At 37.2% G+C, this 57,671-nt stretch carries 56 protein-coding genes and 1 other annotated feature (1 of these 57 running past the window's edge); of the genes, 51 read left to right on the top strand and 5 right to left on the bottom strand.

All coding sequences use genetic code 11. The annotated features are described in order from the left end of the window. Nucleotides 1–46, bottom strand: the start of a protein-coding gene (locus tag AC6UD8_RS05995) for a YueI family protein (RefSeq protein WP_500699814.1). Its footprint begins 413 nt before the window's first position; the window shows 46 of its 459 coding nt (coding positions 1–46); its start codon is at nt 44–46; the stop codon falls past the left edge of the window. 108 nt (nt 47–154) lie between these two features. After that, on the bottom strand, nt 155–760 hold the full coding sequence (gene rpsD / locus AC6UD8_RS05990; RefSeq protein ID WP_039144319.1) for a 30S ribosomal protein S4: 606 nt from the start codon (nt 758–760) through the stop codon (nt 155–157). A gap of 330 nt (nt 761–1,090) precedes the next feature. Here rpsD and ezrA point away from each other — a divergent pair, with 330 nt between their 5' ends. The 33 genes from ezrA (at nt 1,091) to trxA (ending at nt 39,737) form a co-directional block, all read left to right on the top strand. Next, nucleotides 1,091–2,809, top strand: a complete 1,719-nt coding sequence (gene ezrA, locus AC6UD8_RS05985; RefSeq protein WP_500699815.1) for a septation ring formation regulator EzrA — start codon at nt 1,091–1,093, stop codon at nt 2,807–2,809. Between the two features lie 113 nt (nt 2,810–2,922). Beyond that, complete coding sequence (locus AC6UD8_RS05980; protein WP_500694370.1) at nt 2,923–4,068, top strand: cysteine desulfurase family protein; 1,146 nt, start codon at nt 2,923–2,925, stop codon at nt 4,066–4,068. 33 nt (nt 4,069–4,101) lie between these two features. Next, nucleotides 4,102–5,325, top strand: a complete 1,224-nt coding sequence (thiI, locus tag AC6UD8_RS05975) for a tRNA uracil 4-sulfurtransferase ThiI (RefSeq protein WP_500699816.1) — start codon at nt 4,102–4,104, stop codon at nt 5,323–5,325. Nucleotides 5,326–5,367: 42 nt separating this feature from the next. Further along, nucleotides 5,368–5,571: a binding site (T-box leader), on the top strand. Nucleotides 5,572–5,607: 36 nt separating this feature from the next. After that, nucleotides 5,608–8,274 (top strand): valine--tRNA ligase, encoded by a 2,667-nt coding sequence (locus tag AC6UD8_RS05970; protein ID WP_500699817.1) that lies wholly within the window; start codon nt 5,608–5,610, stop codon nt 8,272–8,274. A gap of 47 nt (nt 8,275–8,321) precedes the next feature. Then, nucleotides 8,322–9,665 carry a bifunctional folylpolyglutamate synthase/dihydrofolate synthase gene (locus AC6UD8_RS05965; RefSeq protein ID WP_500699818.1) on the top strand — a complete coding sequence of 448 codons (1,344 nt, stop codon included), beginning with the start codon at nt 8,322–8,324 and terminating at the stop codon, nt 9,663–9,665. A gap of 107 nt (nt 9,666–9,772) precedes the next feature. After that, nucleotides 9,773–10,777 (top strand): rod shape-determining protein, encoded by a 1,005-nt coding sequence (locus tag AC6UD8_RS05960; RefSeq protein WP_500694426.1) that lies wholly within the window; start codon nt 9,773–9,775, stop codon nt 10,775–10,777. 59 nt (nt 10,778–10,836) lie between these two features. Continuing rightward, nucleotides 10,837–11,685, top strand: a complete 849-nt coding sequence (mreC, locus tag AC6UD8_RS05955; protein ID WP_500694374.1) for a rod shape-determining protein MreC — start codon at nt 10,837–10,839, stop codon at nt 11,683–11,685. Beyond that, on the top strand, nt 11,669–12,217 hold the full coding sequence (gene mreD / locus AC6UD8_RS05950) for a rod shape-determining protein MreD (RefSeq protein WP_500694375.1): 549 nt from the start codon (nt 11,669–11,671) through the stop codon (nt 12,215–12,217). The genes mreC and mreD overlap by 17 nt, the downstream gene beginning before the upstream one ends. 18 nt (nt 12,218–12,235) lie before the next feature. After that, entirely contained in the window at nt 12,236–12,916 is a 681-nt protein-coding gene (locus AC6UD8_RS05945) for a septum site-determining protein MinC (RefSeq protein ID WP_500694376.1), read from the top strand. Next, the gene (gene minD, locus AC6UD8_RS05940; protein WP_500694377.1) at nt 12,916–13,719 is read left to right on the top strand and encodes a septum site-determining protein MinD; all 804 of its coding nucleotides are present in this window, start codon (nt 12,916–12,918) and stop codon (nt 13,717–13,719) included. The genes AC6UD8_RS05945 and minD overlap by 1 nt, the downstream gene beginning before the upstream one ends. A gap of 67 nt (nt 13,720–13,786) precedes the next feature. Continuing rightward, complete coding sequence (yfmF, locus tag AC6UD8_RS05935; RefSeq protein WP_500699819.1) at nt 13,787–15,049, top strand: EF-P 5-aminopentanol modification-associated protein YfmF; 1,263 nt, start codon at nt 13,787–13,789, stop codon at nt 15,047–15,049. Beyond that, a complete protein-coding gene (gene yfmH, locus AC6UD8_RS05930; RefSeq protein ID WP_500699820.1) occupies nt 15,042–16,328 on the top strand; it encodes an EF-P 5-aminopentanol modification-associated protein YfmH in 1,287 nt (428 codons plus the stop codon). Before yfmF ends, yfmH begins: the two co-directional genes overlap by 8 nt. Before the next feature lie 71 nt (nt 16,329–16,399). Further along, the gene (locus AC6UD8_RS05925) at nt 16,400–17,350 is read left to right on the top strand and encodes a helix-turn-helix domain-containing protein (protein ID WP_500699821.1); all 951 of its coding nucleotides are present in this window, start codon (nt 16,400–16,402) and stop codon (nt 17,348–17,350) included. Nucleotides 17,351–17,423: 73 nt separating this feature from the next. Beyond that, nucleotides 17,424–18,005 carry a CDP-diacylglycerol--glycerol-3-phosphate 3-phosphatidyltransferase gene (pgsA, locus tag AC6UD8_RS05920; protein ID WP_500699822.1) on the top strand — a complete coding sequence of 194 codons (582 nt, stop codon included), beginning with the start codon at nt 17,424–17,426 and terminating at the stop codon, nt 18,003–18,005. A 23-nt stretch (nt 18,006–18,028) separates the two neighbouring features. Beyond that, nucleotides 18,029–19,267, top strand: coding sequence for a competence/damage-inducible protein A (locus tag AC6UD8_RS05915; protein WP_500699823.1), 1,239 nt, complete (start codon nt 18,029–18,031; stop codon nt 19,265–19,267). A 139-nt stretch (nt 19,268–19,406) separates the two neighbouring features. Then, nucleotides 19,407–20,963 (top strand): ribonuclease Y, encoded by a 1,557-nt coding sequence (gene rny, locus AC6UD8_RS05910; RefSeq protein ID WP_500696083.1) that lies wholly within the window; start codon nt 19,407–19,409, stop codon nt 20,961–20,963. An 83-nt stretch (nt 20,964–21,046) separates the two neighbouring features. Then, nucleotides 21,047–21,856 (top strand): TIGR00282 family metallophosphoesterase, encoded by an 810-nt coding sequence (locus AC6UD8_RS05905; protein ID WP_500699824.1) that lies wholly within the window; start codon nt 21,047–21,049, stop codon nt 21,854–21,856. A gap of 15 nt (nt 21,857–21,871) precedes the next feature. Beyond that, nucleotides 21,872–24,520, top strand: coding sequence for a DNA mismatch repair protein MutS (mutS, locus tag AC6UD8_RS05900; protein WP_500699825.1), 2,649 nt, complete (start codon nt 21,872–21,874; stop codon nt 24,518–24,520). Nucleotides 24,521–24,532: 12 nt separating this feature from the next. Further along, on the top strand, nt 24,533–26,449 hold the full coding sequence (gene mutL / locus AC6UD8_RS05895) for a DNA mismatch repair endonuclease MutL (protein WP_500699826.1): 1,917 nt from the start codon (nt 24,533–24,535) through the stop codon (nt 26,447–26,449). Nucleotides 26,450–26,473: 24 nt separating this feature from the next. Beyond that, nucleotides 26,474–27,070 carry a Holliday junction branch migration protein RuvA gene (ruvA, locus tag AC6UD8_RS05890; protein ID WP_500699827.1) on the top strand — a complete coding sequence of 199 codons (597 nt, stop codon included), beginning with the start codon at nt 26,474–26,476 and terminating at the stop codon, nt 27,068–27,070. Nucleotides 27,071–27,085: 15 nt separating this feature from the next. Then, nucleotides 27,086–28,099, top strand: a complete 1,014-nt coding sequence (ruvB, locus tag AC6UD8_RS05885; RefSeq protein ID WP_500699828.1) for a Holliday junction branch migration DNA helicase RuvB — start codon at nt 27,086–27,088, stop codon at nt 28,097–28,099. A gap of 63 nt (nt 28,100–28,162) precedes the next feature. Then, on the top strand, nt 28,163–28,540 hold the full coding sequence (gene yajC, locus AC6UD8_RS05880; RefSeq protein ID WP_500696884.1) for a preprotein translocase subunit YajC: 378 nt from the start codon (nt 28,163–28,165) through the stop codon (nt 28,538–28,540). A 73-nt stretch (nt 28,541–28,613) separates the two neighbouring features. Continuing rightward, complete coding sequence (gene dinB, locus AC6UD8_RS05875; RefSeq protein WP_500699829.1) at nt 28,614–29,735, top strand: DNA polymerase IV; 1,122 nt, start codon at nt 28,614–28,616, stop codon at nt 29,733–29,735. Between the two features lie 55 nt (nt 29,736–29,790). Beyond that, the gene (locus tag AC6UD8_RS05870) at nt 29,791–30,747 is read left to right on the top strand and encodes a DHH family phosphoesterase (RefSeq protein ID WP_500699830.1); all 957 of its coding nucleotides are present in this window, start codon (nt 29,791–29,793) and stop codon (nt 30,745–30,747) included. Continuing rightward, the gene (locus AC6UD8_RS05865) at nt 30,747–32,108 is read left to right on the top strand and encodes a DEAD/DEAH box helicase (RefSeq protein ID WP_500694392.1); all 1,362 of its coding nucleotides are present in this window, start codon (nt 30,747–30,749) and stop codon (nt 32,106–32,108) included. Before AC6UD8_RS05870 ends, AC6UD8_RS05865 begins: the two co-directional genes overlap by 1 nt. Before the next feature lie 260 nt (nt 32,109–32,368). Then, nucleotides 32,369–35,020 carry an alanine--tRNA ligase gene (gene alaS / locus AC6UD8_RS05860; RefSeq protein ID WP_500699831.1) on the top strand — a complete coding sequence of 884 codons (2,652 nt, stop codon included), beginning with the start codon at nt 32,369–32,371 and terminating at the stop codon, nt 35,018–35,020. A gap of 57 nt (nt 35,021–35,077) precedes the next feature. Continuing rightward, nucleotides 35,078–35,356, top strand: a complete 279-nt coding sequence (locus AC6UD8_RS05855; RefSeq protein ID WP_500694394.1) for an IreB family regulatory phosphoprotein — start codon at nt 35,078–35,080, stop codon at nt 35,354–35,356. Between the two features lie 8 nt (nt 35,357–35,364). Beyond that, nucleotides 35,365–35,790, top strand: coding sequence for a Holliday junction resolvase RuvX (gene ruvX, locus AC6UD8_RS05850; protein ID WP_500694427.1), 426 nt, complete (start codon nt 35,365–35,367; stop codon nt 35,788–35,790). Nucleotides 35,791–35,809: 19 nt separating this feature from the next. Beyond that, nucleotides 35,810–36,118, top strand: a complete 309-nt coding sequence (locus AC6UD8_RS05845; protein ID WP_500694395.1) for a DUF1292 domain-containing protein — start codon at nt 35,810–35,812, stop codon at nt 36,116–36,118. Between the two features lie 96 nt (nt 36,119–36,214). After that, nucleotides 36,215–36,469, top strand: a complete 255-nt coding sequence (locus AC6UD8_RS05840) for a cell division protein ZapA (protein ID WP_500694396.1) — start codon at nt 36,215–36,217, stop codon at nt 36,467–36,469. Further along, nucleotides 36,469–36,963 carry a CvpA family protein gene (locus AC6UD8_RS05835; RefSeq protein ID WP_500696092.1) on the top strand — a complete coding sequence of 165 codons (495 nt, stop codon included), beginning with the start codon at nt 36,469–36,471 and terminating at the stop codon, nt 36,961–36,963. The genes AC6UD8_RS05840 and AC6UD8_RS05835 overlap by 1 nt, the downstream gene beginning before the upstream one ends. A 14-nt stretch (nt 36,964–36,977) precedes the next feature. Beyond that, a complete protein-coding gene (locus AC6UD8_RS05830; protein WP_500699832.1) occupies nt 36,978–39,338 on the top strand; it encodes an endonuclease MutS2 in 2,361 nt (786 codons plus the stop codon). 78 nt (nt 39,339–39,416) lie between these two features. Next, entirely contained in the window at nt 39,417–39,737 is a 321-nt protein-coding gene (trxA, locus tag AC6UD8_RS05825; protein ID WP_500694399.1) for a thioredoxin, read from the top strand. A 23-nt stretch (nt 39,738–39,760) separates the two neighbouring features. On the opposite strand, the gene AC6UD8_RS05820 is transcribed toward trxA, so the two are convergent. Then, nucleotides 39,761–40,231 carry a YslB family protein gene (locus AC6UD8_RS05820; RefSeq protein WP_500694400.1) on the bottom strand — a complete coding sequence of 157 codons (471 nt, stop codon included), beginning with the start codon at nt 40,229–40,231 and terminating at the stop codon, nt 39,761–39,763. Between the two features lie 136 nt (nt 40,232–40,367). Here AC6UD8_RS05820 and murI point away from each other — a divergent pair, with 136 nt between their 5' ends. Beyond that, nucleotides 40,368–41,177 carry a glutamate racemase gene (gene murI / locus AC6UD8_RS05815; RefSeq protein ID WP_500699833.1) on the top strand — a complete coding sequence of 270 codons (810 nt, stop codon included), beginning with the start codon at nt 40,368–40,370 and terminating at the stop codon, nt 41,175–41,177. Then, nucleotides 41,177–41,767: an XTP/dITP diphosphatase gene (locus AC6UD8_RS05810; protein WP_500699834.1), complete on the top strand. Its 591-nt coding sequence runs from the start codon at nt 41,177–41,179 to the stop codon at nt 41,765–41,767. The genes murI and AC6UD8_RS05810 overlap by 1 nt, the downstream gene beginning before the upstream one ends. 35 nt (nt 41,768–41,802) lie before the next feature. On the opposite strand, the gene AC6UD8_RS05805 is transcribed toward AC6UD8_RS05810, so the two are convergent. Then, the gene (locus AC6UD8_RS05805; protein WP_500699835.1) at nt 41,803–42,786 is read right to left on the bottom strand and encodes a mechanosensitive ion channel family protein; all 984 of its coding nucleotides are present in this window, start codon (nt 42,784–42,786) and stop codon (nt 41,803–41,805) included. A 139-nt stretch (nt 42,787–42,925) separates the two neighbouring features. On the opposite strand from AC6UD8_RS05805, the gene AC6UD8_RS05800 reads away from it, so the two are divergent. The 16 genes from AC6UD8_RS05800 (at nt 42,926) to AC6UD8_RS05725 (ending at nt 56,580) form a co-directional block, all read left to right on the top strand. Continuing rightward, nucleotides 42,926–43,342, top strand: coding sequence for a DUF948 domain-containing protein (locus AC6UD8_RS05800; RefSeq protein WP_500696098.1), 417 nt, complete (start codon nt 42,926–42,928; stop codon nt 43,340–43,342). A 14-nt stretch (nt 43,343–43,356) separates the two neighbouring features. After that, nucleotides 43,357–43,809 (top strand): YtxH domain-containing protein, encoded by a 453-nt coding sequence (locus AC6UD8_RS05795; RefSeq protein ID WP_500699836.1) that lies wholly within the window; start codon nt 43,357–43,359, stop codon nt 43,807–43,809. Between the two features lie 136 nt (nt 43,810–43,945). Beyond that, on the top strand, nt 43,946–44,947 hold the full coding sequence (gene ccpA / locus AC6UD8_RS05790; protein ID WP_500694406.1) for a catabolite control protein A: 1,002 nt from the start codon (nt 43,946–43,948) through the stop codon (nt 44,945–44,947). 76 nt (nt 44,948–45,023) lie between these two features. Further along, complete coding sequence (locus AC6UD8_RS05785; RefSeq protein WP_500694428.1) at nt 45,024–45,758, top strand: YebC/PmpR family DNA-binding transcriptional regulator; 735 nt, start codon at nt 45,024–45,026, stop codon at nt 45,756–45,758. 62 nt (nt 45,759–45,820) lie between these two features. Beyond that, on the top strand, nt 45,821–46,810 hold the full coding sequence (gene comGA / locus AC6UD8_RS05780) for a competence type IV pilus ATPase ComGA (protein ID WP_500701313.1): 990 nt from the start codon (nt 45,821–45,823) through the stop codon (nt 46,808–46,810). Next, nucleotides 46,776–47,798, top strand: coding sequence for a competence type IV pilus assembly protein ComGB (gene comGB, locus AC6UD8_RS05775; protein ID WP_500723587.1), 1,023 nt, complete (start codon nt 46,776–46,778; stop codon nt 47,796–47,798). Before comGA ends, comGB begins: the two co-directional genes overlap by 35 nt. Continuing rightward, complete coding sequence (gene comGC / locus AC6UD8_RS05770; protein ID WP_500696102.1) at nt 47,798–48,094, top strand: competence type IV pilus major pilin ComGC; 297 nt, start codon at nt 47,798–47,800, stop codon at nt 48,092–48,094. Before comGB ends, comGC begins: the two co-directional genes overlap by 1 nt. Beyond that, nucleotides 48,078–48,524 carry a hypothetical protein gene (locus tag AC6UD8_RS05765; protein ID WP_500699838.1) on the top strand — a complete coding sequence of 149 codons (447 nt, stop codon included), beginning with the start codon at nt 48,078–48,080 and terminating at the stop codon, nt 48,522–48,524. Before comGC ends, AC6UD8_RS05765 begins: the two co-directional genes overlap by 17 nt. 146 nt (nt 48,525–48,670) lie before the next feature. Beyond that, the gene (locus AC6UD8_RS05760; RefSeq protein ID WP_500696103.1) at nt 48,671–49,099 is read left to right on the top strand and encodes a competence type IV pilus minor pilin ComGF; all 429 of its coding nucleotides are present in this window, start codon (nt 48,671–48,673) and stop codon (nt 49,097–49,099) included. A 261-nt stretch (nt 49,100–49,360) separates the two neighbouring features. Next, nucleotides 49,361–50,353, top strand: coding sequence for a class I SAM-dependent methyltransferase (locus AC6UD8_RS05755; RefSeq protein ID WP_500699847.1), 993 nt, complete (start codon nt 49,361–49,363; stop codon nt 50,351–50,353). 21 nt (nt 50,354–50,374) lie between these two features. Next, entirely contained in the window at nt 50,375–51,583 is a 1,209-nt protein-coding gene (locus tag AC6UD8_RS05750; protein WP_500699839.1) for an acetate/propionate family kinase, read from the top strand. A 203-nt stretch (nt 51,584–51,786) separates the two neighbouring features. Continuing rightward, nucleotides 51,787–53,145, top strand: coding sequence for an amino acid permease (locus tag AC6UD8_RS05745; RefSeq protein ID WP_500708246.1), 1,359 nt, complete (start codon nt 51,787–51,789; stop codon nt 53,143–53,145). 88 nt (nt 53,146–53,233) lie between these two features. Continuing rightward, on the top strand, nt 53,234–54,622 hold the full coding sequence (locus tag AC6UD8_RS05740; protein ID WP_500699840.1) for a bifunctional metallophosphatase/5'-nucleotidase: 1,389 nt from the start codon (nt 53,234–53,236) through the stop codon (nt 54,620–54,622). Nucleotide 54,623: 1 nt separating this feature from the next. Continuing rightward, nucleotides 54,624–55,154, top strand: a complete 531-nt coding sequence (locus AC6UD8_RS05735) for a YutD family protein (protein WP_500699841.1) — start codon at nt 54,624–54,626, stop codon at nt 55,152–55,154. A gap of 11 nt (nt 55,155–55,165) precedes the next feature. Continuing rightward, nucleotides 55,166–55,951: a TIGR01457 family HAD-type hydrolase gene (locus tag AC6UD8_RS05730; protein ID WP_500699842.1), complete on the top strand. Its 786-nt coding sequence runs from the start codon at nt 55,166–55,168 to the stop codon at nt 55,949–55,951. A 50-nt stretch (nt 55,952–56,001) separates the two neighbouring features. Continuing rightward, nucleotides 56,002–56,580: a TIGR01906 family membrane protein gene (locus AC6UD8_RS05725; RefSeq protein ID WP_500699843.1), complete on the top strand. Its 579-nt coding sequence runs from the start codon at nt 56,002–56,004 to the stop codon at nt 56,578–56,580. Nucleotides 56,581–56,620: 40 nt separating this feature from the next. On the opposite strand, the gene AC6UD8_RS05720 is transcribed toward AC6UD8_RS05725, so the two are convergent. Beyond that, nucleotides 56,621–57,274 carry a VTT domain-containing protein gene (locus tag AC6UD8_RS05720; RefSeq protein ID WP_500699844.1) on the bottom strand — a complete coding sequence of 218 codons (654 nt, stop codon included), beginning with the start codon at nt 57,272–57,274 and terminating at the stop codon, nt 56,621–56,623. Nucleotides 57,275–57,671: the final 397 nt, after the last annotated feature.

Genomic DNA, 57,671 nt, shown 5'->3' with positions numbered 1-57,671 from the left:
TTGCTTGATCAAGTCGATTTTGAACTGATCCTTTGTCATCTGTCATAATATTTGCTCCTTATTGAGTATTTACTACATTTTAACATTAAAGAAATTGGAGATACAAAAAGGCGGTCTCAATCGAGATCGCCTTTTCTTTAACAGACACAATATTTTAACGGTTGTAGTATTCAACAACTAATGAAGTATCGATGTCTGCATTTAATTCATCTGGTTGTGGATATCTAGTCAATGAACCCTCAAGCTTATCAGCATCAAATGATACATAAGCAGGGCGGCTCACAACTGATTCGACAGCTTCTTTGATGATGCCCATGTCCTTATCCTTTTCACGAACACCGATCACTTGACCGGGCTTTACTTCGTAAGAAGGGATATCAACCCGCTTGCCATCAACGGTAATATGACCGTGGTTAACTAATTGTCTAGCTTGTCGTCTAGTGGTAGCTAAGCCTAAACGGTAAACCATATTATCTAAACGGCTTTCAAGCATAATTTCAAAGTTATCACCATGCTTACCCTCACGGATTTTACCAGAGCGGTTAAACAATGAGTAAAATTGACGTTCAGTTAAACCATACATGTAACGTAATTTTTGCTTTTCACGTAATTGAACACCATATTCTGAAAGTTTTTGACGACGACCTTGGCCGTGAACACCTGGAGCATATGGACGACGTTGTAATTCCTTACCAGTACCTGATAAAGAAACTCCAAGACGACGAGAAATTCTCCAACTTGGACCTGTATATCTTGACATAAATGAATCCTCCAATAAAATATTTGGAGTAAAATAACGATGTACGCTTAGTATTCGTGCATATCCCTCTGAACTTTCGCCTCAGCAGCCAGTGGGTTACTAATTAAACTACAAGTAGCAAGGACATGTTGACGAGCTTACCGCATACTGCTGCATTATTTTACACAAGCTCAATTATATGAAATTAGCACTTAAAAGTCAATGCAACGTTGCAGTCGATGATCTTAAAAGCTCAGAATGCTATCATAAATTTTTCTCATTTATGATATAATTACTTTAATAACGAGGAAAAGTTTATACATAATTAATTTGTTGAAGGACGGGTATTTAATGGTTAACGTCATTATTGGAATTTTAGTTGTAGTAGCTGTAATTTATTGTGCCGTGGTCATGTATCAGCACCATTTATTAAAAATTGCTGAAACAATTGAAAAACGCGTTAAGCGCCTAAATGATTTGAATCTGCAAGATGAGATTAATAAGGTGAAAGATATCGGCCTCACCGGTGATTCATTAAGTAGCGTTAATAGTGCTCAAGCTGATTTTGATAACGTTACTAATAATTTACTTCCTTCCGTCAAAAATAACGTCGAAGCGGTGAAAAGTGACGCAAAAGGAATTAACTTTGTTAAGACACGGGAAGCATGCTCAGATGCGGAACAACAAATTAAAACCTCAGAAGATGATGTAAAGGTAATTCGTCAGTTTTTAGCTAAAATGAATCAGCTGAATTCTGAACATAAGAAGGCCATTACTGATTTAGAAGGTCGTTATAAAGAACTTCGAAAAGAATTGCTTACTAAGAATGCTTCCTTTGGGCCCGCAATTGATGCGCTTGAAAATCAGTTGTCGACGATTGAAGGGACCTTTGATGATTTTTCTAATCTATCAAAAAATGGTGATCACGAAAAGGCTGATAAAATTCTTGGTGATTTAAATAAGTCAACTAATCAGTTAGAAGCTGATGTGCAACAAATTCCTCATTTATATGCTACTAATAATGTAGAATTTAAAAATCAAATTGATGAGATTAGCTCAACTCATTCTAAAATGAATGCAAGTGGGTATGAATTTGCTGATGATGAATTTGACGTCTCTTTAGAGGAATTAAGAACAGCCGTTTCCGATAACCTTGAAAATATTGCTCACCTTGATTTAAAGTTGGCCAAGGATTCTGATAGTGAGATTGAGACCAAGATTGATCGTCTTTACGATTTAATGGAAAAGCAATTAATTGCTAAGAAAAAAGTTGATAAAGGATTTAAGATCACCGGAGAATATATCCAACACGCCAAAAAACAAAATCAGGTTTTAATCGATGAATTAGATCGACTCAGTCATAATTACTCACTAGAACATGGTGAGATTGATAAGGCCAATGCTTTAGGAAAACAAATTGATGAGATTGAAGCTACCTATAAAAAAGATCGTGAGGCAATTGACAACAAGAAAGCCATTTATACTCACATCCTTGACAACGTTACTAGTAGCGATAGTCAATTAACGGAGATTGAAAAGAAACAACGGGCCATTAATGATTCGGTTGCTGACTTTAAGGATGAAGAGCAGAAGGCCCATCAGGTCTTAGATGATCTTGATTTGGAACTTCATGGGATTCAGCGTAAGATTGATGAGCTGAATTTACCGGGTATATCACAGGATTACATTGACTACTTTGGCATTGTGGCTGACGAGATTAAGGATCTTAATCGGACGATGGATAAGGTCAAGATTAGTATGGATGATGTTCAAAAACAGTTAAGCGTGATTAAATCAGATCGGGATACTCTTGAAGAGAAGACTGATGATTTGATTGATAGCTCATCGCTTGCTGAGCAAGTGATGCAATATGCCAATCGTTATCGAAATTCTGATCCAGAGATTAATAGAGCACTGGTAAAAGCTAAGCATCTGTTTGACGATGAATATAAGTATCCTGAAAGCTTAGAAACCATTGCCACTGCGATTGATAAAGCCAATCCTGGATCCTACAAGCGAATTGAAAATACTTATTACAAAAATAAGCAAGATTCACAAAATCAAAAGTAAGCACGAACAAGCTGAATTAGAGTTGGAACAATTCAGCTTGTTTTTATTATGTTTCAATGCTGGTATAATAAATCTTGTTGTAATTTGGACGAATTAGAAAGAGAGGGTACCAAATGATTTACTTTGATAATAGTGCGACGACTAAAGTAGATAGTCAGGTTTTGGATACCTATAATCAGGTAAGTGAAAAGATCTGGGGAAATCCTTCCAGTCTTCATAACTTTGGTCAACAATCGTTTAATTTATTGAATCAATCAAGAAATCAAATTGCGAGAATTTTAGGAGTAGAACCTAACGAAATCTACTTTACTAGTGGAGGAACTGAAGGTGACAATTGGGTTATAAAGGGGACCGCCAAAGAGAAACATCAATTTGGTAAGCATATCATCACTTCTTCTGTTGAACATGCAGCGGTGAAAAATTCAATGCACGCTTTAGAAGATTTGGGATTTGACGTTACTTATTTACCCGTTGATAAAGAGGGACGAGTTTCAGCAAAAGATTTAGAATCCGCTATTAGACCGGATACTATCTTGGTGTCAATCATGGCGGTTAATAATGAGATGGGCGCTATTGAACCCATCAATGAAATTAGTGATGTCTTAAAACAATATCCCAAAATTCATTTTCATGTTGACGCCGTCCAGGCTGTTGGTAAAGGTCTACACGATTTGGTTTTCAATGATCGAGTTGATTTTGTCACATTTTCTGGGCATAAATTTCATGCTCCCAGAGGAATTGGTTTGATATATGGGAAAAACGGTCGTAAGATTGCTCCATTAATGGATGGTGGTGGCCAAGAACGAGGGCAACGGAGTGGGACTGAGAATCTGCCTGCGATAGTAGGGATGGCTAAAGCACTCAGAATCATTTCGGATCATGAATCTGAAAGCATTGCACGTGAACAAAAGATCAGAGAACGAATTTATGCTCATATTACTAAGTTCAACAAGGTTCATCCTTTCTCCGGTTTATCAGACCACTTTGCTCCACACATTCTTTGCTTTGCAATTGAAGGAGTGAAAGGTGAAACGATCGTGCATGCCTTTGAAGAACATGGGATTTACATTTCTACTACGAGCGCTTGTTCATCCAAAAAAGAGGAAACGGCAGGAACTTTAGATGCTATGGGAGTAGACCCAAGCATCGCTCGCAGTGCCGTTCGAATCTCCTTAGGAGACAAAAATACTTTAGATGAAGCTGATAAGTTTAATCAAGTATTTGATGAGTTGTACGAAGAATTCAAAAAGTTAAGTTAGATAATCATTAAAGAATAGTAAAGGAGTGAGGGTGTGAAGTATAGTGAGATTATGGTTCGTTACGGCGAACTGTCCACAAAGGGAAAAAATCGCAGGGTCTTTATTGGGCAGCTGGGACATAACATTAGGCAAGTTTTAAAACAGTTTGATGGAGTCACCGTTGACGCCCAACGGGATCGGTTACATGTCAGTTTGCATGGTCAAGATGCAGCTCCAGTGATGGCAGCCTTAAAAAAAGTCTTTGGAATTGAGACTTTTTCACCAGTTGTTAAGTTGGGAAAAAATACCCCAATTGAAGACATTCAGAAAAAGGCACTTGCAATGATTTCGAATCAATTCCAGAGTGGCCAAACATTTAAGATTTCAACTAACCGCCAGAATAAAGATTATCCATTAAACACTTATCAAGTAAATGATGAGGTTGGCGGGTATGTTTTAGATCATTTAGATGGGATTAAAGCTCAAATGAAAAGACCTGACATTAACTTACAGATTGATGTCAGAATGTCTGGCATTTATTTATCAAGTGAGACGATTCAGGGAGCATTAGGACTACCAGTTGGAACTGGCGGACGTGGTACCATGATGCTTTCAGGAGGCATTGATTCACCCGTTGCGGCGTACATGGCCATGAAGCGTGGGGTAAAGTTAGATATGATTCATTTCTACAGTCCTCCATACACTAGTGAACAAGCGCTAGCAAAAGCTAAGGACCTCACGGCGAAGCTTTCGGCATTAGGTGGAACCGTTGATTTTATCCAAGTCCCATTTGCTAAGATTCAAGAAGAGATTAAAGAAAAAGTTCCAGAGGGATACTTGATGACGGTTCAGCGCCGGATGATGTTGAGAATTGCCGCAGCTATTACCATTTCACGTCATTGTGATGGAGTATTTACCGGTGAGTCGTTAGGACAAGTTGCTTCACAGACTTTAGAAAGTATGCGCGCCATTAATGATGTGACTAATTTGCCAGTTCTACGTCCGTTGCTTTCTTTGGATAAGACTGAGATTATCAAGATTGCTGAACAAATTGACACTTATGATTTATCAATTCTTCCTTATGAGGACTGCTGTACGATCTTTACTCCACCAGCACCGAAAACGAAGCCGGACGTGGAGAAAGCCAGAAAGTTTGAAAAAAACATTGACGTGGATGGTTTAATGAAAGAAGCCATTGAGGGTATTACGATCAGTAAGATTCACCCAAATGATGATTATTTGAACGCTAATGAAGATGTTTTTTCAGAATTACTTTAATGTGATTGACTAAAGATTGTAAATTGAGTAATATTTATTATGTTAAATGCTTTGATCAAGAGGTTGGTTGTTATGACGCGCAGAGAGTGGACACGTGCTGGAAAGTCCATGCGTTAAAATGATCATTGTTGCTTGTGAGCAGTTATGTTGAATGAATTAAGATGTAATCGGTACTAGCCGTTATCTAGTTAAGTTGGAATTAGCAATAATTCAATTTAGGTGGTACCGCGAGCATTCGTCCTATTATGGACGGATGCTTTTTATTTTAAATGAGGTGAAAAAATGGCAAAAGAAGTAGATATGTCAACGAAATACGATCCCAACTCAGTTGAAGCAGGGATGTATAAAAAATGGCTTGATGAGGATGTTTTCAAGCCAAATGGGGATAAAAAGGCAAAACCATATTCAATTGTTTTACCTCCGCCAAATGTGACCGGTAAACTTCACTTGGGTCACGCCTGGAATACCACTCTTCAAGACATGTTAATTAGACAGAAACGGATGCAAGGTTATGATACCGTTTGGATTCCTGGGATGGATCATGCGGGAATTGCAACTCAAGCAAAAGTTGAAGCCATGCTTAACGAGAAGGGGATATCGCGGTACGATTTAGGTCGTGAAAAATTTGTCGATAAGGTTTGGGAATGGAAAGACGACTTTGCTGATACGATCCATAAACAGTGGGCCAAACTGGGATTATCACTTGATTACAGTCGTGAACGCTTTACGTTGGATGATGGTTTGTCAAAAGCCGTCAGGAAAGTATTTGTTGACTTGTACAATCAAGGGTTAATTTACCGTGGTGAATACATTATTAATTGGGATCCAAAGGCTCGGACTGCTTTATCTGATATTGAAGTTATTCACAAAGATGATAAAGGCGCTTTCTATCACGTTAAGTATCCGTTTGCTGATGATACGAAATTTAATGGAAAGAATTACATTGAAATCGCTACAACTCGTCCTGAGACTATGATGGGTGATACTGCTGTCGCAGTGAACCCAAGTGATGATCGTTATAAAGATTTAGTAGGTAAAGAGGTCGTTGTTCCACTCGTAAATCGGACGATTCCGATTATTGCCGATCAGTACGTTGATCCTGAATTTGGGACTGGAATGGTTAAGATTACCCCAGCCCACGATCCTAATGATTTTAAAGTTGGGAACAGACATGATTTAAAACGGATTAATACCATGAACGAAGACGCTACGATGAACGAAAATGCTGGGAAGTATGAAGGCATGGATCGTTTTGATGCTCGAAAGGCAATGGTCAAGGACCTTGAAGATCAAGACTTGATGATTAAAATTGATCCCATTGTTCACTCGGTTGGTCATTCTGAAAGAACCGGGGTTCAGGTTGAAGCTCGTCTTTCGACTCAATGGTTTGTAAAAATGAAACCATTGGCCAAAAAGGCAATGGAGAATCAAAAGACCAATGATGCGGTTAGTTTCATTCCAGAACGATTTGAGCATACCTTTATGCAATGGATGGAAAACGTTCATGATTGGGTTATTTCAAGGCAACTATGGTGGGGACATCGGATTCCTGCCTGGTACAATAATGAGACTGGCAAGATTTACGTTGGCGAAAACGCTCCTAAGGATCCCGAAAACTGGACGCAAGATCCAGACGTGTTGGATACCTGGTTTTCATCAGCTTTATGGCCATTTACAACCCTTGGTTGGCCTGATACTGACTCAAAAGATTATCAACGCTATTTTCCTACCAACACGCTTGTAACTGGTTATGATCTGGTATTCTTCTGGATCTCAAGAATGATTTTTCAAAGTTTACATTTTACCGGTAAGCGTCCATTTAAAAACGTGCTGTTACATGGTTTAATCCGTGATGAACATGGGGTTAAGATGAGTAAGTCTTTAGGTAACGGGATTGATCCAATGGATGTTATTGATCAGTACGGAGCGGATGCCTTGAGATGGTGCCTTTCAACTGGAACAACGCCTGGACAGGACATGAAGTTTAGTTATAGTAAGGTTGAATCAGCCTGGAATTTTGTCAATAAGATTTGGAATGCCAGTCGTTATGTCATCATGAATTTAGGTGATATGTCTAAACCAGAGTTACCAGCTCAATCAGAATGGAACTTATCCGATCGATGGATTCTTTCGAAATTAAACTCTGTTGTTAAGCATGTTACCGAAGAATATGACAAGTTTAACTTTGGTGAAGCCAACCGTTCACTTTATGATTTTATTTGGAATGATTTTTGTGATTGGTACATTGAAATGAGTAAGGAAATTTTGACTGGCTCAGATGAAAAAGCCAAACAAAACACGCGAAATATCCTAGCGTACGTTTTGGATCAAATCTTGCGATTACTCCAACCAGTTATGCCATTTGTTACTGAAAAGATTTGGCTTTCAATGCCGCACGTTGGTGAATCATTGGTGGTAGCTGCGTATCCAGTAACTCATGATGAATTTGATGATAAAAAAGCAGAATTAAATATGAATCATCTGATTGACGTTATTAAAGCGGTCAGAAATATCCGTTCGGAGGTTAATGCACCACTATCTAGTCCAGTTGACATTCTAGTTAAAACTAAGAATTCCGATTTGAAAAGGGTACTAGAAGATAACAGTGACTACATTGAACGATTTGGTCACCCTAATAAGTTAGAGATTGGTTCTGACATTAATATTCCTAAATTGGCTATGACATCGGTAATTACTGATGCTGAGATCAGCATCCCACTGGATGAACTGGTTGACCTCAATGATGAAAAAGAACGGCTACAAAAAGAAGTCCAAAAATTTGAATCAGAAGTCAAACGAGCACAGAAGAAACTAGCTAATAAAAAGTTTTTAGACAATGCTCCAGAGACAGTTGTCAATGAGCAAAAAGAAAAGCAAACCGACAATGAGGCTAAACTTAAAGCCGTTAAAATCCGACTTAAAGATGTAATCGATGCTTTAAATAAGTAAAAGAAGGCTCAGCTAAACAGCTGAGCCTTCTTTTTAGAGGAGTGGCAATGGTAATTGATAGTTACAGTGCAGCATTAAAGTATATCCATGGTAGACCACGAATTAAAAAAGAACCACCTACAAAGCGGATGGATCACTTTATGAAGAAATTGGATTTTCCAGAAAAAACGCTAAACTGCATTCACGTAGCGGGAACTAATGGAAAGGGCTCATGTGTTGCTTATTTAAGTAACATGTTAATGGCTTCTGGACTCTCAGTTGGAACTTTTACTTCACCATTTATGATTAAGTTCAACGAGCGGATCAGTGTGAATAATCAACCAATTTCAGATGATGAAATTTTAGAGTTGGTGCGTGAAATTAAGCCGATTGTCGATGAAATTGATAAGAATGATCCTGATTTAGGTCCCTCTGAATTTGAAATCATTTGCGCTATGATGTTCATCTATTTCCGTAAGCATCCGGTTGACATTGTGATTGTGGAGGCCGGAATTGGAGGAAGGTCCGATTCCACCAACGTGGTTAATTCGAAAATGTCAATTATTACTACCATTGGGATGGATCACATGGCACTGCTTGGTGATTCGGAAGAAAAAATTGCGGATAATAAGGCTGGAATTATTCGCCAAAACCGTCCATGTGTGATTGGAGGGATCAAAGAAGGTCCGAGAAAGGTGATTGAACGAGCAGCAAATCAATTAGATAGTCCAATTTGGGAATTAAAGCGTGATTATCAATTCGTGCCGGTAAATCAAAATCGTTTTAATTTTTTAAGTGATTATTTGAACATTGATGACATTTCAATGAAACAAATTGGAAGTTTTGAAATGGAAGATGCTGCAATTGCGATTGAAGCTTTCTTGGTTTATGCGTTCAAATATTTAAACATGACAGAACCATCCATGATTTCTTCGGTCAAAGCGGGAATTAGTTCAACAAAATGGATTGGAAGGATGGAAGTAATTAATAATGATCCCACGATTATGATTGATGGGGCACATAATGTTCCAGCAATTCAGAGCCTTTTGTCGTCGCTTCGTTTTAGAAGTAGTAAGTGGAGGAATTCTCATCTTACAATTGTGATGGGGGTTTTCGCTGACAAACAGTATCCAGAAATGCTAAAAATTGTTAAGTCTTTATCTAATAGTGACGTTATTTTGACACGGTTTTCTGCGGGAGAAAAGCGAGCAAGTGCTGACTTTTCTAAACTTGATATCAATAACTTTCCCAATGTTTCATTAGTTAGCGATTGGCATAAAGCACTGAACAAATCGGTAAAAAAGGTCCGTGACAGTAAAAATGATAATCAGTTAATTTTGGTTACTGGATCGCTGTTATTTATCTCGGAAGTTAGAAAATATATTAAAGAAAATGAAGAAAAACTTAAGTAACTAATTTTGGCCTTATATTTCTGACTGATATAAATGCAGTATGATATACTAGTCTTATCAAAGTAATTACTTAAAAATTAAAACTTAAAATTGAAGGGATGAATAAATTGTTCGGATTAGGTACAAAAAACATCGGAATCGATTTAGGAACCGCTAATACCATTGTTTATGTTGATGGAAAAGGAATCGTTTTACGAGAACCCTCTGTGGTTGCTAAAAATACAAAAACTGGCGAGATTGTTGCTGTTGGTCAACAAGCCGAATCTATGATTGGTAGAACGCCTGCCAGCATTGAAGCTATTCGTCCAATGAAAGACGGTGTAATTGCTGATTATGATACTACTGTGACCATGATGAAATATTATATCGATAAAGCATTGGGAAGCCACGGTGGTAAGCCTTACGTAATGGTTTGTGTTCCAAGTGGTATCACTGCTGTGGAAAAGCGTGCCGTAATTGATGCTACTCGAGTTGCTGGAGCAAAGGATGCTTATGTAATCGAAGAACCATTTGCTGCTGCAATTGGTGCCGGTCTACCAGTTATGGATCCAACTGGAAGCATGGTTGTTGATATTGGTGGTGGAACTACCGACGTCGCTACTATTTCTCTTGGTGGGATCGTATCATCACGTTCGGTGAGAATGGCTGGTGATAAGTTGAACGAAGTGATCGTTACCTTTATCAGAAAAAATTATAATGTGCTAATTGGTGAACCAACTGCAGAACATTTGAAATGTACCATTGGTTCTGCATCAATTGGTGCCGCAAAGGACATGAATGATGAAACCGTTCGTGGAAGAGACTTACTGACCGGCCTTCCTAAGTCAGTTGAAGTAACTGCGGAGGATGTGGCTTCTGCAATGCACGAAGACATTCTTGAGATTATCACTACGATTAAAGAAACTCTAGAAGAGACATCTCCTGAAATTTCTGCTGATGTGATTGATCATGGAATTGTTCTTACCGGTGGCGGTGCTCTACTCAAAAATCTCCCAGAAGTAGTATCGGATGCCACTCAAGTTCCTGTGACAATTGCCAAAGATCCGATGGATTGTGTAGCAATTGGAACCGGTGAATCGCTTAAAAGTATTGAGGCAATGAATAGAAAATAAATTGGATAAGCGGGGATGAATTCCCGCTTATTTATTTTAAGCACGTACGGAGGATTATTATGCACAAGTTTTTTTCAAGTCGAAAGCTAGTAATCATTGTCGTTTGCTTAATTATTGGCTTAGGTTTGATTAGTGGGTCAGTGGCAGTGCGAAAAAATCGTGCTACTCCTCCATTGATTCAACAAGTTGGAAATGATGTTGTTGGATTTGGCGATCGAATTGTTAGTATTCCTGCCAATGGCGTTGGCTCATTGTTTGGTGCCACTGATAATTTGTTAAATACTTATCAGGAAAATAATCATTTAAAGGGTCAGGTTGAACAATTAGCTCAAACTCAAGTTAAAAATCAAGCACTGGAAAATGAAAATGAAAAATTAAGACAACAGTTAAATATCAAGGGGACTCCCACGGACTACAAGGCGATTAATGCTAGCGTAATTACTAGGACGCCATCCTCATGGCAAAATCAACTGATCATTAATAAGGGATCGGCTGCAGGAGTTCAAAAGAACATGTCTGTAATTGTTAATTCTGGATTAGTTGGTCGGGTTGCTGAAGTTAATAAGACCAACAGTAAAGTCGAACTAATCACCGACAAAAGTGATACTGCTAGTCGTTTTGCGGTTCAGGTTCAAGGAGAAAAGAAAGTCGTTAATGGATTAATTGACGGTTATAATCGTGATACTAATGAGTTGGTAATGGGAAGTGTTACTAATCAAGACAAGATCAAGACTGGGACGAAAGTTATGACTAATGGTCTTGGTGGCGTGACTCCTAAGGGACTTTATGTCGGAAAAGTTGCTGGAACTAAACAAAATAGTGATGGTATTTCTGAAAAAGTCAACATTAAACCAGCTGCAAACATGGATGATATTGAGGCGGTGACCGTAATTGGCAAGAAGGATTAGAAGAGGAAGTCCAATGAGACGTCCTTCCCGGTTAAAGTTCTTATATCCAATTGGGTTGGTCATTTCATTTCTACTGGAAGGAACGATTTCTAAACTTTTTTCACCAGTACTTTTTGGCAAATTTTCAATGGTACCTTACTTAACCTTATTGTGGTTGGTAATGGCCACTCTTTTTGCGCGCCATGAGAAATTACACATGGGCTGGTGGGCCTTAGGAATTGGAATCGTTTATGATATTTATTACGTTGGAATTATTGGGATCTTTACGTTTGCATTTCCGCTGGTGGTTTATATTAATCGAATGGTTTTAAAATTTGTGCGTGAAAACATGGTCACTTCATCTCTACTTTATGTTGGGGATGTTTTGGTGGTATTTATTTTGAGCTACTTAGGTGACCGAATTGCACATATTGCCTCTCTTAGTGGTGTACAGTTATTGATTTATACTTTAGGGCCAACGTTAGTGTTGAACCTGATCTTATTTGTAATTCTGTATCTCCCAATCAGGGCACTTTTCAATTATTTTAGTTAAACTAGGAGCATTGACTGTATGGAAAATGTAGTTTTAAAGGGTACTCAAAATGGTTATGAAATTAATATTTCTGATACCAGTAGTTTTGATAGTGACATTAATGAATTCAAGAACTTGATGGAACAACTTAGTAGTGGAAAAGAGTTAGGGAATGCTAAACAATTTTCTTTTGATGTTTTTACCGGGAATCGGATTCTCACTGGAGCGCAAAAGCAAACGTTAAGGGAGATTGTTTCTAAATATCCAAGGATGAGTATCAGGCGATTTATGGCTGATGTAGTTACTACATCAGAAGCATACCGAATCCGGGACTTAAATAAGGTTTCCGTCATTGGGAGAACCATCAGAAATGGTGAAGAGATTACAGCCAAGGGCGACGTCCTTTTTTTTGGTGCCATTCATGAGGGAGGTAAATTACTTGCGGGCGGTAACGTTTATAATTTAGGATATGTGAGAGGAATTGTGCACGCTGGATTTCCGAACGATGAAGAGGCCATTGTAATTGGCAACTTAAACGATGCCCAGCAGGTTCGGATCGGAGAACAGTTTGATATCGTCAGCGATAATAAGAATAGAATTTCTGAAAACAGCCGTACTGTTATTTACATTAATGACTTACATACTATCGAGTATGGCAATTTAGATCAGATTAAAGACATTAGTCCGAAGTTTTATAATCGAATAGGAGGAACCGAATAATGGGAAAAGCAATCGTTATTACCTCTGGAAAGGGTGGAGTTGGTAAAACAACTACTTCAGCTAACATCGGGACTGCTTTAGCCTTAATGGGGAAGCGCGTCTGTTTGATGGATTTGGATATCGGCCTTAGAAACCTTGACGTGGTTCTTGGACTAGATAATCGAATTATGTATGACATCGTTGACGTTGCCAATGGACGGGTTCCACTGCAAAAAGCATTGGTAAAGGATAAACGCTTTGACGATAATTTATACTTATTACCAGCCGCTCAAAATACAGATAAATCGGCCTTAAAAGAGGACCAAGTTAAAGATATTGTTGATGAATTAAAGCCACAGTTTGATTTCGTGTTGATTGATTGTCCGGCAGGAATTGAACAAGGGTTTCTCAATTCCGTTGCCGGAGCAGATAGTGCCATTGTGGTTACCACACCGGAAATTTCTGCGGTTCGAGATGCAGATCGAATTGTAGGGCTATTAGGAAAGCATCCTTTAAAAGAAGCTCCAAGGTTGGTTATTAATCGAGTTCGACCAAGTATGATGGACAATGGCGATGTAATGGATGTTGACGAAATTACTCATCACCTGGGAATTAGTTTACTTGGAGTTGTAGTTGATGATGATAAGGTGATTACTACTTCAAATCATGGCGAACCAGTAGTTTTAGACACTGATGATCCTGCATCAACGGCTTATCGTAACATCGCACGACGCTTGCTTGGAGAAACCGTTCCATTGATGAAAATTAAGCCACAGAAAAAAGGGTTTTGGTCTAAATTCAAACACGTATTTACAAAGAATTAGTTATACTAATTGATAAAGTTCTCTTAGAATTCTTTCTATGGGAACTTTTTATTTTGGAGGAATTAGTTTGAAAAAAACAATCACAAATGGGGTTCATTTAAATGTTCATGAGAGTAATAAATTCAAAACAACAGCGATCACAATTGACTTTGTTGCCCCGTTAAACTATGCAGATTATTCTGCTAGAACCATGGTTTCTGAAATGATGGAAAATTATAGTCACAAGTACGATTCAAAATTAAAGTTGGCTAGAAGACTTTCCGAACTATTTGGTGCCAGCTTTGGAACAAATGTGTTTAAAGTTGGCAATCGCAGTGTGTTGAGAGTGGTTATGAGCTTTGTTAATGATGAATTTACGTTGGATAATTCTGATGTTTTTGACGATGCGTTAACTTTTCTTTCAGAAGTTATTTTTCATCCCAACCTTGATGGTGAACATTACGTCAATGAACAATTTGAAATTCAACGAAAAAATTTAATTCAATATTTAGATTCTCTTAATGATGACCATCGTTATTATGCAGCGAAGAGAGCTCGAGAGCTTTACTTTTCCGACCAACCCAATTATGCCAATTCAATCATTGGAAATCAGGAGCAAATTAAAAACTTAGAAAATGCAGCCGTTGTGAAAGAGTGGGGGAACCTTCTTAAAAACAACGAGATTTATATTTCGATTTTAGGCGATCTTTCGGAGAAACAAACTCAGATGATTGAGACGCATCTACCGTTTTTACCCAGAAGGGAATTTAATGAGCCAATGAATCGCAATTTTAGCCCCTTACCGATCAGGACTCAGGTTGAAAAAATTAATGGAGAACAATCCAAGTTTGATTTAGCTTTTGATTTTCCCATTTTCGTAAATGATGATGACTATTACGCAGCAATTGTTTTTAATGCTTTGCTTGGGGGAGCCCAACAATCATTAATGTTTCACAATATTCGTGAAAAACATAGCTTAGCATATTACATTTCGAGTAATTATAATTCTACTTTGGGGTATGTGTTAATTGAAAGTGGCATTAACGCGGTGGACGTGGATCAAGTTAGCCAGTTAATTGGTGAGCAAGTTAGTTTAATTCAGAAACAAGAGTATTTGGATCAGCGATTTTTAGACATTAAATCAGCATTGATTGATGGATATTATTCTAAATTTGATAGCCAACGCCGAACGCTTAATGGTGATTTTATTAATGAACTATATGGGATCGATTTGAGCCCCAGTCAATGGATTAATAGAGTTAGAGGGGTTACCAGTGACGATGTAAGTCAAGTAGCTTCGAAGTTTAAATTGCGGGCTAAATTTTTATTGGAAGGAATTAATAATGGTTGAAATTAAGTATGACAAGCTAAATGAAACGGTTTACCGCTATCAATTAGATAACGGAATGAAAGTATTTATTGACTCTAAGCCAGGATTTCATTCAACCTACGGCATTTTAAACGTTCATTTTGGTGCAATTAATAATTTGATTTTGGAAAATAAACGATCCCGAAAGATGCCGCTCGGAATTGCTCATTTTTTGGAACATAAAATGTTTGATAAACAAAATTATGATTCAAGTGATCAGTTTGGAAAATTTGGATCGGATTCAAATGCGTTTACGAGTTTTGATCAAACCAGTTATCTTTTCAATACAACTAATCATGTTGGTGATAATTTAGATGTTTTAGTTGATTTGGTTCAGCATCCGTATTTTGACGAAAAAAAAGTTCAAAAAGAGCAGGGCATCATTGGACAGGAAATTATGATGTATCAAGATGATCCCGGTTCTAGAATTTATTTTGATACGATCGGAAATATGTATCATAACTCTCCACTTGATCATGATATTGCGGGCACAATTGATTCAATTGCCAAAATTACGACAGAAGACTTGTATGCAATGTATAACCAGTATTATGTTCCAAACAATATGGATTTAATGCTCGTTGGAAATGTCAACGAGAGTGATGCGATTGAAAGGATTGAAAGACTTGAAAGAACCATTCCCTCAATTAGTCAATCTGAGATTTTAACCTTGAAGCGGCAAACGAACGATGCCATTAAGAAAAGCTCGATTATATCAGATGAGCATACTACTATGAATTTGACAACAGGGAAAGTTGCGGTTGGATTTAGAGGACCTGACGAGATTAGTAGTGGGGTCCAATTCACTAAAAACGAATTATCACTGGGATTGTTTTTGTCGATGATTTTTTCTGAAGATGCTGAGCCATATCAAAAACTCTATTCCAAGGAGATCATAAATGATTCGTTTGGTTATGACTTTGATCTAGAAGATGGTTATCAATTTGTGATCTTTGTAGAGGATTCAAATCGTCCAGAAGAGTTTCGAAAAGCCGTTGAACGTGAAATTAAGAATGGATTAAATGACGACGCAAAATTGTCTAAGATTTTTAACCTAATTAAACGAGAAGAAATTGGACAGTATATTTCACTTATGAATTCCAACTCGGCTATTGCGAATCAAATGGGAGATCCACTAAATGGATATACCAATCTTTTTGATGAGGTTCAAATCTTAAACCAACTTTCCGTTCATGAGGTAATTGATTTTGCTAGTAAATTCTTTGACTTTAATAAAACAACTTTGAAGGTTATTTCCTAATGTATATCTTTTTTTAAGGTAACGCGTTGTGATATACTGACAATGAAATCTAAAACGATGGGGTTTTACATATGGATAAAGAAGAAAAAAATCAAAAAAGTGTAAACATTGGTCAATTATTGCGTAAGGCTAGAGTTGACTCAGGAATTTCAATTGATGACGTTCAAAAGAAAACTAAAATTCAAAAACGTTATTTAGAAGCAATTGAACAAGATGACTTTAAGGCACTGCCTGGTGATTTTTACGTTCGTGCTTTTGTTAAACAGTTTGCAGATGCAGTTGGTTTAAACGGAAGCGAGTTTATTCAAAAATATGACTCCGAGCTTCCTGGTGGAGAAAAGTTTGGCTCTTCTGAGGACGATAACGGTGAGGGTCAAAATAACATTAAGGAAAATCCTCAACCAGTTCAGTCTGAGATGCCCAAACAACGTTCTGTTAGACATCACTCAACGAGTTCAGGATCTGGTGTGAAGAAACTAATTCCGATTGTTGGAATTGTGGTCATTGTGATTATTATCATTGGCGTCATCTGGGTTGGAGCCGGAAAGTTAGCTCATCACAATTCAGATACTACTTCAAGTACAACGTCTGTTTCCGTATCTTCGGATAGTTCAAGTTCGATGGCCAGCTCGCGTTCGAAGAAGGCCGCTCAGGATAAGGCCAAAGAGGCCAAAACAAAGAATCAGAATAATCAAGGAACCCAGATTGCTAAGGGTGCTAATGAGAACGAGTACAATGTTAAAACCAATGAAAAAGAAACAAAGGTCACTTTAAAGGGAAATGCTAAGTCTTGGTCAGCTGTTTCGGTTAATGGATCACAGGTTTGGCAGGGAACTTTAAATCCCAACCAGACTCATGATGTCACCATTCCTGCTAACACGAAAGAATTTAACGTTAACCTCGGCAATGCCCCCGCTACTGACATCACGATTAACGGTCAAAAAGCTAATTTAGAGAAGCCCGCTAACAATGGGAATGCTCAAGTTAGAAATGTCACTTTTAAAATTACAGATAAACTTTAACCCAAACCTAAATAACGATCTGTTAAAGATAGCAGGTCGTTATTTTAGCGTTTAACCTCAGGAGGATAAACTTTTGAACTTACCAAATAAATTAACTTTATTTAGAATAATTTTAATACCAATATTTTTAATTTTACTGGTTGTGCCAATGGATCTTGGCAGCGTGATGATCGTGGGAACCATGATTCCAGTTACACAGGTTTTAGCTACCGTGGTATTCATTGTGGCAGCGTTAACGGACTTTTTGGATGGTCAAATTGCGAGAAGACGACACCTAGTGACTAATTTTGGGAAATTCGCTGACCCGTTAGCGGATAAGATGTTGGTAATGTGTGCCTTCATTGTCTTAGTTGGTCTTGGCAGTGTTGCTAGTTGGATTGCGGCTATCATTGTTTGTCGTGAATTAGCCGTGACTGGTTTACGTTTAATTGTTGTTGAAAATGATGGTGAAGTTGTTGCGGCTGCGTGGCCAGGCAAGATTAAAACCTTTTTCCAGATGATTGCGATTATTATTCTGTTATTAAATAATGCATTATTTAATAACATTAATCTTCCGATGGGCCAAATCTGTTTGTACATCTGCTTATTCTTTACCATTTACTCTGGCATTGAGTACTTTTACAAGAACCGAAAAGTTTTTTCTGATTCATTTTAATTAATACAGTTAGGAGTGGTTTGATGAATGCTGAAATAATATCAGTTGGGACGGAAATTCTCCTTGGTGAAATTACTGACACCAGTGCGCCCTTTATTGCGCGTCATCTGGCAAATTTAGGAATTGATGTTTACTTTCAAGACACCGTTGGAGATAATTACAAACGGTTAGAAGCTGTTATAAAGCTTGCTGAAAGTCGAAGCAACTTAGTGGTTTTAACAGGTGGGTTAGGTCCTACCGAAGATGACATTACTAAGATTGTGCTAGCTAAGCATTTGGGTCTTGGGTTAGATACGAATCAAAAAGCACTGGAAAAAATTAATCATTTTCATAAAAATTATCCAATGGAAAAGCCTCAAAATGCTGATATTCAAGCTGAATATATCCACGGTTCGACTGTATTACCAAATGATAATGGTTTTGCTGTTGGTATGTTTTTAAGGACTAAAAACTGTGATTACTTGGTTTTACCGGGACCACCAGTTGAGATGCAACACATGTTTACTAAATATGCACTTCCAATTTTGACTAAATTAGCTAGTGGTAATCCCGTTATTGCTTCCAAAGTAATGCGTTTCTTTGGAATTGGTGAAACAGAACTTGAGGACCAATTAAAGCCCTTGATTTCTCATCAAACGAATCCAACTTTAGCAACGTACGCTAAGCGAAATGAAGTTACCCTAAGAATTACTGCGAGTGGAAAGAAAAAATCAGATGTCGATCATTTAATTGATGAAATGATCTTTAAAGTAAACTCAATTGTAGGGAAATATTTCTATGGTTTTGGTGATGATAACTCATTGGCTAAAGTAGCTGTTAATATCCTTAAAAAGAAAGCATTGTCAATCACTGCGGCAGAATCACTTACTGCTGGGATGTTTCAGAGTCGGCTTGGTGATGTCTCAGGTGTCTCTGAGGTTTTCCCAGGCGGATTTGTGACTTATTCGGTTAAAGTGAAAGAGGGTGTCTTGCACATTCCAAGCGAAGTGATTGATAAGCATGGAGTGGTTTCATCTGAGACGGCTGTTTGGATGGCTAAAAATTCGAAAGCAATTCTCAATACTGACGTTTCGGTTTCTTTTACTGGAGTTGCTGGACCTGATGAATTGGAGGGACATCCTGCTGGGAATTTCTGGGTAGGAATTTCATTACCTGATGGTGAGGTTAAGACCCGTGAATTTAATTTTGGCAAGGATCGAAATGAAATTCGTGATTACGCTACAAAATGCGGTCTTAAAATGATTTATGATAATTTAAAGTGAAAATAGGAGGATATTGGTTCTCCTATTTTGTACATACTAGTTGACACTAATTTTTCTAAACTTTAGAATTAAGAAGTGAATAACGTTTATGCTAGTTATTTAAATAAATTTTTTATTAGTGATACGGAGGCATATGTAAATGATAGTTACAGTTGTTTCCGCTGTTATCGCTGTCGTTGTTGGTTTTTTGATTGGTCAGTTCACCTATAAGCAGGTATCTGAGAAGAAGTTAGATGCTGCTCATGAAAGCGCAAAAGATATCCTTTCTGATGCTGAAAAGCAAGCTGAGAACTCGCTTAAAGAAGCTAGTTTAGAGGCAAAAGAGAAGGGGAATGCTTATCGACTTCAAGTAGAAAAAGAGTTGAAAAAGCGTCGTCTTGAAGTTCAAAAACAAGAAGATCGTTTGTTGAAACGTGAAGAAACGCTTGATAGAAAGGATAGTGCGTTTGAGAAACGTGATAATTCTTTGGAACGGCAAGAAGAAAAACTTGAAAAAGAAAAGCAAGAACTGACAAAGAAACAACAAAAAGCAGATTCACTTATTGAAAAACGGCAACAGGAAGTTGCCAGAGTTTCTAATTTAACTAAAGAGGAAGCTCGTACGATGGTAATTGATGAGACTAAGCAAGAATTGGCTGATACCCGTGCTCAAATGATTAAAGAGAGTTACGATGCTGCTAAAGAAGCTTCTGCTAAGGATGCTAAAAACTTGATTGTTGAAGCACTTCAACAGAGTTCTGCTGATATTGTCTCAGAGACTACTGTGTCTGTAGTAACTTTACCCAATGATGATATGAAAGGTAGAATCATTGGACGTGAGGGTCGAAACATTAGAACCTTTGAATCATTGACTGGGATTGATCTAATTATTGATGATACTCCCAATGCGGTGGTTTTAAGTGGTTTTAATCCAGTTCGACGTGAAGTCGCCAAAATGGCACTTGAAAAGTTGATTAAAGACGGAAGGATTCATCCAGCACGTATTGAAGAAATGGTTGAGAAGAGTAAAAAAGAACTCGATGCTCAAATTCAAGAGACTGGGGAAAACGTTGTCTTTGATTTAGGGATTCATTCAATGAACCCCGATTTGATTAAATTAATTGGTCAATTGAAATATAAAATTTCATATGGACAAAATGTTTTATCACGCTCCATTCAAGTAGCAAAATTGGCGGGAGTGTTTGCTGCTGAGTTAGGTGAAGATGTTACATTAGCGAAAAGAGCGGGATTGTTGCGTGAGATTGGTCTGTCGTCAAATAGTGGAACTGATGTTTCATACGTTGATGCTGGGATTGATATTGCAAAGAAATATGGTGAGAGCCCAGAAGTAATTGATACAATTCAATTAGGTGGTCAAAAAAGTGAGCCACATTATATGATTTCAGAATTAGTTGATGTTGCCGATAAGATTTCAATGGCACGACCTGGTGCAAAGAGTGATTCACTTGAAAGCTTCGTTCATCGTTTAGATAAACTTGAAAAAATTAGTAATAGTTTTGACGAGGTTTCCAAGAGTTATGCAGTTCAGGCGGGTCGCGAAATTAGAGTGATTGCCAAACCCGAAAAGATTTCTGACACAGAAGCAATTGTACTTGCCAGAGATATTAAAGATAAGATTGAAAAGGAAATGAATCATCCTGGTCATGTCAAGGTAGATGTGATTCGGGAAGTCCGCTCAGTTGAATATGCCAAGTAAAAGATCAGAGATTATCCTGGTCTTTTTTATTTTGATTTATCAGTGTAAAATAAGGGTATTACAGTAGAAGATGGAGAGCGGATATGCGATTTTTATTTTTAGGTGACACGGTTGGCAATATTGGGGTGGCAACGGTAGAAAAATATCTACCCTTGCTAAAACATGACTTAAAACCACAGGTAACCATTGTGAATGGCGAAAATGCAACAAAGGTGGGACGTGGGATTAATCATGATCTTTATTTAAAAATTATGCATGCCGGAGCAGACGTGATTACTTTGGGGAATCATGCCTGGAATAATCCAGAAATTTTTGATTTTATTAATCAAACCCAAAATTTAATTCGTCCCCTTAACTATCCTGGAAAAGATGTCCCAGGAAAGGGCTACATAGAAATGAACGTTAATGGTAGTAAGGTAGCTGTGATTAATCTTCAAGGTCGCGTGTTTATGGATGAAATTGATGATCCATTTAGTAAAGTGGATGCGCTTCTTGATAAGCTACATACCAATGGGTTTAATATCATCTTTGTGGATTTTCATGCCGAAACTACTAGTGAAAAGAAGGCCATGGCGCTTCATTTGGATGGGAAAATCTCCGCATTAGTGGGTACCCATACCCACGTGCAGACTAGTGATGGGCAAATCTTACCAAGTGGGACGGCCTTTTTAACTGATGCAGGGATGACTGGACCAGATGATGGAGTGATTGGGATGAAGTTTGAACCCGTTATTAATAAGTTTATGACGGCACGTCCTAATCGGTTTGAGGTTCAAGAGACTGGCGCAGCAGTGTTGTCAGGTTGCTACATTGATGTCGATAACAAGTCTGGCAAAGCTAAAAAAATTAAGAATATTTTAATCAACAAGGATCACCCATATCAAGAATTTTAAAGAGGAGCGATGTTAATGGCAAAATCAAAACAAACTACGCCAATGATGCAACAATATCAAAAAGTTAAGGATCAATATCCTGATGCTTTTTTGTTTTATCGAATTGGCGATTTTTATGAATTGTTTAACGAGGATGCTATTAAAGGTGCGCAATTGTTGGAGTTAACTTTAACCAAACGAAGTAGGAAGTCAGATAATCCCATTCCGATGTGTGGCGTTCCTCATCAATCCGTTCAAAATTACATTGATACCTTAGTAGATAAGGGATACAAGGTAGCAATTTGTGAACAGATGGAAGACCCTCGGACTGCTAAGGGAATGGTAGATCGGGATGTTATTCAGCTAATTACGCCTGGAACTCAAACTGATGCCAATGCCGAAAATGCCAAGGTCAACAACTACTTAACCGCGGTTACTTATAATAAAGATGAGCATTCTTTTGGATTTTCTTACATTGATCTTTCTACAGGTGAGTTAAAGGTTAGCTTGTTAGCAAGCGATGAAGCTGTCTTAAACGAAGTGATTAATCTTAATTCAAAAGAGATTGTAGTTAACGACTCGATCGATGATAATTTGATTCATCAACTAAAGGAAATCGGTGTTCTTATTTCAAAAGAGAATCAAACTTCTGAGGTGGGGTCAAATGTCATTACTAATATTGATGATCCAACGCTAATTGACTCCCTTAAAATGTTATTAACTTATATTTCGGACACACAAAAGCGTAGTTTATCTCATATTCAACCAGCAGTTAGATATGAGCCAAGTTCTTTTTTGAAAATTGATCATAATTCGCAATATAATCTGGAACTAACTAAAAACATTAGGACTGGCAAAAAGAGTGGCACGTTGCTATGGATCGTTGACGATACTAAAACGGCAATGGGTGGTAGAAAACTTAAGCAATGGTTAGAGCGGCCGCTAATTAATCAAAAAGAGATTGAGCAACGCCAGAATCTAGTTGGGACGCTCTTAGATAATTATTATGAGCGGAGTGAGCTTTCCGACAATTTGATTAAAGTTTATGATTTAGAGCGACTTTCTGGACGAATTTCATTTGGCGGAGTAAACGGTAGAGACTTGATTCAGCTGGAGACTTCACTTGAACAAATTCCCAAAATTAAGCATGTTTTAAATGACCTAGATACTCCAGAGTTTGATGAAATTTATCAAAAACTCGATGATGTTAATGATGTGTATGAATTAATAAAAGACGCCATCGTTTCAGAACCCCCAATTTCTGTCACGGATGGTGGAGTCATTAGAAATGGTTATAATAAACAACTTGATCGGTATCGGGATGCCATGAAAAATGGTAAAAAATGGTTAGCTGATATGGAAGCTAAAGAGCGTCAGGAAACTGGGATCCATAACCTCAAGATTGGTTATAATCGAGTATTTGGCTACTATATTGAGGTATCGAAAGGTAATCTTGGTAAACTTGATGATAGTAGGTATGAACGTCTTCAGACACTTACCAATGCGGAACGTTTTTCAACACCGGAACTAAAAGAAAAAGAATCGATTATTTTAGAAGCAGAAGAGAAATCTAAAAGTTTAGAATATGAAATTTTTACACAGGTCAGAGATAAGATTAAAAAGCAGATTCCGCGAATTCAGAAGTTAGCGAGTGGGATTTCACGTTTAGACGTTTTGCAGAGCTTTGCGACTATTTCTGAGAAGTATCAATTTGTAAAGCCCAAGTTTAATAATGGTCATGATTTGAACATTAAAGCAGGACGTCATCCCGTTGTGGAGCGTGTGATGGGGGCTCAAAGTTATGTTCCAAATGATGTGATAATGAATCCAGATATTTCTGAATTATTAATTACTGGTCCGAACATGTCCGGTAAAAGCACATACATGAGACAGCTAGCTCTAATTGTAATCCTGGCACAAATGGGGTGTTTTGTTCCAGCTGATGCAGCCGAGATGCCCATATTCGATCAAATTTTCACTCGAATTGGTGCTGCCGATGACCTTATTTCGGGTAAAAGTACGTTTATGGTGGAGATGAGGGAAGCCAATGAAGCCTTGAAACATGCTTCCGCTAATTCATTGATTTTGTTTGACGAAATTGGACGAGGAACTTCCACATATGATGGCATGGCACTTGCACAATCTATCATTGAGTATATTCATGATAATATTGGTGCTAAAACACTATTTTCGACTCATTACCATGAATTAACCGAATTAGATCAAGAGTTAAAACATTTAAAGAACGTTCACGTTGGGGCAGTCGAAAAAGATGGCAACCTGGTTTTTCTTCATAAAATTATGAATGGACCAGCCGATCGTTCCTATGGGATTAATGTTGCTAAGTTAGCTGGCCTTCCTGATCAGTTGTTGAAGCGTGCTAGCACGGTTCTTTTAAAGCTAGAAGATGATGAGCAACAAAAAAGTAATGATAATCATGCTACTCAAGCTCAAAGTCCCGTTCATAAGGATAACCCAGCATCTACCACGCCATCTAGTTCAATTGATTTAAATGATTCAGAACAAATGGCATTGTTTAAAGTGGATGATCCCAAAAGTGATAAGTCATTAGATAAAAATAAAAGTAAGATTATTGAGGACATTGAGAATACTGATCTTATGAGTAAGACTCCAATTCAGATTATGAATTTGGTGTATAAATGGAAAACTAAGTTAGAAAATTAAGGTGGTGATATTGTGTCCGACATTCATCAATTACCGACAATTCTTTCCGATCAAATTTCGGCTGGAGAAGTTGTTGAGAGGCCGGCATCGGTAGTTAAAGAACTAGTTGAAAATTCAATTGATGCCAATAGTAGTAAAATTGACATTGAAGTGGTTGGTTATGGCCTTAAAAAGATTAAGGTGATTGATAATGGATCTGGAATTGCTCCTGATCAAGTTGAGTTGGCGTTTCGACGTTTTGCTACGAGTAAAATTAATAATAAACGTGATTTGTTTCGAGTTAAATCATTAGGATTTCGTGGCGAAGCGTTGCCTAGTATTGCCTCTGTCTCTGATGTGGAAATGAGGACTTCGGATGGTAGAGAACAGGGGTCTGAAATTAAAATTCATGGTGGCAAGGTTGTAAAGGTGGAGCCATCACAGGCACGAAGAGGAACATCGGTCGTCGTTTCTGATCTGTTCTTTAATACCCCTAACCGGCTAAAATATTTAAAGGCACCATCTACGGAACTATCTAAGATATCTGATATTGTCAATCGATTGGCTCTTAGCCATCCTGAAATTGCTTTTTCTTTGACTCATAATGGTCGCGAACTCCTACGGACTTCGGGTCGAAACAACATGCAACAAGTCATTGCTGGAATCTATGGCAATCGAAGTATGAAGCAAATGATTCCGATTAGTGCTGAAAATCCGGACTTTAAATTAAGTGGGTACGTCAGCTTGCCAGAATTAACTAGAGCAAGCCGTAAATATACATCTGTGATCGTTAATGGGCGATTTATTCGTGACTTTGGCATTGATCACGCGATTATTGATGGATACGGATCAAAACTGATGGTTGGAAGATATCCGATTGTCGTTTTAAGTATCGAGATGGATCCAACTTTAGTTGATGTTAATGTACATCCTTCAAAAGAGGAAATCAGAATCTCCAAAAAGAAGGAATTAAGTTCATTCGTCTCACAAACAATTTATGATGCTTTAGCCAAACAAAATCTGATTCCGGATGCTATGAATAACCAGACTTTAAAAAATGGGGTTGCACGTCATAACTCTACGGAAATTTCACTTAATTTAAATCAACTCTATGAAGATCAAAATACACAAAAAAGTTCGATTCCACAGGTTAGTAAGTCAGACTCGATGAAGTCAGTGGCTAATCACAATGCTTATCCAGCTCATCATCAGCCGATTATGATTTATCGAAAAAATGATTTAGATTCGAATTCCGCTCGTAAATTTAAAGCAAAGTACGAAAATGAAGTGGTCGACTTACCGTTTGGTAATAATCAGCAAAGTCCAAATTCGTCTCATGATTTTCCACAATTACGGTATGTTGGTCAAGTTCATGGTACGTACCTAATTGCTGAAAGTTCAGATGGGATGTATGTTGTTGATCAGCACGCTGCTCAAGAACGGATTAATTATGAATACTATCGAAGACAAGTTGGCAATGTGAGTGAAGACGAGCAGAAATTATTGGTTCCAATTGTTCTTGATTACACTTCCAGTGATGCTTTAATTATTTCAAATCATTTGGATCTTTTAGAGAAGAATGGAATCCATTTAGAGTCATTTGGGAAAAATAGTTTTGTCATTAGGCAGCATCCGGTTTGGTTTAAAGCTGGTCAGGAAGAAGATACCATTAAAGAAATGATTGACTGGGTTTTGAGTAATCAACAGCTTTCGATTGCACAGTTTAGAGAAAAAGCTGCCATCATGATGAGTTGTAAACGAGCAATTAAAGCTAATCATCATCTGGATAAGCGCCAGGCTCAGGCCTTGTTAGATAAATTACCACAGTGTGAGAATCCCTTTAATTGTCCCCATGGCCGTCCTGTTTTAGTTCATTTTTCTAATTCAGATCTGGAGACCATGTTTAAGCGAATTCAGGACCCGCATCAAAGTAGAGATGTGAATTTTTAATCCAATAGGAAATGAGTTGATTGTATGTATGAATACTTGTATGGGATGATTACGGATGTGACCCCCAAGTACATTGTTTTAGACGTTGATGGAGTTGGTTACTTAGTTTATGTAGCTAATCCATATCACTATAGTACTGACCAACAGGTGCGAGTTTATATCCACCAATCGGTTTCAGACAATGGGATTGCATTATATGGATTTATTTCGTTAGCGGATAAACAACTTTTTGAACAATTACTGAATGTTTCAGGGATTGGAGCAAAAAGTGCCTTGGCAATTATGGCTGGTAATGACAGTAATGGTTTAATTAGTGCCATTAATGATGGAAACATTAAGTATTTAACTAAATTTCCCGGAATTGGGAAAAAGACTGCCCAACAAATTGTGTTGGACCTAAAGGATAAGATTACATCTAATGACGTATTTGTTGGTAGTGTTTCGGTAAATGACGTTGAAGACACTGGAAATAAGCAGTTAGACGATGCATTGAGTGCATTACAAGCTCTTGGTTTTAAGCAACGTGAGGTTGATAAAGTTAAAACAAAACTACAGAAAATAGAAGCAGACTATACAACTGATCAATATATTAGTTCAGGTCTCAAACTATTGACTAAGTAGATTAGGAGGAAGTTAATGGCAGATGATCGAATAGTTTCTGGATCAAGTGATGATGAAAACGATGATTCTTTTGAAATGTCACTTCGGCCCCAAAGTTTTGATCAGTATATCGGTCAAGATGACTTAAAAAAGAAACTTAAGATTTACATTCAAGCTGCTAGGCAGCGAGAAGAATCACTTGATCATGTCTTATTGTATGGACCACCTGGTCTTGGGAAGACGACACTAGCAAACGTGATTGCAAATGAGATGGGTGTTGATATGAAGACAACCACCGGTCCCGCCATTGAAAAAAAAGGTGATTTGGTGGCTCTTTTAAACGAATTAAAACCCGGTGATATTCTTTTTATTGATGAAATTCATCGTTTACCTAAAGAAGTTGAAGAGATGTTATACTCCGCGATGGAAGACTACTATGTTGATATTATCATTGGAAATGACGATTCAACCAAGCACCCCGTTCACTTTGAATTACCACCGTTTACACTGATCGGAGCTACTACAAGGGCTGGATTGCTTGATTCACCATTTAGAGATCGGTTTGGTATTGTTGAACGGATGAATTACTATAATGATCGTGATTTAGAAAAGATTGTGAAACGTTCAGCTAAAATCTTTCATAGTAAGATTAAAGAAGATGGTGCTCACGAAATTGCGCTGCGCTCCAGAGGAACTCCCAGAGTTGCTAATCGATTGTTAAAACGAGTGCGAGATTTTGCACAGGTGGCTAATCATGATGAGATTGATGTTGATAACGTTGACACCGCACTTAATGCCTTAGGCGTTGATAAGAACGGATTAGATCGAACTGATCTCAATTTGCTTTCAACGATGATCGACTTTTACGATGGTGGTCCAGTTGGATTAAATACCTTAGCCGCCAATATTGGCGAAGAATCAGAAACAATTTCTGAGATGTATGAACCATATTTGTTACAGATTGGATATCTCAAGCGGACTGCTCGAGGACGGATGGTAACAAGAGCTGGTTATAAACACTTGGGCCGAAAATATCCTGAAGCTAATTAAATTAATTGGAAATTTTATCGACAATTTGGTAAGCTATTGTTAAATAAAGAATGAGGTGAAAACATGCAGAACATATCACAATATGCTGGAATTATTGTATTAATTCTTTTGTTCGTTTTAATGTATTTTATGATGATCAGACCACAAAAGAAGCAACAACAAAAGCATCAAAACACTTTGAAAAACTTGCGTAAGGGTGATCATGTGGTTACCATTGGCAGACTTCATGGAATTGTTGATCAAATTAATAATGAAAAGCGAACGGTTACTTTAGACTGTGATGGTCTTTATTTAGTATTTGACCTCAACGCGATTGCAAGTGCAAGTCGTCCAGGAGAAGATAGTGCTTCAGATGATTCAAAAAAGAAGGATATTTCCAAAAAGGACGAATCAGAAAAAGCATCTGATGTAAGTAATAATTCAAATGATGACAACGCTTAATAAGAGGGTCGGATGAGTCCGATCTTTTTTATTGGATGAACAAGAACGTACGTTTGGGACAGAAGGTGAACTTTTGGAAGAATCAATTCAAATCAATCATTCACGCCGGATTTTGCATGTTGATATGGATGCTTTTTTTGCCTCAATTGAGCAACGTGAGCATCCTGAATTTGTTGATCAACCACTCATTATTTCTAAAGATCCAAGGACGACTGGTGGTCGTGGAGTAGTGACCACTGCTAATTACCCAGCGAGAAAGTTTGGCGTTCATTCAGCAATGCCTGCTAGTAAAGCACTTGAACTTTGTCCTAAGGGAATTTTTAAGGCACCCGAATTTGAATTGTATCGAAGCGTCTCGCATCAAATTCATGCGATTTTTCATGAATATACTGACAGAATTGAAACCGTTGCGCTTGATGAAGCTTACCTTGACATCTCAGATAACAAAAAGGGAATTGATAATCCAGTACTGATTGCTCATTTGATTCAAAGTGAAATATGGGAAAAGACTCATCTAACTTCTTCCACCGGGATTTCTTACAATAAGTTTTTAGCCAAGGAGGCTTCTGATTACCGGAAACCTGCTGGGGTTTCTGTGATCGATGTGGAAGATAGTCACGAATTTTTGATGAAACTTCCCATTGAACGTTATCGGGGTGTTGGGAAAAAGACGCTTCAAAAAATGCAACGATTAAACATCCAAAATGGTTATGATTTATACCAACAATCAGAGATGGATCTTATCAAGAATTTTGGTAAGTTTGGTTATTTTTTGTATCGTCGAGTTCGCGGATCCGATGATCGACCGGTTGAGTATCAAAGAGAGCGCAAATCAATTGGAAAAGAAAGAACTTATGGTCCTGAGTTAAAAAGCCGACAGGAAGTGGAATCACAACTCCATAAGATTTCTGAGATGGTGGAGCAGTCATTAAATCAGCATGAGAAACATGGAAAAGTTTTAGTCTTAAAGGTCAGGTACAGTGACTTTACTACGTTAACCAAAAGAGTTTCGTGGAATGATTTTATGGAAAACGATGCCCGTCTTTTTTATGATTTGGCAATGGAGCTTTTTGATTTGCTTCCTGATGCCACTAATGGCGTTAGATTGTTGGGAATAACACTTACTAGTCTTTCAGGCTTAGGGTTTCAAAACGTTAAGCTTCCCTTGTATTCAGATCCTCACTTTGAATTATAGTGTTTGTGGGTTATACTTAACTGTTAAATAATTAAGATTATTAGAGGCTATTTTAATGAATACAAAGCAGCGAATTAACGAAAAAATCAAGGAATACCCGACGATTATTATTCACAGACATCAGAGTCCTGATCCAGATGCGGTTGGTTCTCAAATTGGGTTGGCTAGCATTATTAAAGCATCTTATCCGAATAAAAAGGTTTTGACCGTTGGAAAACAGTATCCAGGCTTTGATTGGTTAGGAAAAGTTACGAAAGCAAGTGACGATGATTACAAGAATGCCTTAGTGATTGTGGTTGATACTGCTAACCAGCCGCGAGTTGATGATGATCGTTATACAAAGGGAAAATATTTAATTAAAATTGATCATCATCCAAATGACGATCAATTTGGGGATTTGATGTGGGTTGAACCAGAAGCATCAAGCACTTCCGAATTAATTTATGATTTATTTGCTGCTAATGATGATTTAAAGATGACAGATGATGCAGCTCGTTTATTGTATGCTGGAATCATCGGAGATACTGGTAGATTTAAGTATTCATCGACTTCATCGCATACGTTTGAAGTGGCAGGCAAATTAGACCAGTACGATTTTTCGATTACCGACGTGGCCCAAATTGAAGATGAAATTGATACTGCCCAAGCCCGTTTGGCTGCTTATGTATACAATAATTTGAAAATTGACGACAATGGGGCTGCATATGTAGTTTTGACTAATGAAGTAATTAAGGACCTCAACTTAGGTGATGATAGTACGTCATCAGTGGTTCCGTTGCCTGGTAATATTGGCACTGTGGTTTCTTGGGCGATTTTTGTCCAACAAAAAGAAGGAAATTATCGCATTCGATTGCGTTCTAAAGGACCATCCATTAACGAATTGGCTAAAGAACACAACGGTGGTGGTCATGCGCTTGCAAGTGGAGCTAAAGCTGCTGATGAGGATGAGATTACACAAGTTGTTAAGCAGCTAGGAGAAATTGTGAAACAGTACAAAAAGGAGAACAATTAATGGGAGCTTCATTTAAAGATTATCATTTTCAACCCTTCATTAGTGATGCCATTCAGGACCTGGGATTTCATAATCCTACTCCAATTCAAACTAAGGTAATTCCAACCATTAAACATGGAAAAAGTGTGATTGGTAAGTCTGCTACTGGTAGTGGAAAAACTCATGCCTTTCTTTTGCCCATTTTTGATGGTTTAGATCTTAATAAAGAAGATGTTCAGGTTGTCATTACAACCCCCAGTAGGGAATTAGCATATCAAATTTATGACAATGCAAAACAAATTGCTAAATTTTCTGATAAAACCATTCACATTGGAAATTATGTCGGAGGAACTGATAAGGAACGCCAAGTTTTAAAGCTTGAGCATGAACAACCACAAGTAGTGATTGGTACTCCGGGTCGAATCTGGGATCTTGTTAAAAATGGTGATCTTGAAATCCATCGTGCTCGTCAGCTAGTAATTGATGAAGCCGATATGACTCTAGACTTGGGTTTTTTAGATACAATTGACAAGATTGCTTCTAAAATGGCCGAGGATTTACAAATGATGGTATTTTCTGCTACTGTTCCACCGAAGTTAAGGCCATTTCTAAAAAAGTACATGAAGAATCCGGTCATGGATGATATTCCCACCAAAACGGTTATCAATCAGGATGTTTCTAACTGGTTGATTTCGACTAAAGGAAAAGATAAAAATGATTTAATTTATCAGCTGATCACAATGGGTGAGCCATATTTGGTTCTTATTTTTGCGAATACGCGTGAGCGGGTAGATGAAATCTATGATTATCTGAAGCAACGCGGGTTAAAAGTTGCTGAAATTCATGGAGGAATGCAACCACGAGTTAGAAAGCGGGTTATGAAGCAGATTCAAAACCTTGATTATCAATTCGTGGTGGCGTCTGATCTAGCGGCCCGTGGAATTGATATTTCAGGAGTTTCTCATGTTATTAATGATGATATTCCAACTGATCTAGAATATTTTATTCACCGAGTTGGAAGAACCGGTCGAAATGGGATGAAAGGGACTGCCATCACTCTATATGCACCAGGTGAAGAACAAAAGATCTCTGAATTGGAGAAAATGGGGATTAAATTTACTCCTAAAGAAATTAAACATGGAGAAGTAGTTGATACTTATGATAGAAGACGGCGAGCTAAACGTCGTGAGCCCCAAAATAAATTGGATCCTACTATGATTGGTTTGATTAAGAAAAAGAAGAAAAACGTTAAACCAGGATACAAAAAGAAGATTCGCCGTGCTATTAAGCAAAAAAGTGATGAAGACCGTAAAATTGAGATCAGAAATCAAATTCGAGCCCGCAAGAAGCAAAAAAAGCGTAGCTCGCAGCGTTATCAGTAAGAGTCTAATTGACAGTAGTTTATTTTCTGGATATAATTTAAATTAGTTGGATATGTCAAATTAGTGAAGTACTACAGGAAGGTTTGAAAAATGAAAACAGACCGTACTTAGTTATTTTGATGCTACCAAACAGTAGATCGTTTCCCACGTTATAGGGACTAAAGAGGTAATGACAACATCGTTGCAAGTAAAGTGGTACCGCGTCCCGGCGTCTTTGCTAGCAAGGGTGTTTTTTATTTTTTATTATTATGGAGGATATCATGAAAAAGCTCAGCAGTAGTCAAGTTCGTCAAATGTTTCTTGATTTTTTCAAAGAGAAGGGTCATACCGTGGAACCAAGTGCCTCACTAGTCCCAAAGGATGATCCCACTTTACTTTGGATTAATTCTGGGGTTGCCACCATGAAAAAGTATTTTGATGGTTCAGAAGTTCCAAGTAATCCACGATTAACTAGTTCGCAGAAGAGTATTAGAACTAATGATATTGAGAACGTTGGTAAAACGGCAAGACACCAAACTCTGTTTGAGATGCTTGGTAATTTTTCGGTTGGTGATTATTTTAAAAAAGAAGTCATTCCGTGGGCATACGAGTTATTGACTAGTCCGAAGTGGTTTGGATGGGATCCAAATAATTTGTACGTCACCGTTTATCCTGATGACAAAGAAACAAAGGAATTATGGGAAAAGGTTGGGATTGCGCCTGATCATATTGTTGAAGCAAAGGACAATTTTTGGGACATTGGTCAGGGTCCCTCAGGTCCTGATTCGGAAATTTTTTATGATCGGGGTGAAAAGTACGATAACTTGGCACCTGATGATCCCGAAAATTATCCTGGCGGTGAAAACGAACGATATTTGGAAGTTTGGAATATTGTGTTTTCTCAGTTTAATCACACGCCTGAAGGAACCTATGAGCCACTTCCAAGAAAAAACATTGATACTGGAATGGGACTTGAACGGGTTGTATCAATTTTCCAAGATGCACCAACTAACTTTGAAACCGATTTATTTATGCCAATTATCAAGAAAACTGAGGAATTAAGTGATGGTAAGAAGTATGATGGTAATCGGAAAGATGACATCCCCTTTAAGGTCATTGCTGATCACATTCGGGCAATTACCTTTGCCATTGGTGATGGGGCCCTTCCCTCAAATGAAGGACGAGGTTATGTCATTAGACGCCTGATTAGACGGGCAACTGTTAATGGACACGAATTAGACATTAATGATGCCTTTTTGTATAAACTAGTTCCCGTTGTTGGTCAAATCATGCAATCTTATTACCCCGATGTTCTTGAACAGAGTGATTATATTAAAAAGATCGTTAAAAATGAGGAAGAGCGTTTTAACACCACGCTAAGCGATGGCTTGCAACTGCTTAATAACCTTATTTCTGAGACTAAGACCAATTCTAAAAAAGAAATTTCTGGTAAAGATGCCTTTAAACTCTACGATACTTATGGTTTTCCCCTTGAACTTACCGAGGAATATGCTGGTAATGAAGGGGTTAAAGTGAATGAAACTGGTTTTGATGTTGAAATGCAAAAGCAACAAGACCGGGCTAGAAACGCTCGTGGGTCGAAGAAATCGATGAAAGTTCAACGAGATTTGTTACTTGATATTAAAACTCCTAGTGAATACGTGGGATACGATCGACTAACCGTTGATGCTGCTAAACTTAATGATATTATTTTTGATGAAAAGCTGACAAATCAGATCACGCCGGACCAAAAAGAAGCTGAATTAATTTTCGATAAAACACCATTCTATGCTGAAATGGGTGGTCAAGTAGCCGATAGTGGTAAGATTTATAACCAAAATGGTGACGAAGTGGCTGAAGTTGAGGATGTCCAAAAAGCTCCAAATGGTCAAAATCTTCATACTGTTAAAATTACCGGTGATATGAAGAAAGGTGAGAAGTACAAGTTAGTTGTTGACCGCAAATTCCATGATCGGGTTGAGAATAACCATACGGCAACTCATCTATTAGATCAGTCACTAAGAAATGTTCTTGGTGGTCATACGCAACAAGCTGGCTCACTAGTTCGGCCTGATTATCTTCGTTTTGACTTTACCCATTTTGGTCAAGTCACTGACGCTGAACTGCAAAAAGTTGAGAACATGGTTAATCAAAAGATTTTTGCTGCCATTCCCGTTCAAACCGTTGTGACCGACCAAAAAACCGGAAAAGAAATGGGCGCTATTGCACTTTTTGACGCAAAGTATGGCGATGAAGTTCGAGTAGTAAAGATTGATGATTTTTCAATTGAGTTTTGCGGTGGCGATCATGTTAAAAATACCAGTCAGTTGGGATTATTTAAGATTGTCTCTGAGACCGGAGTTGGATCTGGAGTCAGAAGAATTGAAGCTGTTACCTCTAAAGATGCTTTTAATCTTTTAAATGATGAGGAACGAATGTTAAAGGAAATTGGAAAGACAGTTAAGTCACCAACAACCGATGAAATTCCCGGCCGTGTTAAACAATTACAAGGTCAAATTAAGGATTTGGAAAGTCGACAAGAATCACTTGAAACTAAGCTAGCTAACCAGGAAGCCGTAGACATTTTTGATGATGTTCAAGACGTTAACGGAGTCACTTTGATTGCAGGACACTTAAAAAATGCTAATATGAGTCAACTAAGAGAATTAGCTGATACCTGGAGAGATAAAAACGCTTCAGACGTTCTTGTTCTTGGGACTGGTACTGATGACAAAGCTAATTTATTAGTTGCAGTTAGTGAGGATCAAGTGAAGGCTGGAATTAAAGCTGGTGATTTAATTAAATCAATTTCTAAAAATATCAGCGGTGGTGGAGGGGGTCGTCCTAACATGGCCCAAGCTGGTGGTAAAAATCCAGCTGGTATTGATGATGCTTTAAAAGCTGCCAAGACCTGGATTAAGGAACATAAGTAATAGTTGTTATTTGAAAATTAGTCGTGTATTATCTTTTTTGTAGGGGAGGGATCTATGATGGAGCACAAACAAGAAAACATTTCATTATTTAAAGACAAGTCGAATCTAGATATTCATAAGACGCTGGCGACTGTTTACCAAGCCTTAATTGAAAAGGGATATGATCCTTATGTTCAATTAGTTGGTTATTTAACATCTGGCGATCCAGCATATCTTCCGAAATTGAATAATGCGCGGACCCTAATGTGTCATTACGATCGAGAAGAAATAATTGATGTGCTTTTACATTCATATTTGAAGGGTAGAACACCATCAATGGATGGGACGTCAGATTAGTGAGATTAATGGGATTAGATGTAGGATCGAGAACCGTTGGTGTAGCCATGAGCGATGCTTTAGGGTGGACATCTCAAGGAATCGAAATCGTTAAAATCAACGAAGATGAAAAAGAGTTTGGGTTAAAACGAATGAAGGAATTAATCCAGAAATATGATGTCAAAGGCGTTGTCATTGGACTACCTAAGAATATGAATAATACTTCTGGTCCAAGAGTAGAAGCTTCGAAAAATTATGGGGATTTGATAAAGAAAAATTTTAATCTGCCAGTTGATTTTGAAGATGAACGACTCACCACTGTTGAAGCTGAACGAATGCTGATTGAACAAGCTGATGTTTCAAGAGCAAAACGAAAAAAAGTTATTGATAAGGTTGCGGCTGAATTGATTTTACAGAGTTACCTTGATCGTAAGGGTAAGTTATGTAATTTCTAATTAGAAAAGAGGAACTAATATGAGTAAAGAAAACGAGAACAACCAACAAGAACAAGTTACGCTTGTCGATGAAGATGGAAAAGAAAGTTTGTATAATATTTTATTTACCTTCTCATCTGATGATTACAATCGTTCCTATATTTTTATTTATCCAGCAACAGATGATGATAACGATGAAGTAGATATTGAGGCTTATGCATTGCCAAAGGATGATGATCCTGCTAATCCAAGTGGTGGAGAATTAGAACCAATTGAAGATGACAATGAGTGGGAAATGGTTCAAGAAATGCTTGATACATTCCTGCAATCAGGACAAGATCAAAAATAATTAAATAATTAAGTGATGCTGGAAATCCAGCATCCTTTTTTTAATTAATTTAAAGGATTTTCATGATAAAATGGAAGCATTGCGGGAGGTTTTACTTTGGCTGGTAAAAATAGATTTAAAACTAAAATTGGTGGGAAGGAATATACTTTTATTGGGGATGCTTCAGATGAACACATGGAGACAACTGCGCGTATCTTAAACAATCAGTTGGCACAGTTAAAAAACATCTCCAAGGGTGTAAGTGATGAAGATGCTGCCATTTTAATTGCGTTTAATGCAATTTCTGATCAATTAAAAAAACAATTAGAACTTGATAAGATTAACAATAAAGCGGAGGATGACGAAGACTAATGTTATTTACAATTATCATCATAATTATACTAATCTTTTCGATTGTCCATGGTTATCATCGTGGCCTGGTAAATGAGTTATTCAGCTTTATTAGTTATTTGATTGCTGCAATAATTGCGTTTGTTTATGTGATTCCGGTTGCTGATTTTTTAAGAACCGTCTCTAATATGATTTTAGCGACCCATGCTTACAGCAATACTGGCTTCTGGCGGGGACTATCATTTTTGGTAACTTTTGTAGTAGTGGCGGTTATTTTAAGATGGGTTTCACATCTATTGAATCGAATTGTTTCTTTGCCAGTGTTAAGACAACTGAATTCACTCTTGGGTGCGGTTGTTGGCGTAATCATTAGTTTGTTAGTGATAATGTTAATACTTGATGGATTATTATTGACTAACAATAATTGGGTAAATACTGAATATCAAAATTCAACCGTCTCACAGATGATCACGATGGATTCTCCACACTTATTTAATCAAATGATAAATCGGTAAAATGGGATGAAAAAATGAACGAAAAAGTACTTGATACATTAGAATATAACAGAGTGAAGCAGTTGCTGGGTCAATTTCTAACTACTGAAAATGGATCAAGAGAATTAAAACAATTAAGGCCAAGTAGTGATTATGATGTAGTCTCTCACTCATTGGATGAGTCAGATGACGGCTCACATATTTATCGCCTAAACAAAATGATCCCAGTTCCTAGGTTAAATGACATTACTCCATACGTGAAACGATTAGCGGTTAATGCCGATTTAAACGGTACTGAGTTGGCTCAAGTTAGTGCGGTTTTACTTGCAAGTGTGCGGGTTAAAACTTTCTTTGATAATTTAGCGGATGATAAAATTGATTTGAACGTTTTGTACGATGAAGCCAAGAACTTTAATGATCTTCCGGAAGTTTCAAAACGACTTGAGACGTCAATTGACGAAGATGGACGAGTGTTAGATTCGGCATCTAATCAGTTGCGTTCCATTAGAAGAGAAATCGCACGCTTAGAAGCTAACATCAAAACTACCATGAATAAGTTTATCCATGGTAAACAATCGAAATATTTGAGTGAGCCAATCATCACGGTTCGAGATGGTCGTTATGTTATTCCAGTTAAGGCAGAAGACAAACAAAAATTTGGTGGAATCGTTCATGATCAAAGTACAAGTGGATTGACTTTGTACATTGAACCTCAAAGTGTAGTTTCATCTAATAACGATCTGAGAAGATCACAACTAGATGAGCGTAAAGAGATTCATAAAATTTTGGGTGAATTATCCGACATGATTAGACCTTATCAAGAGGAACTCATGGAAAATGCTTCTAAATTAGGCCATTTTGACTTGATCAATGCTAAAGCCAAGTTTGCAGATCAGATGAATGCAACTAAGCCAAGTGTTTCAAGGGATAATCATGTTAATTTAAAAAATGTCAGGCATCCGTTAATTGACCAGCAAAAGGTTGTTGGAAATGATATTTCAATTGGATCTGATTTTCGACAAATTATTATTACTGGTCCGAACACGGGTGGTAAGACGATTACCATCAAAACGCTTGGGATAAATCAGTTAATGGCCCAATCTGGGATTTTTGTAATGGCAAATGAGGGTAGTCAGATTGGTGTTTTTGACAATGTGTTTGCTGACATTGGGGATGAACAGTCGATTGAGGCTAATCTTAGTACCTTCTCGTCTCATATGGATAATTTGATTGACATTTTAAAACACATTACTAAGAGAAGCTTAATTTTAATTGATGAACTAGGTGCTGGAACGGATCCTAAAGAAGGAGCGGCATTAGCTATGTCGATTCTAGATAAAATCGGTGAATCAGGTAGTGAAGTGTTGGCTACCACTCATTACCCAGAACTGAAAGTTTATGGATATAATCGGCCAGAAACGATCAACGCCTCAATGGAATTTGATGAGAAGACCCTTGAGCCAACTTATCGACTATTGATGGGGGTTCCAGGACAAAGTAATGCTTTAAACATTGCTAAGCGACTGGGATTGGATGAGTCGATCATTTCTGAAGCTAGTTCACTAATGGATTCTAATAGTCAAGATATTAATAAAATGATTAAGCAACTAACAAAACAGACTAAAGCTGCCGATGAACGTGCCCGTAAACTCAAGGTGGAACTGGCAGATAATGAACAATTGCACGCTAGGTTAGATGAGCAACTCACTAAGTTTAATAATAATAAAGATACGATGGTTAATGATGCCAAGCGTCAGGCCAATCAAATTGTTTCAAAAACAAGACGAGAAGCTAACGAAATTATTAATCATCTTCATCACCTTCAACGTCAAAGTAAACAATCAGTCAAAGAAAATGAATTAATTGATGCTAAGGGAAAGATCAATTCTCTTGAACAGCATCCAGAACTTAAACATAATCGTGTTTTGAAACGAGAAAAAGCAAAGCATAACTTTAAAGAGGGTGATGACGTACTGGTTAAGTCTTATGGGCAAAGGGGTGTTCTGCTTAATAAGATTGGTAGAGATAATTGGGAAGTGCAACTTGGAATTTTAAAGATGAAAGTTTCCGAGTCTGACCTTGAAAAGGTTCAAAAAGAGACTTCAAAGCCGAAAAAGCACACGCCTAGTGTGCGGCGAACGCGTTCAAGTGGGATTTCACCAACCCTTGATTTACGTGGTGAAAGATATGAATCAGCCATGCAACAACTAGATCGTTACATTGATTCCGCTCTTTTGGCTGGTTATCCGTCCGTTACCATTATTCATGGGAAGGGAACCGGGGCTCTACGTAAGGGAGTCATAAATTATCTAAAACGCAATCGCCGCGTTAAGGAATTTGGTTTTTCACCAGCAAATGCTGGTGGGGACGGCTCAACTGTTGTCAAGTTTAAGTAGATTGTATGCAACTTAGTTGCATTTGAATCAATACGTGTTTATACTTACTCATAGTAAGAAGTTAAGGAGGCGAATGTTATGGTTAATGAAACTAATGATGCAAACTTTAAAGAAGACACTGCCGATGGGATCTCAGTTGTTGATTTTTGGGCACCATGGTGTGGTCCATGTAAGATGCAATCACCAGTAGTTGAAGACTTGTCTGAGGATCCTGAGGTAGCAGATAAGGTTAAATTCTTTAAAATGAATGTTGATGATAATCCAAACACTTCACGTGAATTTGGGATTATGAGTATTCCAACTTTGATGGTGCTTAAGGATGGCAAGGTTATCGACCAAATTGTCGGCTTTCATTCAAAGGATCAGTTAAAGAAATTGTTGTCTGCATATACAGCATAAAAAAAGAGCCAAATGGCTCTTTTTTATTTTGCGATGATAATTGGTTTAAAATCACTAGGATTGTTGACCGGAGCATTGGGATCAGAAACAACTATAAAGTTCACACTGTTTAATTTAATGGTTGCTTCGCATTCGGTTGCGATTTGATCGATCTGCTGTTTCGTTTGTGCTAAAAAGCCAGCTTCAAGCATAAAATCGGGATCCTTGTTCAGCTTTAATCTGGTTTCGACTTCTGGTCCAGCTAATTTCCAGTTGATTTTTTTGAGACTTTCCTTTTTAAGTTCTAGATTACCAAACTGACTTTGTTTAAAGAATACTTGAAGATCATCATTTGATGCTAGTGGGAACTTAGTGGCAAGATCCTTGCCAGCCCAGTATAAGATGTCGTGAATATCTTGATCCAACAAATCTGGTAAAAGACTATCTCTTAAAAGTTCGATTCCCCAAAAGGGTGAATCAGAATGTTCTTTGCGAAACTTTTCGTATTTATTCATATCAGAGTCCTCTTCCAAAAAGATACTTTACAAATAACATTTTATCATAGAACACCGTGAAATAAAGGAGAAAGGCAACTTGAACTAAATTTAAAAAAACGCCATAATTAGATTTGAAGTTAATAGGAGGGATAATATGAAATCATCACCAGTAGCTTATATGGATTCTGGAATTGGTGGAATGACAGTTGCAAAAGTGGCACTTTCAAAATTACCACATGAAAACATGATTTATCTTGGAGACGAAGCACGACTTCCTTACGGCGAAAAAACCGCAGATGAGGTTCGCAAGTACTCAGCTGAGATCGGGAGTTTTTTTGTTGATCAAGGCGCTAAGATGATGGTGATTGCTTGTAATACTGCCACGGCAGCAGCTCTTTCGTATTTAAGAAAGATCCTTCCAATTCCCGTGATTGGAGTTATTGAACCGGGAAGCTTAGCTGCAGTTAAGAAAACTAAAAATCAAAAAATTGGTGTGATTGCGACCAAGGGTACAGTTGCTAGTCACTCTTATCAAGATACAATTAAAGGCATTGATCCTAATATCACTGTGAAAGAAGTGGCGTGTCCGGATTTTATTCCGCTTGTTGAAAGTGGTGATTATCAAAGTTCGACCGCTAAAAAGACGATTATTGAAGGTTTGAAATCGTTTAAGGATAGTGGGATTGATACATTAGTATTAGGTTGTACTCATTTTCCAATTATTGCGAGTTTAATTGCGGATGTAATGGGCCCCGATGTTACTTTGGTTAATCCTGGATACGAAACGGTTAATGCTGTTAAAAATGAATTAAAGCAAAAGGGTGAACTAGCAAACGTGAAATCGCCTAGTGATCGTTTTTACACCACTGCCGATGTTGAAAGATTTGATAAAGTGGGTAAAAACTGGTTGCATACTGATATTGATGCTAAGTTGATTCCTGTTAAACAATTGGAGAAATACTGATGAAAAATAATCAAATTGTTCTTGCCTCAAAAAATCCTGGTAAAATCAATGAGTTTTCGGAGATGCTTTCAAAATTAGGCTTAACCGTGAAGTCAATTAATGATTTTGAAGATGTTCCACCGATTGATGAGAATGGTTCAACCTTTGAAGAGAATGCAAGTATTAAAGCCAGGGTCGTCTCTGACTACTTAAATTTGCCGGTGTTAGCTGATGATTCAGGTTTGGTGGTTAATGCTTTAGGTGGAGCGCCCGGAGTTCACTCAGCGCGTTATGCTGGCGATCATAATGATGAGGCTAATAAAGCTAAATTGTTAAAGAACATGGCGGGTCAAAAGGATCGTTCCGCCCATTTTAATACAACACTGATTGTGAGAAGACCGGGTGGTAAACAACTAGTGGTTGTGGGAAGAGTTAACGGTCAGATTGTAGAAACTCCAAAAGGGACAAATGGATTTGGTTATGATCCTCTCTTTTATCTTCCTGACGTTGGTAAAACTTTGGCGGAGTTAACGGACGCCCAAAAGAATCACTACAGCGCTCGTGGCAATGCTTTGCGTAAGTTAACTAGTGTAATTGAAGATTGGTGGTAAAAAAGAGCCTATCACGATTAGTGATAGGCTCTTTTTTAGTTTGTGCTTTGTGGTGGTTCTGGCACCACTAAAGGTGAAAGTGGAAGATTAATTCCGGCCTTATTAATAGCAGTCAGGTATGCTCCTAGATATTCAGCGTTAACGTCGAATTCACGTTCATTCTTAGTGTGTAAGAAAACGGAGATTGCAAGCGAGCCATCTTGTAAGAAGTTAGTCCCGAAGATGACTGGTTTACCAACAATGTCAGGGTCATTGGGACACTTTTCTTCGTTAACTTTAGCAATGATATCTTCGACCTTGTGGATTGGGGTTTCAGGAGTAATTCGAATATTGATGATGGTCATCATTTCTCCACGGGAAAGGTTGGAAACGGTGGTGATACTACGATTAGGGATGAAATTTAAAGTTCCATTGATACTTGTGATTTGAGTCGTGCGAAGCCCAACGGCTTTAACGTACCCCTCAATATTGTTAATAATAACGCGTTCCCCCACGTCGATTTGATGTTCAGCTAGGATAAAAAAGCCACTAACAATATCACTGACGAATCCTTGTGCTCCAAGTCCAATTGCTAAACTGAAGATTCCGGCTCCTGCGAGTAACGTTCCAACTGGGATTCCAATCATTGACAATAGGGAATATAACCAGAAGAAAACGACGGTGTAGTAGTAAATGTTGGTGGTAAGGGTGTACATCGTTTTATTTCGTCTGGCAGCAATGGGTTCTGACGTTCCGGTTATTTTTGGCAATTTATCCTGTTTTTGCGAGATATCATTTTGACGTTTGTTAAAATAGTGTTTAATAAATCTTCTTCCAACTCTTATTATAATTAAGAATAAAATTGAAACTAAGATAATGCTGATAATCTTGGTAGTAAGATTAGAGAATATTTTAGCCCAGTCAAAACTTCTAAAATACTTAGTTAAAAACGATGGATTTGCTACGTTTTTAACGGATCCGGATTTAAGGGCCGATGAAGCGTTAGCTCCATTAGCCACTAATTGGATAAATATGTTCATAATGTCCTCCACTCCTAATTTTTCGATTATCAACATTTTAACAGAGACGAGACCCAAATAAAATTAAGCTTTTTAAATTGTCATATGGGTTAGATAATGCTATTCTAAATGGAGAAGAAGCCATTAGGAGGATAATTAAATGGGGATTGGTGAGTTAGCAGCGCTAATTGCTGCAATTGCTTTTTTAGTATTAGTTGTATTTTTATGCTTGTTTTTGGTCCGTTTATCAAAAACGGTTAAAGACTTAAGTGAAAATGTTGATAGTCTTACTAATGATGCAAATCATATTAGCAAAGAGTGTGAGCAGATTATGGTGATTTCAAATACATTGTTAAATAACGTTAACTCAAAGTTGGATCAAGTCGACCCAGTTTTTCAGGCGGCTGCTGATTTAGGTGTTAGTGTTTCAGACTTAAATGAAGCAACCAGAACTGCAACTGAAAAAGTTAGATCAAAGAGTGGTTTGTTAGCCAAGACTTCGGCTTTGACTTTTGCTGGTAAAATGATTGGTAGATTATTCTCCAAACGCGACAAAAATTCTGAAGGAACAAATTAAGGGGTGGATTGGTTATGAATTTTAAAAAGGGAATGCTTTTAGGATCAGTAATCGGCGGAACTGCTGCATTTGTAGCATACAAACTATTAGATGAATCGAGAAAGCGTGAGATCAAAGACTTTCTTCTTGATACCACTGAAGATGTTAAAGATCGTGCACTAGATTACGTTTATTACGCAAATGACACTGCTGAAGACCTTAAGGATCTTGCTTCAGATAAGATGGATGATGCTAAAGACTCAGTGCAAAAAGTAAATGAATCACTGGGGGATAAGTTATCTGATTTGCAAGAGGCTGTTAATTCATTAAGGGCGAACGTTGAGGAACATCCTGCTCCTAGAAATGAATTAGATGATCTTGCTAAAGAAAAAGAATCTGATGACATTGTGATTGATCCTGATGATGCCTTTAGTGATCAAGATCGAGCAGAAACAATTTATCCAATTCACGAACATCACGAAAAGTAATTTATTTACCCAAATCGGACGGTAGTCCGGTTTTTTTTGCCTCAAAATGTAACCGATTTCACTTGAATGAGTTCTTTTACTTTGATATATTTATAATAATTAATGGTCTAGTAGTACATAATAGGAGAAACCAAATTTGAAAAAACAAAATGTGACAATTTATGATGTAGCTCGTGAAGCCAATGTTTCAATGGCAACTGTCTCAAGGGTAGTAAATGGGAATCAGAATGTGAAAGATGCTACCAAACAAAAGGTTTTGAGTGTCATTGATAAACTTGACTATCGACCTAACGCAGTTGCTAGGGGACTAGCAAGTAAAAAGTCAACGACGGTTGGAGTTATTATCCCCAACGTTACCAATACCTATTTTGCTTCGCTTGCACGCGGGATTGACGATATAGCAACGATGTATAAGTACAATATTATCTTGACTAATTCGGATGGGAACAATCAGCGTGAACTCACTTCAATGAATACATTGCAAGCCAAGCAAGTTGATGGAATTGTATTTATGGGAAATGAAATTTCTGATGAACTTCGGACTGAATTTAAAAAGTCACACGCCCCAGTTGTTTTGGCAGGTTCAGTTGATGCTAGTGGTAAGATTCCTAGTGTGAACATTGATTATCGCCAAGCCGTGTATTCCGAGGTTACCCATTTGATTAGTAACGGAAACGATCGTATTGCTTTTATCTCCGGACCCTTAAACCGATCGATTAATAAAGATTTCAGGTTAAAAGGGTATAAAGACGCGCTTTCAGATGCTGGAATTCCGTTTGAGAAAGCATTATTATTTGAGACCGATGTAAGCTATTCTGGTGGATATGCTTTAAGAGAGCAACTAAAAAAGAATGAAGTAACTGCGGCAATTGTTACCGATGATGATATGGCTGCTGGGGTGATGAACTCAATGACCGATGACGGTGTCAGTGTTCCCGGGGAATTTGAACTGGCCACTAGTAATGATACTAAACTGACTGAGATGACTAGACCAACTATGTCAACTATTACTCAGCCGCTTTATGATGTTGGAGCTGTTGCCATGCGACTCTTAACCAAGTTGATGAATAATGAAGAAATTGATGAAAACAAGGTCTTTTTACCCTTTGGATTAAAGAAGCGTGAATCGACCAAATAGAACTGTGCTTGATACTAGGGCCACTAATTGATATAATTGTAGAGTTAATATGTTTAAAGAGAGAGGAGTTGTGATCATGTCAGGACATTCAAAGTGGCATAACATTCAAGGACGAAAGAACGCCCAAGATGCTAAGCGTGGAAAGATTTTCCAGAAGATCTCACGTAACTTATATCAAGCTGCAAAAGCTGGTGGAAGTGATCCCGAAGGAAATCCTCAATTAAGACTAGAAATGGAAAAAGCTCGTGAAGCAAACATGCCAAAAGATAACGTTCAACGAGCAATTGACAAGGCTTCAGGAGTTGGTGGAGCTAAATTTGAAGAAGTAACATATGAAGGTTATGGACCTGGTGGGACTGCCGTTATGGTTTCTGCTTTAACCGATAATAAAAACCGAACCGCTGCTGCTATTCGTTCAGCCTTCACTCACCATGGTGGTTCCCTTGGAACTGACGGATCGGTCTCATATATGTTTGACCGAAAGGGTCTTATTACGATTTCAAAGTCAGATACTGATGACGACGAGGATAGTATGTTGATGGCAGCGTTGGATGCTGGTGCTGATGATATGAAATCAACGGATGATGAGTATCAAATTCTTACTGATCCTGCTAGCATGGCTAGTGTTCGTGATGCATTACAGGATGCAGGATACAAATTGGATGCCGAAGTTAAGTTGATTCCACAGAATACGACAGAAGTTCCTTCAGATAAAGTTGAACAGTACAGTGGTCTAATTGATGAATTAGAAGATAACGATGATGTTCAAGATGTTTATGAAGCTGCTGTATTACCTAATCAAGCTAAATAATTAAATTAGTTTATAAAAGATGCAATCTTTAATTAGATTGCATCTTTTTTTCGTATTTAGTTATGAAGGATGTGATTAAAGTGAAAGTGACACAATGGTTGAACAATATTATGGAATTTGCAGTTCAACGACAAGCTTCGGATGTTTTTATTTTACCTAAGGAAAAAGACTATTGTATCAAGGTTCATACGGCCGTTCGGACGATTCAAATTACGGATTTGAGCAAAGACATGGCTAAAAAAGTCATTTCATATTGTAAATATCAAAGTGGGATGTCGGTTACGGATAATCGCAGGCCCCAATTAGGATCGATGGACTATGTAATCAAAGGTCAAAAATTACGTTTACGATTGTCATCGGTGGGTAATTTCAGTCAAGATGAATCAATGGTAATTAGGATTATCTATGACAGTAATCATGTCGATAGTGGCTTTTTTTATGCTGATCAAATTCAAAAGATCGAGTCCTCTTGTAAAAAACGTGGTTTACTTTTGTTTGCTGGTCCTACTGGTTCTGGTAAGACGACCACGATTTATCGAATCGTTAGAAGCATTAGTAAAAATCAGATCGTGATGACAATTGAAGATCCAGTTGAAATTTATGAAGAAAATTTTTTACAACTTGAGGTTAATGATCGGGCCCAAATGACTTACGCTGATTTACTTAAAGTGGGATTAAGACAACGTCCTGATGTTTTTATAATTGGTGAGATTCGTGATCATCAAACGGCCGAAGTGGCAATCTCGGCGGCTCTATCGGGACATTTAGTGCTAAGCACAGTTCATGCAAGGTCTCCTGAAGGAACAATTCAAAGATTGCTAGAGCTCGGGGTTGATTATGAAAGAATCAAATCAGCTTTGAATTTAGTGGTGTATCAACGATTAATACCAACCGTTTCAAAGAAGACTAAGACTCTTATGACTATTAAAGATAAATTTGGTGATCATGCGCTATTAAAAGACGATATGAATGATTGGAAGAATCGAATTGATGAGCTTTCGAGGAAAGGAATAATTAGTGAAAAAGTTAAAGATGAATACTATTACGGGTAAATGTGTTTCCCTTAAACAACAGTCATTCTTGTTCTCAACCTTGGGAGACCTTTTATCGATGGGATTTTCTATCCGACAAAGCTTGAAGTTTATTAAAGTGGTGTCAACAAAAAATCAGAAAATAGTTACTAGGATCATGCAAAGTTTGGAGGACGGGAATTCGCTGCCAGAATCGATGAGATTCTTTTTGAGTGAATCAATTTATTACCAATTAGAAATTGCCGATAAACATGGAGATTTGATTAATGAGATGAAAGAGGTCGGGGAGTTCTTAAAGTTAAGAATTGCTCAAAATGAAAAGATTAAGGGAGTTGTAATTTATCCAGCATTTTTGTTTGTGGTCTTGTTTAGTATTATTTTTGCAGTTAGGTTTGTGATCATGCCCCAAACTGCTGATTTAACCGGTAAATCAGCTTCTAATGGAAGTCATTTTATTCAATATGTCATTTATGGATTAATATTCATGGCGCTTGTGGCGGGAATTTTTGGTTATCAAAGTTTTAAAAATAAAAAGTGTATTGATCGAATTAATTTGTTGGTAAAGATCCCATTACTTGGTTCATTGTTTAAGTCATATTACCAATATTTTGTGACCTCCAACTTTGCGCTAATGATCAAAGGAGGATTGGACTTAAAACAAGTTGTTTTTAGTTTATTAAAATTTGATCATCAGAGTCTTCTATATGATGTTGGGAAGACCATGCAAGATGGTTTTAACAATGGACTTAGTTTTGGAGCAAGTTTAGCTCATTATTCCTTTGTTTCTGAGGAAATGATTGTGTTTCTATCAAATGGAAGTACTCAGTCTGAATTAGCCCAAAATTTAAAAGCTTTAAGTCAGCTCAGCTTTAAAGACATGATCAAAAAGTCGAATTTACTGATTAAGTTAATCCAGCCGATTTCATTTGCGGTGATCGGCATCCTAATTGTGGGTGCTTACTTGCAGATGTTACTGCCAATGTATAACTCAATGAAAGGAATTTACTAATGAAGAGAAAAGGATTCACACTAATTGAAATGACAATTGTCTTATTCATTATCTCGCTACTGGTTCTAATTATTATTCCGAACTTAAGCAATCAAAAGGATCACGCCAAAAAAATTCATGGATCGGCGATGGTGTCGGTTATTCAAACTCAAATCGATGCTTATGAAGACGAAAAGCATGACGGAAATGTAACCATTAACAAGTTAGTTAGAAGCCATTATTTAACGAGTAAGCAGGCTAAACAAGCTCAAGTGGAAAGAGTGGTCGTAGTAAAAAATCATGCTGTTCAAAGATAATCAAGTGGGTTTTACGTTAGTGGAAAGTCTCCTCGTTTTGTTTTTAACATCCCTTATTTTAGGGATCACCTTGGTTGCCGGAAACTATTTGGGATTTTTTGAGGGTAAAGAGGAACGCTTTTTTCAAACTTTAGACTCAGGGTGGAACGACGCGTTACTAGAGTCACAGAATAGTCATCATTCAACGGACGTATTGTTTTATCCAGATGATGAAGTGGTGTTTGCTAAGTGCGGCAAATCGAAACAAAAAGATAAGATAATTAGGATGCCAAAGGGATTAAGCGTTAAAAGTTATCATGATATTGAGATCAAAAGTGATGGATACGTTAAACCTCAAACAATTCGATGGTATTCGCAAAACCAAAAGAAAACGATTTTACAAAAAATTCAACTTGGATGGGGTGCATATCATCTTGAGACTATTAAATAAAATTAGACTTGGATTTACGTTGATTGACTCTTTAGTTGGTCTAATTCTGATTTGTAGTGGTGTGATCTTTTATTTAAACGTTAATGATTTTGAATATCATTGCTTAAGAAAAAGTCAGTATGAAACACATCAGGTTAGGATGAACTATGAACGTGAATTACTTAAAAAATATAAATGATCGAGCCGGTTTTTCGTTGATTGAGTCCATTTGTTCACTTTTGTTGGTCTCGTTAGCGTTTAGCTTGATTATGATTACTAGTCAATTAATTCAAAAGGAAAAGTGGAGTGATAATCAGGGAACCTTTTATCGTTATCTTGATGTGATTGAGTCACCTGATTATCAGTTTAAGATGATTAAAGTCACTAAAGATGCCATTAAATTAAAGAGTAAGAAGGAAAATAAGGAATATATAATGGAACATTATCATGACATGGTTCGATTGCGTGGAGTAAATGGTGGACATATTCCAATCATATTAAACGTTAGTAAGGCATCTTGGTCATTACATCATCATATATTAACTAGTCAAATTAGAATTAATGGGGTCAATTATGAAGCCAAAAGTCACCTGTAAGAGAAGCGGGAGTTTAACGTTAGTTGCAATTTTGTTTTTAACTTTTTTGTCTGGAATAGTTGTTTATCGTTACCAAAAGATTAATTTTCAAATTCAAAATAATCATATTCGAACCGCAAAATATCAAAGACTAACGAAAGAATTGAATAATTCTAATAGATAAATGAGAAATCTTGAATAATATGCGTGAATTCTGGTAATATTAACCCTAGATATTTAAGAAGAGGGGTTGATATTCTGTCTGAGAAAGAATCAATATCATTGTTTCAAGTTTTTGATCAATCCAGTAAAGTCTTGAGTCAGGCGTTAGGTACTTCGTATCTAGACGCTTTCATCGAAACCGCCGATAATATGATTGATAACAATACCGTTCGGGTCGAGGATGGTATTCCGAAATCCAACGTTGTTGATGAACTGACTAAGTTGTATCAAACGGTTGACTATAAAAAGATGGATAATGAATCGATTAGACGTGCTATTCAAATGGTTATGATCAAAGCTACTAAAGAAGATAAGATTCAGGCAAATCATCAAATAACTCCTGATACAATCGCTTACATCATGGGATACATAGTTACGCGGATTTATGAACACAAGTCTAGCGTGAGCATCCTTGATCCAGCAGTTGGAACTGGGAATTTACTTACAGCGGTCATGAATCAGCTACACGATTCACTTCATGATACTGTTAAGGGATATGGAATCGATAATGATGATTCAATGATTTCAATTGCTAGTATTAGTTCTGAAATGCAAGATTTGGATGTTGAACTAATTCAGCAGGATAGTATTGAACATCTGTTGGTTCCTAAGGTTGATTTAGTTGTCTCTGATCTCCCAGTTGGTTATTATCCAATTGATGAAAAGACAAAAGGTTATGCGACGCGGTCACAATCTGGTCATTCATATGTTCATCATTTATTGATTGAGCAGTCAATGAATTACTTAAAGCCTGCTGGATTTGGAGTGTTCCTAGTTCCAAGCAATCTTTTTGAAACGAGTGAAGCAAAGGGACTTTTGAAGTGGTTTCAAGATTCGGTTTATTTACAGGGAGTACTGAATTTACCCCAAGAGTTGTTTGGGGATAAAAGTGCTCAAAAAGCCATTTTAATTTTGCAGAATCGTGGTGGAGATAGTCACCAAGTTCAAAAAGTGATGTTAGGAGAGTTTCCTTCGTTTAAGGATACGACTGCCTTTCAAAAGTTCATGGCGGAGATTGTTGATTGGGAAGAAAACGATTTATTGAAGAAATAGTTGAAATTAAGGAGATTACTCATGGGTAAGATTATTGCAATTAATGCTGGTAGTTCGACTTTAAAGTTTAAGTTGTTTAAAATGCCAGAAGAAGAAGTTCTTGGAGAAGGTTTAATTGAAAGGATTGGCTTACCAAAATCACATGTTGAAATTAAATATGATGATGGGAAGAAATTTGAGGAAACATTAGATGTTAAGGATCATGAACAAGCAATCCAAATTTTGTTAGATCAATTACTCGATCTTGATATTATCAACGACTATAACGAAATTACCGGAGTTGGACATCGAGTCGTTGCCGGGGGAGAATATTTCGATCAATCGGTAATCATTACTCCTGAAGTTCTCAAAAAGATCGAAAGTTTGGATGAATTGGCACCCCTGCATGAGCCAGCCAACGTTCTAGGAATTAAGGCATTTGAAAAGGTGCTTCCAAACGTGACTAGCGTTGCCGTCTTTGATACATCATTTCATCAAACCATCCCCGAGAAAAATTATCTGTACAGTCTTCCTTATGAGTACTACGAAAAATATACGGCTCGTAAATATGGATTCCACGGGATTAGTTATCGCTATGTCTCTCAAAGAGCAGCTGAGTTAATGGATAAACCCGTAGAAGATTTAAAGATGATTATCATGCATTTAGGTGCGGGGGCTTCAATTTGTGCCGTTAAGAACGGTAAGTCCTATGATACATCGATGGGATTTACCCCAGTTACTGGTTTAACCATGGCTACGCGTTCAGGTGATGTTGATCCTTCTCTTTTGGCCTACGTTATGGAAAAAGAAGGAATGACAGATATCAACGATATGATTAAAGTCTTAAACACTAAGTCTGGATTACTTGGTATTTCGGGTGTCTCTGCTGATATGCGTGAGGTTGAGGCTGCTCAAAAGACTAATCATCGTGCTAGAATTGCCCGTCAAATCTATGTTAATCGAATTGTTAGATACATTGGATCCTACCTAGCTGAACTTGGTGGTGCTGATGCAATTGTGTTCACTGCTGGAGTTGGTGAAAATAGTATTACCGTTAGACAAGAAGTTACTGATCAATTGTCATATTTCGGAATTGGCGTTGATAAAGAAAAGAACAATGTGCGTGGGGTGGTTAGAGATTTGAGTGCTGATGGCTCAAAGATTAAAACCCTTTTGGTACCAACCAACGAAGAATTGATGATTGCCCTTGATGTTCAGCGACTTGAAAAGGAAAAGAAAGCAAGTAAATAACCTAAAAGAAATCTTGGTAAATCCAAGATTTCTTTTTTATGTCATTGATTTAACCTTTTTTGAAATTTTGGTAGTTTTTCTTACAAAATATCTGTATAATTTCCATAAAAAGTAGCAAACAGCTTCACGTATCCGTGTATAATGTAGGCATACGTAAAGAAAGGATGTTTTTGTTGGAAAAAAATACAAATAATGAAAACCAAATGTCACGTGGACTTAAAAGTCGTCACGTTCAATTAATGGCACTAGGCGGGACCATTGGAACCGGATTGTTTTTAGGAGCTGGTCAATCAATTCATTTGGCTGGTCCATCCATTATCATTGCATATATAATTGCTGGAGTTGCTTGCTTTTTCTTAATGAGAGCACTTGGTGAATTACTACTTTCAAATACGAATAGTGTTTCGTTCATTGAATTTATTAATAAGTACCTAGGAGAAAGAACTGGTTTTGTGGCAGGCTGGACCTACTGGTTTTGCTGGATTGCCATTGCAATGGCAGAAGTAACCGCTGCTGGTCTATACATGAAGTTTTGGTTTCCTGACCTGCCACAGTGGGTAACTGCTGCCTTCTTAATTTTGATTTTATTCTTGTTGAACTCAATCACCGTGTCTGCTTTTGGTGAAACCGAATTCTGGTTTGCATTGATTAAAGTGGTGGCCATTGTGGCGTTAATCATTATTGGAATTGTTTTGGTTTTGATGCATTACAAGACAAGTGTTGGTTATGCACAGGTGTCTAATTTGTATTCTGATGGCTTTTTTGCCCATGGTGCATCTGGATTTGTCCTTTCTTTTCAAATGGTTCTTTTTAGTTTTGCAGGAATTGAAATGATTGGGATGACTGCTTCAGAGACCCAAGATCCTCAGAGAATCATTCCTAAATGTATTAATGAAGTCCCAACTAGAATCATTATTTTTTATGTTGGTTCGTTATTGGCTCTAATGTGTATTTTTCCTTGGCAGTACATTTCAGCAAATTCGAGTCCTTTTGTCCAAGTGTTTTCAAACATTGGAGTTAAGTCAGCAGCTGCTATTATTAATTTCGTGGTCTTGACCGCTGCAGCCTCTTCTTGTAATAGTGCTATTTTTACTACCGGTAGAATGTTATTTTCTCTAACCGACAAGAGCCAAAATAAATTTGCAAAGAAGCTTGGAACGCTTTCAAAAAGGCACATTCCTGCAAATGCAATTTTGTTTTCAACGATTGTGATTGCTATTTCAGTGTTGTTAAACATTTTGATGCCAGACGGTGTTTTTGAATTAGTTTCAAGTATCGCTACCACTTGTTTCTTGTTTGTTTGGTCTTTAATTGTTATTACACACTATGAATATCGCAAGTCACTTAACCAAGAACAGACAAACAAACTTACCTTCAAGATGCCATTTTTCCCATATTCTGACTTTTTCGTTGTTGGATTTATGGTCTTCGTTGCTTTTGTTTTAATTTTCAAAATGCAAACATTGATCGCATTAATTGGATCGGTTGTTTGGCTTCTTGTTCTATATGGATTTAAAGTTTTAAATGATAAAAGAAGAGAAAACAAAGAAGTCGATGATTAAAGTCATCGACTTTTTGATTATAGTTATTGATGGATGTTAAAATAGGAATCAGCGATAGTTACAGAAAACATTTTGAGGAAGTAATTTTATGGATGATAAAGTAGCAATTCTGCATACCAATGATCTTCATTCTCATTTTGAAAATTGGCCCAAGATCAGAAGATTTATGAAACTAAGAACAAAACAATTGGAAAAGCAGGGTTATCGAGTGTTTAAAGTTGATGACGGTGACGCCATTGACCGATCAAACGCGCTGACTGATGCTACTTCTGGTAAGGCCAATATTGAATTGATGAATTCAGTTGGTTATGATGCTGCAACAATTGGAAATAATGAAGCACTAACAATGTCACATGACGAACTGGCGCATCTTTATGATGATGCTAATTTTCCCGTTGTTTTGGATAATGTGATTGATGAAAGAACTGGTCAACTTCCAAAATGGGCGATCCCGTATCGTGATTTTAAGCTAAAAAATGATGTTCGGGTCCGTTTTATGGGCTTAACGGCGCCTTATCCCACGTACCAATACATGGATTGGAATTCACTTCCAATTAAAAGTACCATTGAGCGTTGTTTGAATGATTGGAAGGGGCAATATGACGTTCTGATTTTGCTTTCTCACTTAGGGATTAGCAATGATCGAAGAATTGCGAAAGCATTTCCTGACATCAATATTATCGTTGGGGGTCACACTCATCATTTGTTAGTTCATGGTGAAATGGTTAATCAAACCATGTTAACTGCGGCTGAGAAATGGGGCCACTACGTCGGTGAAATTACTTTTGACGTTAACGCTGAAAAAAGAGTAGAGAACGTTAAGGCACGTGTATATAAAACGTCTGAAATGGAAACCGATGTGCAAGATGCAAAGGAGATTGAGCGTCTTGAAGATCGCGGTGAGAGAATTTTAGCAAGTAGTAAGGTTGCTGACATTCCTCATACAATGACAACGTCACTAACTGATGATAATGAACTGGTTGACTTGGGACTAAAGGCCATTGAAGCTAAAGCTGGGACGACTGCTGCCGTTTTGAACACGGGTTTGTTTTTAGGTGATTTAAAAAAGGGAATTGTTGACAAAAACGAACTCCATAAATTATTACCACATTCAATTCACGTTATGAAAAGTCAATTTTATGGTTATAACTTGTGGGAAATGATTATGGAAATGGAAAAGAACAAGGACTTTTTAGTTCGTTTTGAGCAAAAAGGAATGGGTTTTCGGGGAAAATATTTTGGAAGACTCATTTATGATGGGATTCGATACGACACTAATAAAAAGCAGTTATTCTATCATGATCAACTAGTAGAACCCAATAAAAAATACACGATTGCTTTGATTGATCATTATAGTTTTATTCCGTTTTTCCCGGCGATTAGCATTGTGGGTAAAAATAACATTTTTTATGGTGAAACTTTGCGGGATGTTTTTGGTGATTATCTAGCAAAGAAGTTTCCGATCGAGGGGAAGTAAAATGGATCACAACGAAATTGAGAGTTTGATTGAAACAAGGAATGATGAGAGAGATTCCTTGGCTACTATTAAGCAGGTTGATGAAACAACTTTAAGCATTAATGGCCACGTGTACGTTCTTGAAGCTAATATTAGAAATGCTTTTGATTTAGGTGAATTTGCCAATAAATTTAATCCCATTTTGACACGTTTTGATTACATTGTTGGTGACTGGGGATATAATCAGTTACGGCTAAAAGGTTTTTATGCTGACTTTAGAAATGTTAGTAAAGGCTTACGTCATGCGGCAATTCCAGATTATATTATTGAGGATGCCAATTTTGGTTCTAATTACTTTGTCTTACACAATTTGGAAGCCGAAAAGGAAAAGAATCAAAGCCATAAAACTAGTAGAAAAAGACAACGTACTGGTGGAAAAAATAGAAAAGCAGGAACTGCAAGCAAGCATAATGCTAATCAGACGTCAAATAATAATTTTAAATCAAAACATTTTAGAGATGGCAAGCGTGGCTTTACCATTAGACAGAAATAGGTGAAATCGTGATGAAGAGTTACAAGGGATATTTAATTGATTTGGATGGAACCGTTTATCAAGGGAAGAAGCGAATCCCAGCGGCTAAGCGTTTTATTGAGAGACTTCAGAAAAATCACATTCCTTTTTTATTTGTTACGAATAATTCAACCAAGACTCCAAGTGAGGTGGTCCATAATTTGGCACTTAATCACGATATTCATGTTACAAATGACAACGTTTATACTTCTGGGATGGCTACAGCTGCTTTTGTTAGTGAGGATGCGAAGTCGCATGATGATAAAGCCAGAACGGCATACGTTATTGGAGAAAATGGATTAAAGGAATCCATGGAGAAAATGGGTTTCAATATTTTTACAGATAATCCAGAGTATGTAGTGGTTGGTCTTGATCGTGACTTGACGTATGAAAAATTAGCACGAGCAGTGCTGGGGATTGCCCATGGTGCTAAATTTATTGGAACTAATCCAGATGCAAGGATTCCAAGCGAATATGGGATGCTGCCAAGTGCTGGTTCAATTATCGACTCAGTTCGGTATGCTTCAGGGGTTGAGCCGGTGATGATTGGCAAACCAAAGACCTTAATTGTTAGAAAAGCTTTAGATCAATTGAATTTAAGCAAAGCAGACGTAATCATGGTAGGCGATAATTATGACACTGATATTATGGCCGGCATTAACGATGGAGTAGATACTTTGCTGACTTATACTGGTGTGTCTACCAGAGAACAGGTAAAAAAGAAAGAAGTTCAACCTACTTATGAGGTAAATAGCTTAGATGAATGGAATACTTTATAGTTTGAAAGATTTAGTAGTATTTGTTTTAATACTACTTTTTTTAATAACATTTGCCGTTTTTTTTTGTTATCAATGCTAGTTGGCTTTATTATGTTGCATTTTCCGTGTTGAATTTAACTAATCAATTTCATGTTTCAAGTGGATTATTAATGAGTAATTTTTATAAAATGATTGGTTTCATTCAGAATCCATTTGCGCCTAAATTAAGCTTGGACCAGTTTCCAATTTCGGCAAATGGAATGGTACATTTTAACAATGTAAGAGCGTTGGTATTAACTAATAATTTGGTATTGTTAATTGTATCCATGGTTTTACTTGTCATTATGATTCGTTTCCTTTACTTTAAGAAGTTATGGAAGTTTCAGTTGCTTTCAGAGATGACGATTTTATTTATAATTTTTTTTGGAGTCTTTTGTGTTTTGGATTTTCAAGATGTTTTTATTTATTTCCATGATGTTCTTTTTAGAAATCAGGATTGGGTTTTTACGTCAAAGAAAGATCCAATCATTAACGTATTGCCGAATCAGTATTTTTTAATGTGCTTTTTGTTGTTTTTTTTAATTATTCTTTTGGGATTATCTTTGATAATTTGGATTGGTAAAAGACAACTAAAAAAAGAGTCTGTCTAGAAGATTAAGATCTAATAGACAGGCTCTTTTTGTTTGAAACCTATTTCGATGTAGAAATCTTGCTTTTTAGATATCCAATTAAAGCTGGAATTAGTGAAATTACGATAATCAAAATGATTACTAGTGAAAAGTGTTCTTGAACGAACGGAATATTTCCGAAGAAATACCCAGCTCCACAACAAATCAGTACCCAACTGATACAAGCAATGAGGTTGTATTTAAGGAATTTTTTATAGCTGAAATCTGTGCCAGCGGCCACAAATGGGGCAAAGGTTCTGATAATTGGCATGAATCTAGCCAAAAAGATGGCAATTGCACCGTATTTATCGAAGAATTCACGTGCACGAGTTAGATCTTCTTCCTTGATAAATTTACCAAAAAAGTGGTGTTCAGTTAGTGCGTTTCCAACTTTTCTTCCAATAAAGAAGTTAAGGGAGTCTCCACCGGCAGATGCTAAGAAGAAGATAATGATGAATATCCAGATACTAAGATGATAATTGGAGTTAGCAGATAGGGCAGCGGCTGCAAATAAAAGTGAATCTCCAGGAAGGAAAGGTAAAATGACCGCTCCAGTTTCAATAAATATGATTGCAAATAAGATTAAGTATGTCCAATTGCCAAACATGTTTACGATCGTGATTAAGTGATGATCAATGTGTAATATAAAGTCAATTAAAAATTTAAAAAAATCCATGTTTTTCCTCTTTTTATATAAGTCATTAACTATTTAAGTGTATCAATAAAATGAGGATTTTTGAATTTAATTTTTTCTTATTTAAATTAATTTGGGTTTATTTAAAAAAAGTATTGACGTTAACTGTGATAGATAGTATAGTATTAGTTGTCGTCAAGTGCGGCATATCAATTTGGTTAAAATTAGTCAAACTTTTCTATTGACAATAAATTAACCACATGGTATATTATTACATGCGGCGTTGAGGTACAATGAGACGACGTTGCGTCAGAGTAGATCTTTGAAAACTGAACAAGATTTTGATTACAAGTGTAAGGTAGTTTTAAGTTGTAGAACTTAAAATTAAACATTTGCGAAGTCAATTCGCTTTTTAATTCTTTTGAAAAAGAATAACAAC

The organism is Fructilactobacillus sp. X1R3C1, assembly GCF_059901545.1.
This window is presented reverse-complemented; position numbering and strand designations above follow the sequence as displayed.

What these genes read in the sequence shown, in the direction of transcription:
- trxA (WP_500694399.1), top strand. Translation starts at nt 39,417, where the DNA reads ATGGTTAATGAAACTAATGATGCAAACTTTAAAGAAGACACTGCCGAT.
- ezrA (WP_500699815.1), top strand. Translation starts at nt 1,091, where the DNA reads ATGGTTAACGTCATTATTGGAATTTTAGTTGTAGTAGCTGTAATTTAT.
- AC6UD8_RS05810 (WP_500699834.1), top strand. Translation starts at nt 41,177, where the DNA reads ATGAAAAATAATCAAATTGTTCTTGCCTCAAAAAATCCTGGTAAAATC.
- AC6UD8_RS05745 (WP_500708246.1), top strand. Translation starts at nt 51,787, where the DNA reads ATGTCACGTGGACTTAAAAGTCGTCACGTTCAATTAATGGCACTAGGC.
- AC6UD8_RS05925 (WP_500699821.1), top strand. Translation starts at nt 16,400, where the DNA reads ATGGATAAAGAAGAAAAAAATCAAAAAAGTGTAAACATTGGTCAATTA.
- AC6UD8_RS05820 (WP_500694400.1), bottom strand. Translation starts at nt 40,231, where the DNA reads ATGAATAAATACGAAAAGTTTCGCAAAGAACATTCTGATTCACCCTTT.
- comGA (WP_500701313.1), top strand. Translation starts at nt 45,821, where the DNA reads ATGAAGGATGTGATTAAAGTGAAAGTGACACAATGGTTGAACAATATT.
- comGC (WP_500696102.1), top strand. Translation starts at nt 47,798, where the DNA reads ATGAAGAGAAAAGGATTCACACTAATTGAAATGACAATTGTCTTATTC.
- AC6UD8_RS05970 (WP_500699817.1), top strand. Translation starts at nt 5,608, where the DNA reads ATGGCAAAAGAAGTAGATATGTCAACGAAATACGATCCCAACTCAGTT.
- AC6UD8_RS05735 (WP_500699841.1), top strand. Translation starts at nt 54,624, where the DNA reads ATGGATCACAACGAAATTGAGAGTTTGATTGAAACAAGGAATGATGAG.
- mreC (WP_500694374.1), top strand. Translation starts at nt 10,837, where the DNA reads ATGCACAAGTTTTTTTCAAGTCGAAAGCTAGTAATCATTGTCGTTTGC.
- AC6UD8_RS05740 (WP_500699840.1), top strand. Translation starts at nt 53,234, where the DNA reads ATGGATGATAAAGTAGCAATTCTGCATACCAATGATCTTCATTCTCAT.
- AC6UD8_RS05855 (WP_500694394.1), top strand. Translation starts at nt 35,078, where the DNA reads ATGGAGCACAAACAAGAAAACATTTCATTATTTAAAGACAAGTCGAAT.
- AC6UD8_RS05845 (WP_500694395.1), top strand. Translation starts at nt 35,810, where the DNA reads ATGAGTAAAGAAAACGAGAACAACCAACAAGAACAAGTTACGCTTGTC.
- minD (WP_500694377.1), top strand. Translation starts at nt 12,916, where the DNA reads ATGGGAAAAGCAATCGTTATTACCTCTGGAAAGGGTGGAGTTGGTAAA.
- AC6UD8_RS05905 (WP_500699824.1), top strand. Translation starts at nt 21,047, where the DNA reads ATGCGATTTTTATTTTTAGGTGACACGGTTGGCAATATTGGGGTGGCA.
- rny (WP_500696083.1), top strand. Translation starts at nt 19,407, where the DNA reads ATGATAGTTACAGTTGTTTCCGCTGTTATCGCTGTCGTTGTTGGTTTT.
- AC6UD8_RS05980 (WP_500694370.1), top strand. Translation starts at nt 2,923, where the DNA reads ATGATTTACTTTGATAATAGTGCGACGACTAAAGTAGATAGTCAGGTT.
- AC6UD8_RS05750 (WP_500699839.1), top strand. Translation starts at nt 50,375, where the DNA reads ATGGGTAAGATTATTGCAATTAATGCTGGTAGTTCGACTTTAAAGTTT.
- AC6UD8_RS05785 (WP_500694428.1), top strand. Translation starts at nt 45,024, where the DNA reads ATGTCAGGACATTCAAAGTGGCATAACATTCAAGGACGAAAGAACGCC.
- AC6UD8_RS05965 (WP_500699818.1), top strand. Translation starts at nt 8,322, where the DNA reads ATGGTAATTGATAGTTACAGTGCAGCATTAAAGTATATCCATGGTAGA.
- AC6UD8_RS05945 (WP_500694376.1), top strand. Translation starts at nt 12,236, where the DNA reads ATGGAAAATGTAGTTTTAAAGGGTACTCAAAATGGTTATGAAATTAAT.
- AC6UD8_RS05870 (WP_500699830.1), top strand. Translation starts at nt 29,791, where the DNA reads ATGAATACAAAGCAGCGAATTAACGAAAAAATCAAGGAATACCCGACG.
- yajC (WP_500696884.1), top strand. Translation starts at nt 28,163, where the DNA reads ATGCAGAACATATCACAATATGCTGGAATTATTGTATTAATTCTTTTG.
- AC6UD8_RS05730 (WP_500699842.1), top strand. Translation starts at nt 55,166, where the DNA reads ATGAAGAGTTACAAGGGATATTTAATTGATTTGGATGGAACCGTTTAT.
- AC6UD8_RS05830 (WP_500699832.1), top strand. Translation starts at nt 36,978, where the DNA reads ATGAACGAAAAAGTACTTGATACATTAGAATATAACAGAGTGAAGCAG.
- yfmH (WP_500699820.1), top strand. Translation starts at nt 15,042, where the DNA reads ATGGTTGAAATTAAGTATGACAAGCTAAATGAAACGGTTTACCGCTAT.
- AC6UD8_RS05835 (WP_500696092.1), top strand. Translation starts at nt 36,469, where the DNA reads ATGTTATTTACAATTATCATCATAATTATACTAATCTTTTCGATTGTC.
- ruvA (WP_500699827.1), top strand. Translation starts at nt 26,474, where the DNA reads ATGTATGAATACTTGTATGGGATGATTACGGATGTGACCCCCAAGTAC.
- murI (WP_500699833.1), top strand. Translation starts at nt 40,368, where the DNA reads ATGAAATCATCACCAGTAGCTTATATGGATTCTGGAATTGGTGGAATG.
- alaS (WP_500699831.1), top strand. Translation starts at nt 32,369, where the DNA reads ATGAAAAAGCTCAGCAGTAGTCAAGTTCGTCAAATGTTTCTTGATTTT.
- AC6UD8_RS05795 (WP_500699836.1), top strand. Translation starts at nt 43,357, where the DNA reads ATGAATTTTAAAAAGGGAATGCTTTTAGGATCAGTAATCGGCGGAACT.
- AC6UD8_RS05865 (WP_500694392.1), top strand. Translation starts at nt 30,747, where the DNA reads ATGGGAGCTTCATTTAAAGATTATCATTTTCAACCCTTCATTAGTGAT.
- rpsD (WP_039144319.1), bottom strand. Translation starts at nt 760, where the DNA reads ATGTCAAGATATACAGGTCCAAGTTGGAGAATTTCTCGTCGTCTTGGA.
- AC6UD8_RS05915 (WP_500699823.1), top strand. Translation starts at nt 18,029, where the DNA reads ATGAATGCTGAAATAATATCAGTTGGGACGGAAATTCTCCTTGGTGAA.
- AC6UD8_RS05800 (WP_500696098.1), top strand. Translation starts at nt 42,926, where the DNA reads ATGGGGATTGGTGAGTTAGCAGCGCTAATTGCTGCAATTGCTTTTTTA.
- AC6UD8_RS05760 (WP_500696103.1), top strand. Translation starts at nt 48,671, where the DNA reads ATGAACGTGAATTACTTAAAAAATATAAATGATCGAGCCGGTTTTTCG.
- mutS (WP_500699825.1), top strand. Translation starts at nt 21,872, where the DNA reads ATGGCAAAATCAAAACAAACTACGCCAATGATGCAACAATATCAAAAA.
- AC6UD8_RS05720 (WP_500699844.1), bottom strand. Translation starts at nt 57,274, where the DNA reads ATGGATTTTTTTAAATTTTTAATTGACTTTATATTACACATTGATCAT.
- AC6UD8_RS05765 (WP_500699838.1), top strand. Translation starts at nt 48,078, where the DNA reads ATGCTGTTCAAAGATAATCAAGTGGGTTTTACGTTAGTGGAAAGTCTC.
- ruvX (WP_500694427.1), top strand. Translation starts at nt 35,365, where the DNA reads ATGGGATTAGATGTAGGATCGAGAACCGTTGGTGTAGCCATGAGCGAT.
- ruvB (WP_500699828.1), top strand. Translation starts at nt 27,086, where the DNA reads ATGGCAGATGATCGAATAGTTTCTGGATCAAGTGATGATGAAAACGAT.
- AC6UD8_RS05805 (WP_500699835.1), bottom strand. Translation starts at nt 42,786, where the DNA reads ATGAACATATTTATCCAATTAGTGGCTAATGGAGCTAACGCTTCATCG.